51 protein-coding genes and 2 pseudogenes are annotated in these 56,625 nt (G+C 69.7%); 38 read left to right on the top strand and 15 right to left on the bottom strand.

Annotated elements, in window-relative coordinates:
- Nucleotides 1–804 (bottom strand): PAC2 family protein (locus BHU15_RS01680; RefSeq protein ID WP_069625516.1); only part of this gene is annotated, 804 nt, incomplete at its 3' end.
- Nucleotides 805–1,059: 255 nt separating this feature from the next.
- Here BHU15_RS01680 and BHU15_RS01675 point away from each other — a divergent pair.
- Genes BHU15_RS01675 through BHU15_RS01655 form a run of 5 tightly spaced genes read left to right on the top strand, consistent with a single transcriptional unit; the run spans nucleotide 1,060 to nucleotide 6,866 of the window.
- On the top strand, nucleotides 1,060–2,379 hold the full coding sequence (locus BHU15_RS01675; RefSeq protein WP_069625515.1) for an enolase C-terminal domain-like protein: 1,320 nt from the start codon (nucleotides 1,060–1,062) through the stop codon (nucleotides 2,377–2,379).
- A complete protein-coding gene (locus BHU15_RS01670; RefSeq protein ID WP_069625514.1) occupies nucleotides 2,376–3,164 on the top strand; it encodes an SDR family NAD(P)-dependent oxidoreductase in 789 nt (262 codons plus the stop codon). Before BHU15_RS01675 ends, BHU15_RS01670 begins: the two co-directional genes overlap by 4 nt.
- Before the next feature lie 44 nt (nucleotides 3,165–3,208).
- A complete protein-coding gene (locus BHU15_RS01665) occupies nucleotides 3,209–4,282 on the top strand; it encodes a sugar ABC transporter substrate-binding protein (RefSeq protein ID WP_069625513.1) in 1,074 nt (357 codons plus the stop codon).
- 2 nt (nucleotides 4,283–4,284) lie between these two features.
- The gene (locus BHU15_RS01660; protein WP_069625512.1) at nucleotides 4,285–5,838 is read left to right on the top strand and encodes a sugar ABC transporter ATP-binding protein; all 1,554 of its coding nucleotides are present in this window, start codon (nucleotides 4,285–4,287) and stop codon (nucleotides 5,836–5,838) included.
- A complete protein-coding gene (locus BHU15_RS01655) occupies nucleotides 5,835–6,866 on the top strand; it encodes an ABC transporter permease (RefSeq protein WP_069625511.1) in 1,032 nt (343 codons plus the stop codon). The genes BHU15_RS01660 and BHU15_RS01655 overlap by 4 nt, the downstream gene beginning before the upstream one ends.
- An 82-nt stretch (nucleotides 6,867–6,948) precedes the next feature.
- Here the strand turns inward: BHU15_RS01655 and BHU15_RS01650 are convergent, their stop codons facing one another.
- The 5 genes from BHU15_RS01650 to BHU15_RS01630 all read right to left on the bottom strand — a co-directional run bounded on the left by BHU15_RS01650 (nucleotide 6,949) and on the right by BHU15_RS01630 (nucleotide 12,776).
- Nucleotides 6,949–7,620 (bottom strand): FadR/GntR family transcriptional regulator, encoded by a 672-nt coding sequence (locus BHU15_RS01650; protein WP_069625510.1) that lies wholly within the window; start codon nucleotides 7,618–7,620, stop codon nucleotides 6,949–6,951.
- A 130-nt stretch (nucleotides 7,621–7,750) separates the two neighbouring features.
- A complete protein-coding gene (locus BHU15_RS01645) occupies nucleotides 7,751–9,364 on the bottom strand; it encodes a glycerol-3-phosphate dehydrogenase/oxidase (RefSeq protein ID WP_023542792.1) in 1,614 nt (537 codons plus the stop codon).
- Nucleotides 9,365–9,396: 32 nt separating this feature from the next.
- Nucleotides 9,397–10,947 (bottom strand): glycerol kinase GlpK, encoded by a 1,551-nt coding sequence (gene glpK / locus BHU15_RS01640; RefSeq protein ID WP_069625509.1) that lies wholly within the window; start codon nucleotides 10,945–10,947, stop codon nucleotides 9,397–9,399.
- A gap of 45 nt (nucleotides 10,948–10,992) precedes the next feature.
- Complete coding sequence (locus BHU15_RS01635) at nucleotides 10,993–11,784, bottom strand: MIP/aquaporin family protein (protein ID WP_069625508.1); 792 nt, start codon at nucleotides 11,782–11,784, stop codon at nucleotides 10,993–10,995.
- 227 nt (nucleotides 11,785–12,011) lie between these two features.
- Nucleotides 12,012–12,776, bottom strand: a complete 765-nt coding sequence (locus BHU15_RS01630; protein ID WP_069625507.1) for an IclR family transcriptional regulator — start codon at nucleotides 12,774–12,776, stop codon at nucleotides 12,012–12,014.
- Nucleotides 12,777–13,009: 233 nt separating this feature from the next.
- Between BHU15_RS01630 and metH the strand changes: the two genes are divergently transcribed.
- The 3 genes from metH to BHU15_RS01615 all read left to right on the top strand — a co-directional run bounded on the left by metH (nucleotide 13,010) and on the right by BHU15_RS01615 (nucleotide 19,427).
- A complete protein-coding gene (metH, locus tag BHU15_RS01625) occupies nucleotides 13,010–16,522 on the top strand; it encodes a methionine synthase (RefSeq protein WP_069625506.1) in 3,513 nt (1,170 codons plus the stop codon).
- Nucleotides 16,523–16,652: 130 nt separating this feature from the next.
- Nucleotides 16,653–17,354: an HAD family hydrolase gene (locus BHU15_RS01620; protein WP_069625505.1), complete on the top strand. Its 702-nt coding sequence runs from the start codon at nucleotides 16,653–16,655 to the stop codon at nucleotides 17,352–17,354.
- Nucleotides 17,355–17,822: 468 nt separating this feature from the next.
- The gene (locus tag BHU15_RS01615) at nucleotides 17,823–19,427 is read left to right on the top strand and encodes an ABC transporter substrate-binding protein (RefSeq protein WP_069625504.1); all 1,605 of its coding nucleotides are present in this window, start codon (nucleotides 17,823–17,825) and stop codon (nucleotides 19,425–19,427) included.
- Nucleotides 19,428–19,518: 91 nt separating this feature from the next.
- Here BHU15_RS01615 and BHU15_RS01610 read toward each other — a convergent pair whose 3' ends face one another.
- A complete protein-coding gene (locus BHU15_RS01610; RefSeq protein ID WP_023542799.1) occupies nucleotides 19,519–20,190 on the bottom strand; it encodes a response regulator in 672 nt (223 codons plus the stop codon).
- A gap of 260 nt (nucleotides 20,191–20,450) precedes the next feature.
- Nucleotides 20,451–21,338: a RecB family exonuclease gene (locus tag BHU15_RS01605; protein WP_247748590.1), complete on the bottom strand. Its 888-nt coding sequence runs from the start codon at nucleotides 21,336–21,338 to the stop codon at nucleotides 20,451–20,453.
- A gap of 108 nt (nucleotides 21,339–21,446) precedes the next feature.
- Here BHU15_RS01605 and BHU15_RS01600 point away from each other — a divergent pair, with 108 nt between their 5' ends.
- The 3 genes from BHU15_RS01600 to BHU15_RS01590 all read left to right on the top strand — a co-directional run bounded on the left by BHU15_RS01600 (nucleotide 21,447) and on the right by BHU15_RS01590 (nucleotide 24,412).
- Complete coding sequence (locus BHU15_RS01600; protein WP_031232114.1) at nucleotides 21,447–22,694, top strand: site-2 protease family protein; 1,248 nt, start codon at nucleotides 21,447–21,449, stop codon at nucleotides 22,692–22,694.
- A 53-nt stretch (nucleotides 22,695–22,747) separates the two neighbouring features.
- Nucleotides 22,748–23,650, top strand: coding sequence for a tRNA (adenine-N1)-methyltransferase (locus tag BHU15_RS01595; RefSeq protein ID WP_023542802.1), 903 nt, complete (start codon nucleotides 22,748–22,750; stop codon nucleotides 23,648–23,650).
- Nucleotides 23,651–23,824: 174 nt separating this feature from the next.
- Nucleotides 23,825–24,412 carry a hypothetical protein gene (locus BHU15_RS01590; protein WP_069625502.1) on the top strand — a complete coding sequence of 196 codons (588 nt, stop codon included), beginning with the start codon at nucleotides 23,825–23,827 and terminating at the stop codon, nucleotides 24,410–24,412.
- Nucleotides 24,413–24,486: 74 nt separating this feature from the next.
- Here the strand turns inward: BHU15_RS01590 and BHU15_RS01585 are convergent, their stop codons facing one another.
- The gene (locus BHU15_RS01585) at nucleotides 24,487–24,807 is read right to left on the bottom strand and encodes a ferredoxin (protein ID WP_023542804.1); all 321 of its coding nucleotides are present in this window, start codon (nucleotides 24,805–24,807) and stop codon (nucleotides 24,487–24,489) included.
- A gap of 253 nt (nucleotides 24,808–25,060) precedes the next feature.
- On the opposite strand from BHU15_RS01585, the gene arc reads away from it, so the two are divergent.
- From arc to prcA, 6 genes and pseudogenes are all read left to right on the top strand, one after another.
- Nucleotides 25,061–26,824, top strand: a complete 1,764-nt coding sequence (gene arc, locus BHU15_RS01580; protein WP_031232116.1) for a proteasome ATPase — start codon at nucleotides 25,061–25,063, stop codon at nucleotides 26,822–26,824.
- 236 nt (nucleotides 26,825–27,060) lie between these two features.
- Nucleotides 27,061–28,572: a depupylase/deamidase Dop gene (gene dop / locus BHU15_RS01575; protein WP_078494398.1), complete on the top strand. Its 1,512-nt coding sequence runs from the start codon at nucleotides 27,061–27,063 to the stop codon at nucleotides 28,570–28,572.
- Nucleotides 28,573–28,705: 133 nt separating this feature from the next.
- Entirely contained in the window at nucleotides 28,706–28,924 is a 219-nt protein-coding gene (locus BHU15_RS01570) for a ubiquitin-like protein Pup (protein WP_069625501.1), read from the top strand.
- A gap of 62 nt (nucleotides 28,925–28,986) precedes the next feature.
- Nucleotides 28,987–29,088: pseudogene (locus tag BHU15_RS42070) on the top strand (hypothetical protein); the annotation flags it as partial.
- 87 nt (nucleotides 29,089–29,175) lie between these two features.
- Nucleotides 29,176–30,021 carry a proteasome subunit beta gene (gene prcB, locus BHU15_RS01565; protein ID WP_069625500.1) on the top strand — a complete coding sequence of 282 codons (846 nt, stop codon included), beginning with the start codon at nucleotides 29,176–29,178 and terminating at the stop codon, nucleotides 30,019–30,021.
- A 53-nt stretch (nucleotides 30,022–30,074) separates the two neighbouring features.
- Complete coding sequence (prcA, locus tag BHU15_RS01560; RefSeq protein WP_069625499.1) at nucleotides 30,075–30,845, top strand: proteasome subunit alpha; 771 nt, start codon at nucleotides 30,075–30,077, stop codon at nucleotides 30,843–30,845.
- 63 nt (nucleotides 30,846–30,908) lie between these two features.
- On the opposite strand, the gene BHU15_RS01555 is transcribed toward prcA, so the two are convergent.
- Nucleotides 30,909–31,964: a LacI family DNA-binding transcriptional regulator gene (locus BHU15_RS01555; RefSeq protein ID WP_069625498.1), complete on the bottom strand. Its 1,056-nt coding sequence runs from the start codon at nucleotides 31,962–31,964 to the stop codon at nucleotides 30,909–30,911.
- Between the two features lie 161 nt (nucleotides 31,965–32,125).
- Between BHU15_RS01555 and BHU15_RS01550 the strand changes: the two genes are divergently transcribed.
- From BHU15_RS01550 to BHU15_RS01490, 13 genes are all read left to right on the top strand, one after another.
- Nucleotides 32,126–33,397 (top strand): MFS transporter, encoded by a 1,272-nt coding sequence (locus tag BHU15_RS01550; protein WP_069625497.1) that lies wholly within the window; start codon nucleotides 32,126–32,128, stop codon nucleotides 33,395–33,397.
- A gap of 9 nt (nucleotides 33,398–33,406) precedes the next feature.
- Nucleotides 33,407–34,768, top strand: coding sequence for a Pup--protein ligase (gene pafA, locus BHU15_RS01545; protein WP_023542813.1), 1,362 nt, complete (start codon nucleotides 33,407–33,409; stop codon nucleotides 34,766–34,768).
- 140 nt (nucleotides 34,769–34,908) lie between these two features.
- Nucleotides 34,909–35,850, top strand: a complete 942-nt coding sequence (locus BHU15_RS01540; protein ID WP_023542814.1) for an FKBP-type peptidyl-prolyl cis-trans isomerase — start codon at nucleotides 34,909–34,911, stop codon at nucleotides 35,848–35,850.
- A 43-nt stretch (nucleotides 35,851–35,893) separates the two neighbouring features.
- Nucleotides 35,894–36,268, top strand: a complete 375-nt coding sequence (locus tag BHU15_RS01535; protein WP_023542815.1) for an FKBP-type peptidyl-prolyl cis-trans isomerase — start codon at nucleotides 35,894–35,896, stop codon at nucleotides 36,266–36,268.
- A gap of 140 nt (nucleotides 36,269–36,408) precedes the next feature.
- Complete coding sequence (locus BHU15_RS01530) at nucleotides 36,409–37,365, top strand: helix-turn-helix transcriptional regulator (RefSeq protein WP_069625496.1); 957 nt, start codon at nucleotides 36,409–36,411, stop codon at nucleotides 37,363–37,365.
- 18 nt (nucleotides 37,366–37,383) lie between these two features.
- Nucleotides 37,384–38,355, top strand: a complete 972-nt coding sequence (locus BHU15_RS01525) for a helix-turn-helix transcriptional regulator (protein WP_023542817.1) — start codon at nucleotides 37,384–37,386, stop codon at nucleotides 38,353–38,355.
- A 14-nt stretch (nucleotides 38,356–38,369) separates the two neighbouring features.
- Entirely contained in the window at nucleotides 38,370–38,630 is a 261-nt protein-coding gene (locus tag BHU15_RS01520) for a hypothetical protein (RefSeq protein WP_023542818.1), read from the top strand.
- A gap of 17 nt (nucleotides 38,631–38,647) precedes the next feature.
- A complete protein-coding gene (locus BHU15_RS01515; protein WP_069625495.1) occupies nucleotides 38,648–38,845 on the top strand; it encodes a hypothetical protein in 198 nt (65 codons plus the stop codon).
- Between the two features lie 204 nt (nucleotides 38,846–39,049).
- A complete protein-coding gene (tatA, locus tag BHU15_RS01510; protein WP_023542820.1) occupies nucleotides 39,050–39,343 on the top strand; it encodes a Sec-independent protein translocase subunit TatA in 294 nt (97 codons plus the stop codon).
- Between the two features lie 114 nt (nucleotides 39,344–39,457).
- Nucleotides 39,458–40,351, top strand: coding sequence for a twin-arginine translocase subunit TatC (gene tatC, locus BHU15_RS01505; protein WP_069625494.1), 894 nt, complete (start codon nucleotides 39,458–39,460; stop codon nucleotides 40,349–40,351).
- A 48-nt stretch (nucleotides 40,352–40,399) separates the two neighbouring features.
- Nucleotides 40,400–41,296, top strand: coding sequence for a diacylglycerol kinase (locus tag BHU15_RS01500; RefSeq protein ID WP_069625493.1), 897 nt, complete (start codon nucleotides 40,400–40,402; stop codon nucleotides 41,294–41,296).
- 94 nt (nucleotides 41,297–41,390) lie between these two features.
- Nucleotides 41,391–44,219 (top strand): DEAD/DEAH box helicase, encoded by a 2,829-nt coding sequence (locus BHU15_RS01495; RefSeq protein WP_031232120.1) that lies wholly within the window; start codon nucleotides 41,391–41,393, stop codon nucleotides 44,217–44,219.
- 143 nt (nucleotides 44,220–44,362) lie between these two features.
- Nucleotides 44,363–44,647, top strand: a complete 285-nt coding sequence (locus BHU15_RS01490) for a DUF6355 family natural product biosynthesis protein (RefSeq protein WP_023542824.1) — start codon at nucleotides 44,363–44,365, stop codon at nucleotides 44,645–44,647.
- A gap of 81 nt (nucleotides 44,648–44,728) precedes the next feature.
- Here BHU15_RS01490 and BHU15_RS01485 read toward each other — a convergent pair whose 3' ends face one another.
- From BHU15_RS01485 to BHU15_RS01475, 3 genes are all read right to left on the bottom strand, one after another.
- Nucleotides 44,729–45,688 (bottom strand): ADP-ribosylglycohydrolase family protein, encoded by a 960-nt coding sequence (locus BHU15_RS01485; protein ID WP_069625492.1) that lies wholly within the window; start codon nucleotides 45,686–45,688, stop codon nucleotides 44,729–44,731.
- A 43-nt stretch (nucleotides 45,689–45,731) separates the two neighbouring features.
- Nucleotides 45,732–46,385 carry a fasciclin domain-containing protein gene (locus BHU15_RS01480; protein WP_069625491.1) on the bottom strand — a complete coding sequence of 218 codons (654 nt, stop codon included), beginning with the start codon at nucleotides 46,383–46,385 and terminating at the stop codon, nucleotides 45,732–45,734.
- 67 nt (nucleotides 46,386–46,452) lie between these two features.
- Nucleotides 46,453–48,078, bottom strand: coding sequence for a molybdopterin-dependent oxidoreductase (locus tag BHU15_RS01475; protein ID WP_079127807.1), 1,626 nt, complete (start codon nucleotides 48,076–48,078; stop codon nucleotides 46,453–46,455).
- Nucleotides 48,079–48,265: 187 nt separating this feature from the next.
- Here BHU15_RS01475 and BHU15_RS01470 point away from each other — a divergent pair, with 187 nt between their 5' ends.
- The 5 genes and pseudogenes from BHU15_RS01470 to BHU15_RS01450 all read left to right on the top strand — a co-directional run bounded on the left by BHU15_RS01470 (nucleotide 48,266) and on the right by BHU15_RS01450 (nucleotide 52,662).
- On the top strand, nucleotides 48,266–49,558 hold the full coding sequence (locus tag BHU15_RS01470; protein WP_069625490.1) for an NAD(P)/FAD-dependent oxidoreductase: 1,293 nt from the start codon (nucleotides 48,266–48,268) through the stop codon (nucleotides 49,556–49,558).
- A 17-nt stretch (nucleotides 49,559–49,575) separates the two neighbouring features.
- The gene (locus BHU15_RS01465; protein ID WP_069625518.1) at nucleotides 49,576–50,322 is read left to right on the top strand and encodes a DUF1365 domain-containing protein; all 747 of its coding nucleotides are present in this window, start codon (nucleotides 49,576–49,578) and stop codon (nucleotides 50,320–50,322) included.
- Nucleotides 50,319–51,623: an SAM-dependent methyltransferase gene (locus BHU15_RS01460; RefSeq protein WP_069625489.1), complete on the top strand. Its 1,305-nt coding sequence runs from the start codon at nucleotides 50,319–50,321 to the stop codon at nucleotides 51,621–51,623. Before BHU15_RS01465 ends, BHU15_RS01460 begins: the two co-directional genes overlap by 4 nt.
- A gap of 89 nt (nucleotides 51,624–51,712) precedes the next feature.
- Nucleotides 51,713–51,862 (top strand): annotated as a pseudogene (locus BHU15_RS42240) (SAM-dependent methyltransferase); the annotation flags it as partial.
- Entirely contained in the window at nucleotides 51,859–52,662 is an 804-nt protein-coding gene (locus BHU15_RS01450) for a DUF1295 domain-containing protein (protein ID WP_069625487.1), read from the top strand. The pseudogene BHU15_RS42240 and the gene BHU15_RS01450, both read left to right, overlap by 4 nt.
- 46 nt (nucleotides 52,663–52,708) lie before the next feature.
- Here the strand turns inward: BHU15_RS01450 and BHU15_RS01445 are convergent, their stop codons facing one another.
- Nucleotides 52,709–53,467 (bottom strand): anti-sigma factor, encoded by a 759-nt coding sequence (locus tag BHU15_RS01445; protein WP_069625486.1) that lies wholly within the window; start codon nucleotides 53,465–53,467, stop codon nucleotides 52,709–52,711.
- Nucleotides 53,464–54,048 (bottom strand): sigma-70 family RNA polymerase sigma factor, encoded by a 585-nt coding sequence (locus tag BHU15_RS01440; RefSeq protein WP_069625485.1) that lies wholly within the window; start codon nucleotides 54,046–54,048, stop codon nucleotides 53,464–53,466. The genes BHU15_RS01445 and BHU15_RS01440 overlap by 4 nt, the downstream gene beginning before the upstream one ends.
- Before the next feature lie 235 nt (nucleotides 54,049–54,283).
- Here BHU15_RS01440 and BHU15_RS01435 point away from each other — a divergent pair, with 235 nt between their 5' ends.
- The 3 genes from BHU15_RS01435 to BHU15_RS01425 all read left to right on the top strand — a co-directional run.
- Nucleotides 54,284–54,934, top strand: a complete 651-nt coding sequence (locus BHU15_RS01435; protein WP_069625484.1) for a PadR family transcriptional regulator — start codon at nucleotides 54,284–54,286, stop codon at nucleotides 54,932–54,934.
- 211 nt (nucleotides 54,935–55,145) lie between these two features.
- Complete coding sequence (locus BHU15_RS01430) at nucleotides 55,146–56,216, top strand: ABC transporter ATP-binding protein (protein ID WP_079127806.1); 1,071 nt, start codon at nucleotides 55,146–55,148, stop codon at nucleotides 56,214–56,216.
- The coding region (locus BHU15_RS01425) for an ABC transporter permease (RefSeq protein ID WP_171908295.1) at nucleotides 56,213–56,625 on the top strand (413 nt) is incomplete at its 3' end. The genes BHU15_RS01430 and BHU15_RS01425, both read left to right, overlap by 4 nt.

Raw genomic sequence — 56,625 nt, 5'->3', positions numbered from 1 at the left:
CGCGATCGCCTCGCCGGACGCCTCCGGCAGCTCCGCGGTGTCCCGCGCCTCCTCCAGCGACTGGACGTACTCCGCCACCTCGCTGTCCTCGGCGGCCAGTTGGTCCACCCCGAGCTGCCACGCCCGCGCGTCCTCCGCCAGTTCACCCAGCGGGATCCGCAGCCCGATCAGATCCTCCAGCCGGTTCAGCAGGGCCAGCGTCGCCTTCGGGTTGGGCGGCTGCGAGACGTAGTGCGGCACGGCCGCCCACAGACTCACCGCGGGCACCCCCGCGTGCGTGCACGCCTCCTGAAGGATGCCGACGATGCCCGTCGGGCCCTCGTACCGCGTCTCCTCCAGGTCCATCGTCCTGGCCAGGTCCGCGTCCGAGGTCACGCCGCTCACCGGCACCGGGCGGGTGTGCGGGGTGTCGCCGAGCAGCGCGCCCAGGATCACCACCATCTCCACGCCCAGCTCATGGGCGAAGCCCAGGATCTCGTTGCAGAAGGAGCGCCAGCGCATGGACGGTTCGATGCCGCGGACCAGCACCAGGTCACGGGGTTTCTCCCCGCCGACCCGGACCACGGAGAGCCGGGTGGTGGGCCAGACGATCTTCCGTGCGCCGCCGTCCAGCCAGACCGTGGGCCGGTTGACCTGGAAGTCGTAGTAGTCCTCGGCGTCGAGCGCCGCGAACACCTCGCCCTTCCACTCCCTGTCCAGATGTCCGACCGCCGTGGAGGCGGCGTCGCCGGCGTCGTTCCAGCCTTCGAACGCGGCCACCATGACCGGGTCGATCAGCTCGGGTACTCCCTCGAGCTCGATCACCCAGGCCTCCTTCCGAAGTGTTCTCTGAACGTACGGACCAACCTTACGGCTTCTCAGCTACCCGTCCGCAGCCCCCGTGCACGCGCGGGTGAACTTCCGCGCCGCTGGGCATGGCTGGGGGTGCTGACACAACGAATCGGAGAATTCATCCGAGCTGTGACCGTAAATTTCGTTCCGCCCCTGGACGTTTACCCCTCAACGACGCTATACATCGGATGACCGAAGAGGTCCGATGTTCTTCTCAAGGGGCGTGCAGTGAGTCAGACCGTCACAGAGTTCGGGGTACACGACATCCGGTTCCCCACCTCGGAACAGCTCGACGGCTCGGACGCCATGAACCCCGACCCCGACTACTCCGCGGCTTACGTGGTCCTGCGCACCGGCGACGGCGCCGAGGGCCACGGCTTCTGCTTCACCATCGGCCGGGGCAACGACGTACTCGCCGCCGCGATCGAGGCCCTGCGCCCGTACGTGATCGGCCGCCGGGCACCCCGTACCGCCGCCGATCTCGCCGCGCTGCACATCGAGTTGACCCATGACTCCCAACTGCGCTGGCTCGGACCGGAGAAGGGCGTCATGCACATGGCCGCGGGCGCGGTCATCAACGCGGCCTGGGACCTCGCAGCCAAGGCCGCGGGCCTGCCCGTCTGGGAGTTCCTGGCCGGCATGACCCCCGAGGAACTGGTCTCCCTCGTCGACTTCCGCTATCTCACCGACGCCCTCACCCCGGTCGAGGCGCTGGAGATCCTGCGCGCCGCCGAACCCGGCCGCGCCGAGCGCGCCGCCCGGCTGCGCGCCGAGGGCTACCCCGCTTACACCACCTCGCCCGGCTGGCTCGGCTACGACGACACCAAGCTCGTCACCCTCGCCGAACAGGCCGTCGCCGACGGCTTCCAGCAGATCAAGCTCAAGGTGGGCGGCGACCTCGACGACGACGTACGGCGGATGAAGCTGGCCCGCGCGGCCGTCGGGCCGGACATCCGGATCGCCGTCGACGCCAACCAGCGCTGGGACGTGCCCGACGCGATCCGCTGGATGACCGCGCTGGCCCCGTACGAGCCGCACTGGATCGAGGAGCCCACCAGCCCCGACGACATCCTCGGCCACGCCGCCGTCCGGGCCGGTCAGCCCGTCAAGGTCGCCACCGGCGAACACGTCGCCAACCGCGTCGTGTTCAAGCAGCTGCTCCAGGCCGAGGCCGTCGACTTCGTCCAGATCGACGCCGCGCGCGTCGCCGGAGTCAACGAGAACCTGGCGATCCTGCTGCTCGCCGCCAAGTACGGCAAACCCGTCTGCCCGCACGCCGGCGGAGTCGGCCTGTGCGAACTGGTCCAACATCTGGCGATGTTCGACTACGTTGCCGTCTCGGGCACCTGGGAGGACCGCGTGATCGAGTACGTCGACCACCTCCACGAGCACTTCACCGACCCCGCGGTGATCGAATCGGGCCGCTACGTCACCCCCGGCGCCCCGGGCTTCTCCGCCCGGATGCACCCGGAGTCGATCGCCGCACACCGCTACCCCGACGGGCCCGTCTGGCAGGCCCGCCGCACCACCGAGGAGGCCAACTCATGACCGCCGCACAGGACACAGGAGACTTCGCGGGCCTCGGCGCCCTCGTCACCGGCGGCGCCTCCGGCATCGGCGCGGCCATCGCCACCCTGCTCCTGGCGCGCGGCGCACGCGTCGCCGTACTCGACCGCGACACCGCGTCGGCCCCCGAAGGCACCCTGGCCCTCCAGGCCGACGTCACCGACGACGCCGCCGTCCGCGCGGCCGTCGACGCGGCGGCGGCCGAGTTCGGCGCCCTGCACACCGTCGTCTCCAACGCCGGGATCGGCGCCATCGGCACCGTCGCCGACAACGACGACGCCGAATGGCTGCGGGTCCTCGACATCAACGTCCTCGGCATGGTCCGTACCGCCCGCCACGCCCTGCCCCATCTGCGCCGCGCCGCCGCCGACCGGCCGGGCGCCGTCTCCATCACCCACACCTGCTCCATCGCCGCCACGGCCGGACTGCCCCAACGCGCCCTGTACAGCGCCAGCAAGGGCGCGGTGCAGTCGCTGACCCTCGCGATGGCCGCCGACCACGTACGCGAGGGAATCCGCGTCAACTGCGTCAACCCCGGCACCGCCGACACCCCCTGGGTCGGCCGCCTGCTCGACCAGGCATCCGACCCGGCGGCCGAACGCGCCGCCCTCGAAGCGCGCCAGCCCACGGGACGGCTGGTCGGCGCGGACGAGGTCGCGGCGGCGGTCGCCTATCTCGCCAGCCCCGCCGCGGCCGCCGTCACGGGAACGGCGCTCGCGGTCGACGGCGGAATGCAGGGCCTGCGCCTGCGCCCCGCCACCCCCTGAGCCCCCTGAGCTTGAGCCGACACACACCCAAGGACGGACACACCATGCTGCGACACCCTGTGGGGCGATCCCCACGCACCGCACTGCGGACGAGCGCCGCGGCCTGCGCCGCGCTGCTCGCCGTCACGGCCCTCGCGGGCTGCAACCGTGACTCGGGGAGCGGGGACGCCGAAGGCGGCGGCAAGGTCGGCATCGACCTGCCCCGCAGCGACAGCGACTTCTGGAACTCCTACCAGCAGTACATCGAGTCCGGCGTCAAGGACGAGGGCATCGACGCGCTGCCGCTGACCAACTCGCAGAACGACATCGGCAAGCTCGTCTCCAACGTCCAGGCCTTCACCGACCAGGGCGCCAAGGCCGTCGTGATGGCCCCGCAGGACACCGGCGCGATAGCCGAGACGCTGGCGAACCTGAACGAGAAGAAGATCCCCGTCGTCAGCGTCGACACCCGCCCCGACAAGGGCGACGTCTACATGGTCGTACGGGCCGACAACCGCGCGTACGGGGAGAAGGCCTGCGAGTACCTCGGCGAGCAGCTGGGCGGCAAGGGCAAGGTCGCCGAGTTCCAGGGCGACCTCTCCTCCATCAACGGCCGGGACCGCTCCGAGGCGTTCAAGAGCTGCATGGACGAGAAGTTCCCGGACATCAAGGTCTTCGAGCTGGCCACCGAGTGGAAGGGCGAGGTCGCGTCGGCCAAGCTCCAGTCCACCCTCGCCGCGCACCCGGACCTGGGCGGCATCTACATGCAGGCCGGCGGTGTCTTCCTGCAGCCCACGCTCGCCCTGCTGGAGCAGAAGAAGCTCCTCAAGCCGCCGGGGGAGAAGGGGCACATCACGATCATCTCCAACGACGGCATCCCCGAGGAGCTGGACGCGATCCGGGCGGGCAAGATCGACGCCACGATCTCGCAGCCGGCCGACCTGTACGCCAAGTACGCGCTGTACTACGCGAAGGAGGCGCTGGCCGGGAAGACCCCGAAGGAGGGGCCGACCGACCACGACTCCACCATCATCAAGATCCCGGGCGGCTTCGAGGACCAGCTGCCCGCGCCCCTGGTGACCAAGGACAACGTGGACGACAAGGCGCTGTGGGCCAACCAGCTGGAGAAGAAGAACTAGTCATGGCCAAGGCAGCTGCGGCCGGCGCGCCGGCGCCCGCCGTCCACGCGGAGGGCATCGTCAAGCGCTTCGGTCCCACCGTGGCGCTCGACGGTGTCCGGCTGACCGTCGCGCCCGGCGAGTCCCACGCACTCGTCGGGCGCAACGGGGCAGGCAAGTCCACCCTCGTCAGCGTCCTCACCGGACTCCACGAGGCCGACGCGGGAAAGGTCAGCTTCGGCGGTGAACCGGCGCCCGCCTTCGGCGACATCACGGCCTGGCAGTCCAAGGTCGCCTGCGTCTACCAGAAGTCGATGGTCGTGCCCGACCTGACCGTCGCCGAGAATCTGTTCCTCAACAACTACGGCCTGGGCAACGGCCGTTCCGGGATCGCCGGCCGTCTCATCAGCTGGCGCCGGCTCCGCACCCGGGCCGAGGAACTGCTCGCCGAGTACGGCGTCAGCGTCGATCCCGACGCCCGTGCCAAGGATCTCGCCGTCGAGCAGCGCCAGTTCGTGGAGATCGCGCGCGCCCTGTCGTTCGGGGCCCGCCTCATCATCCTGGACGAGCCCACCGCCCAGCTCGACGCCCGCGGCATCGACAGCCTCTTCGAGAAGCTCCGCGACCTCCAGAGCCAGGGGGTGGCGTTCCTCTTCATCTCCCACCACCTCCAGGAGGTGTACGAGCTGTGCAGCACCGTCACCGTCTACCGGGACGCCCGCCATGTCCTGACCGCGCCGGTCGCGGACCTGGCCAAGGCGGACCTGGTGACGGCCATGACGGGCGACGCGGCGAGCTCGACCGCCGCCTGGCACGCCGCGCACGCGGTGGCACCGGACCGTACGGCGCAGCCCGTACTGACCACCGAAGGACTCGCCCTGGAGGGCGAGTTCGAACCGCTCGACCTCGAAGTGCGCCCCGGTGAGGTGCTGGGCGTCGCCGGGTCCGCGGCCAGCGGCAACACCGCGCTGGGCGAGACCCTGGCCGGTATGCGGAAGGCGACGGCGGGCCGGATCGCGGTACGCGAGCGGACGGTGAAACCGGGCAGTGTGCCGCACTCGCTGGACGCCGGGATCGGCTACATCCCCGAGGACCGGCACGTCCAGGGCCTCGTACTGAACCGCAGCGTCGCCGAGAACGCCACGCTCACCGTCGCCGACCAGCTCGGCCCGTGGGGGACCGTACTGCCCTCCCGTACGAGGGAGTTCGCCCGGTCCATGATCGCCTCGCTGGACATCAAGACGACGGGTCCCGAGCAGCCGGTCTCGGGCCTGTCCGGCGGCAACCAGCAGAAGGTCGTCGTCGCCAGGGCGCTGGCCCGCGCGCCCAGCGTGCTGGTGGCGCTGCGCCCCACGGCGGGCGTGGACGTCAAGTCGAAGGACTCGCTGCTCGGCGTCGTACGCCGGGTGGCCGACGAGGGAAACGCGGCCGTGATCATCTCGGACGAGCTGGATGATCTGCGGGTCTGCGACCGCGTACTGGCCCTGTTCCACGGGCGAGTGGTGGCAACGTTCGGGAGCGGGTGGACCGACCGGGAACTGGTCGCCGCCATGGAAGGTGTGGGGGAGAGCCGATGACCGAGACGATACGACCGCCGGTGCTCGACAAGGAGCGCGACGACGACCACCCGCTGAGCCGGCTGAAGCTCATCAGGTGGAGCGACTTCTCGCTCGTGCCGGTGATCCTGGTGCTGATGGTGATCGGCTTCATCGTGTCGCCGGTCTTCCTCACCTCCAACAACCTGATCAGCGTCGTCCAGCAGTCGTCCGAGCTGAGCCTGCTGGTGCTCGGGCAGGCGCTGATCCTGATCTGCGGCCGGATGGACCTGTCGCTGGAGTCGACGATCGGCATCGCGCCGGTCATCGCCATGTGGATGGTGCTGCCGGGGGAGGGCGGGCGGTTCGCCGGCCTCGATCTGCTGCCCGTCTGGTCGGCCATCCCGCTGTGTCTGCTGGTCGGCCTGGTCGTCGGCGTGATCAACGGCTTCCTGATCCTGAAGCTGCGGGTCAACGGATTCATCGCGACCCTCGGCATGCTCACGATGCTGCGCGGTCTCCAGATCGGCATCACCGAGGGCAAGTCGATCACCGATGTCCCGGAGTCCTTCCGCTACCTCGGCAAGACCGACTGGCTGGGGGCGCCCGCCGCCGTCTGGATCTGTCTCGCGCTCTTCGCCATCGGCGGCGCTTCGCTCGCCTGGCTGCGGCACGGGCGTTCGCTGTACGCCATCGGCGGCAACCCGGAGGCGGCGCGTGCCGCCGGCGTCCGGGTCGACCGGATCACCTGGATCGTGCTCGCCATCGGCGGCGTGCTGGCTGCCTTCGCCGGCATCCTCTACACCGGCCACTACGGCTCGGTGGCCGCCACCCAGGGCAACGGCTGGATCTTCCAGGTCTTCGCCGCCGCCGTGATCGGCGGCATCAGCCTCAAGGGCGGGCGCGGCACGCTCTTCGGCGCGCTGACCGGTGTGCTGACGCTGCAACTGGTCGTGAACGTGATGACGCTGGGCGGGGTGCCCGCGCTCTGGAACCAGTTCCTGAACGGCGCGATCATCATCGTCGCCCTGGTCATCTCCCGGTTCGCGAGCGGTGAGAAGCAGGACTGACCGACCCATGACGACGGGCACGGGCCTCCCAGGAGGTCCGTGCCCGTTCACGTACGCGTAAGAACTCCGGTCGTGGCCCCGGTCAGAGCGTCGAACGCAGCCACTGCTCCACACTCGCCACATGCACCGTCGCCCACGCCCTGGCCGCCTCCGCGTCCCGGTCGCGCAGCGCCGACAGGATCGCCCGGTGCTCGTGCAGCGTGCGGCTGACCGCGTCCTCCTGGGTCAGCCCGCGCCAGACCCGGGCCCGGGTGGTCGGTCCTGACAGTCCGTCAAGAAGCGAGCAGAGCACCGAGTTGCCCGACGCCTGCACGATTCCCCGGTGGAACTCCAGGTCGGATGCCACCAGCTCCTCGACCGACGGATCCGCCCCGAGCGCGTCCAACTGCTCGCCCAGCATGTCCAGTTCGGAGTCCTTGATCCGCGTGGCGGCCATCGCCGTCGCGGCAGGCTCCAGGATCCGCCGTACCGCCAGGAACTCCAGCACCGTGTCGTCGCGGTGGAAGTCGACGACGAAACTCAGCGCTTCGAGGAGCAGTTGAGGATCGAGGCTGGTGACGTACGTGCCGTCGCCCTGCCGTACGTCGAGAATCCGGATCAGCGACAGGGCGCGTACCGCCTCGCGCAGCGAGTTGCGCGACAGGCCCAGTTCGGCGGCGAGCTCGCTCTCCTTGGGAAGGCGGTCCCCCGGGCGCAGCGCGCCCGAGACGATCATTCCCTTGATCTTCTCGATGGCCTCGTCGGTGACAGCCATGGGCGACCTCCATACATCCGATGTATCAGCCTCCATTATGCGTCTCCGTACACGTCCGGAGCCCCGTTCCACCGGACTTCTCCGTCGCTGTTTCGGAACTTGGTTCGAGGCATGACGGCCGGCGGCGCCGTCAGCCGCGGCGCTGACCGAGCAATTCCTCGACGCGGGCCCGGATTCCGTCCGTGGCGAGCCCCCGGATCGTCAGCGTCGTACGGCGCCGCAGCACGTCGTCCGCCGTCTCGGCCCACTCGTGATCGCGGGCGTACACGACCTGCGCCCAGATCTCCGGCGCGTCCGGATGGATCCGCTCGCCCAGCTCCGGATGCTCGTACGCCAGGCGCGCGATGTCGAACGCCAACGACCCGTAGTGCCGGGCGAGATGGCGGGCGGTGTCCCGCGCGATGCCGTCGCCGTGCGCGCCGCCGTCGATCAGCAGCCGGTGCTCCACCGCGTGCGGATTGGCGATACCGGGCAGCGGCAGCATCTTCGGCAGCCGCGACGTGGGCTCGATGTCGGAGCCGAGCGGCCGGCCCGGCAGGGTCTCCAGCTTGTCCAGCACCGTACGGCCGATGTGCCGGAACGTCGTCCACTTGCCGCCCGCCACCGACAGCATGCCGCCGCTGCCCTCGGTGACGACCGTCTCCCGCTTGGCGGTCGACGTGTCACCGGGACCGCCGGGCAGCACCCGCAGACCGGCGAACGAGTAGGTGATCAGATCACGCGAGAGCTGCTGGTCGCGTACGGACAGCGACGCCTCGTCCAGGATCTGGTGGATGTCCGCGTCGTTGACCGCCACGTCCGCCGGGTCGCCCTCGTACACCTCGTCCGTCGTGCCCAGCAGCAGCATGTCCTCCCAGGGGAGGGCGAAGGTGATGCGGTACTTGTCGATCGGCGTCGCGAGCGCCGCGTTCCACGGGGCGGTGCGTTTCAGTACGAGGTGCGCGCCCTTGGAGAGCCGGATGGAGGGCTCGCACCTCGGGTCCTCCAGCTTGCGCAGATGGTCGACCCAGGGACCGGTGGCGTTCAGTACGAGCCGGGCGTCGACCCCGAACTCCGTACCGTCCATGCCGTCCTTGAGATCCGCGCCCGTCACGCGGCCACCGGTGAACCGCAGCCCGGTCACCTCGGCGTGGTTGAGGACGGCCGCGCCCGACTCGACGGCGGCCCGGACCGTCATGACGGCCATCCGCGCGTCGTTCATCTGGTCGTCGCCGTACACGGCGACGGCCCGCAGATTGTCCGTCCGCAGCTCCGGCACCGCGCGCCGGGCCTTCGCCGGGCTCAGCAGATGCCCGACGCCGTCGCCGAAGGCGGACAGCGCCGAGTACGCGAAGACACCGGCGCCCAGCTTGGCCGCGCTGTGCGGCCCGTCCTTGTAGACGGGCAGATAGAAGGTGAGCGGATTCGCCAGATGCGGCGCGACGCGGCGGGAGACCGCGCGGCGCTCGAAGTGGTTCTCGGCGACCAGCTTCACCTCACCGGTCTGCAGGTAGCGCAGACCGCCGTGGAGCAGCTTGGAGGAGGCGGAGGAGGTGGCGCCCGCGAAGTCGCCACCGTCCACCAGGGCCACCCGCAGTCCCGACTGGGAGGCGTGCCAGGCGGTGGAGATGCCCAGGATGCCGCCGCCGATGACCAGCAGGTCGTAGGTGGCGCGGGACAGTTGCTCCCGGGTCTCGGCACGGCTCGGGAGGGAGCCGCCGGCCGGATGCGTGCCCAGGGCGGGACCGCTGTGAAGGGTGGTCATGGTCTCTCCTTGCTCGGACGGACGGACCCGGGTCAGTTCTCGTCGTCGTCCACCCAGGCCTTGGTGCGCTCCACTGCCTTGAGCCAGTTCTTGTACTCGCGCTCGCGCTTCGCGGCGTCCATGTCCGGCGTCCACTCCGCGGCGCGGCGCCAGTTGGCCCGCAGCGCGGCGGTGTCCGGCCAGAAGCCGACCGCGAGTCCGGCGGCGTACGCGGCGCCCAGACAGGTCGTCTCGGCGACCATCGGCCGTACGACGGGCGCGTCGAGGACGTTGGAGAGCGTCTGCATCAGCAGGTTGTTGGCGGTCATACCGCCGTCGACCTTGAGGGACGTCAGCTCCACCTTGGAGTCCTTGGTCATCGCGTCGCTGATCTCACGGGTCTGCCAGGCCGTGGCCTCCAGCACCGCGCGGGCGATGTGCGCCTTGGTGACATAGCCGGTGAGTCCGGCGATCACACCGCGGGCGGCCGAGTCCCAGTGGGGCGCGAACAGCCCGGAGAAGGCGGGGACGAAGTACGCGCCGCCGTTGTCCTCCACCGAGGAGGCCAGCGTCTCGATCTCGGGCGCGGTCTTGATCAGGCCCATCTGGTCGCGCATCCACTGCACGAGGGCGCCGGTGACGGCGATGGAGCCCTCCAGCGCGTACACCGCCTTCTCGTCCCCGATGCGGTAACCGACCGTGGTCAGCAGCCCGTTGTAGGAGTTGATGGGCTTGTGGGCGGTGTTCATCAGCATGAACGTGCCGGTGCCGTACGTCGACTTGGCCTCGCCCTCGTCGAAGCAGCACTGGCCGAACAGGGCCGCCTGCTGGTCACCGAGCGCCGAGGCGACCGGAATCCCGTCCAGCGGGCCGCCCTTGGCCGTCCCGTACACCTCGGACGACGAACGGATCTGCGGGAGCATCGCCATCGGGACCCCGATGGAGTTGCAGATCTTCGGGTCCCACTCCAGCGTGTCCAGGCGCATCAGCATCGTGCGGGAGGCGTTGGTGACGTCCGTGACGTGCACACCACCATCCGTACCGCCGGTCAGATTCCAGATCACCCAGGAATCCATCGTGCCGAACAGGATGTCGCCGCTCTCGGCGCGCTCGCGCAGTCCCTCGACGTTGTCCAGCAGCCAGCGGGCCTTCGGCCCGGCGAAGTAGGTCGCCAGCGGCAGCCCGGTGTCCCGGCGGAACCGGTCCTGGCCCACGTTGCGGCCCAGTTCCTTCACGAGTCCGCTGGTGCGGGTGTCCTGCCAGACGATGGCGTTGTGGACGGGCTCACCGGTGTTCTTGTCCCAGAGCATGGTGGTCTCGCGCTGGTTGGTGATCCCGATCGCCAGTACGTCGGCCTTGGTGATGCCGGCCTTCTCGATGGCGTTCGCCACGACTTCCTGGACGTTGGTCCAGATCTCCTTGGCGTCGTGCTCGACCCAGCCCGGCTTCGGGAAGATCTGCTGGTGCTCCTTCTGGTCGACGGCGACGATGCGCCCGTCGACGTCGAAGACGATGCAGCGGCTGGAGGTGGTGCCCTGGTCGATCGCCGCGATGAAGGGTCCCGTGCCGTGGGAGGAGGTTCCGGTGCTCTGTGCGTCACTCACGATGTCTGCTCCTGCTCGGTGCGGAGGGCGGAGGAAGGACGTGGGCTATTTGAAGGCCACGTTGTAGAGACCGGCCGCGGCGGCGCCGCCGATGAGCGGGGCGACGACCGGGATCCAGGCGTACGTCCAGTCGGAGCCGCCCTTGTTGGGCAGCGGCAGCAGCGCGTGGACGATACGGGGGCCGAGGTCACGCGCCGGGTTGATCGCGTATCCGGTGGGGCCACCGAGCGAGAGACCGATGCCCACCACGACCAGCGCGGTGATCAGTACGCCCAGCACACCCAGGCCGTTGCCCTCGTCGTTCAGCCCCTGGGTGAGGATCGCGATGACCAGGGCAAAGGTGGCGATGATCTCGGTGAGCACGTTCTGCACGGTGTGCCGGATCTCCGGGCCCGTCGAGAAGATGCCCAGGACCGGACCGGCCTTGGGCGCCGCCTTCTGATCGACCAGACCCTCGGTCGCCGGTTGCCGGGCGAGGATCTCCTGGTCGGTCAGATGGGCCTTGAACTGCCCCATGTACGTCACCCAAACCAGGAAAGCGCCGATCATGGCGCCCAGCAACTCGCTCGCCATGTAGAGCGGCACATCGCTCCACTCCGTACCGCCGGATATCGCGAGTCCGAGGGTGACCGCGGGGTTCAGATGGGCGCCCGAGACACCCGCGGCGAGATACGCGCCGGTGAGGACCGCGAATCCCCATCCGAAGCTGATGGCGACCCAGCCCGCGTCGTGCGATTTGGAGCGCTTGAGGACGACGCCGGCCACCACGCCGCCACCGAGGAGGATCAGGAGAGCGGTTCCTACGGTCTCGCCTATGAAGATGTCGAAGTGTGACACCCAAGACTCCTTCGTCCAGGGGAAGGCGGACCAGCGGCTCGCACCGATGGTCCGAGCCCTCAGGTGAGGGCGTTGCCGGCCTCTGGCCTTGTCGTGCACACATGTTGACCCGTCGATCAATGTTCGACAATGCCGACCGCTGAACGGCAGTGTCATCCTGGGGTGAAGGAGTCGTCAAGGGCCCCGTCGCCGGAACCTTGTTCTTCTCAGATCATCGGCCCTGCGACTCAAAACCGCCCGGCGCCGACATCTCTGGACACCGAACGCGCACATTCGCGCACCGCCGTGATCAGCTCCGGACGAATCTCGCCGTCTTCGCACAGTCGTTCCACCGCTCCGGTGAGAGCTATGGCCCCGACCGGCATGCGCCGCCTGTCATGGATCGGGGCGGCCACCGCGGCCACCCCCTCCCACGTCTCCTCGACGTCCGCCGCCCATCCCCGCGACCGGGTGAGTTCGAGAATCGCCTCGAACTGCTCCAGATCGGTGACGGTGCGCGCGGTCAGCCGCTCCCGGGTGCCCCTGACCGCCTCGCCGCGGGCCACCGGGTCGTACGCCGCGAGCACCTTGCCCAGCGCCGTGGAGTGCAGCGGCTGCATCGCCCCCACCTCCAGCACCTGCCGGCTGTCGTCGGGCCGGAAGACGTGGTGCACGATCAGTACGCCCTCCAGGTGCAGCACCCCGACATGCACGCTCTCGCCGCTGGACCGCGCCAGGTCGTCCGTCCACACCAGGGCACGCGACCGCAGCTCGTGGACGTCCAGATAGCTGTTGCCCAGCCGCAGCAGCTCCGCCCCCAGCTGATAGCGGCCGGAGGCCGGATCCTGCTCCACGAAGCCCTCCTCCTGGAGGGTGCGCAGAATGCCGTGCGCCGTGCCCTTGGCCAGCCCGAGCGAGGAGGAGATGTCGGACAGGCCGAGCCTGCGCTCGCCGCCCGCCAGGAGCCGCAGTACTGCCGCCGCACGCTGGAGAGACTGGATACTCTTCGCCATCGGCCGGACCTCCGTTACACCAGTCGTTCGACAATGCTGAACATTATCGGTCCATGCCGACTCGCCGTTACGGACAGCGGATTCCCCACCGCCCGCTCCCCGCGCTCCGGGGCACGACCGTCCGCCCCGTGAAACGCGACGCCGTACGGAGCCGGGCACCGCTACCCTGGCCGGGTGCCCCTTCCACCGGAAGGCGCAAAGCCGACAGCCGTCGCATCCCCGGGAGTATCTTCATGGCCCCGTCCTCCAGCATTTCCGCCGACAGCCGGACCCGAATCGAAGCGCTCCGCGAAGCGCTGGCCACCCGTGTGGTGGTGGCGGACGGGGCGATGGGCACGATGCTTCAGGCGCAGGATCCGACGATGGAGGACTTCCAGGATCTGGAAGGCTGCAACGAGATCCTGAACGTGACGCGACCGGACATCGTGCGGTCGGTCCACGAGGAGTACTTCGCGGTCGGTGTCGACTGCGTGGAGACCAACACCTTCGGCACGAACTACGCCGCGCTCGCCGAGTACGACATCCCCGAGCGCGTCTTCGAACTCTCCGAGGCCGGCGCGCGGATCGCCCGCGAGGTCGCCGACGAGTTCACGCTCTCCACCGGACAGCAGCGCTGGGTGCTGGGCTCGATGGGCCCGGGAACGAAGCTGCCGACGCTGGGGCACGTGGACTACGTGACCCTGCGCGACGCCTACCAGCGCAACGCCGAAGGCATGATCGCCGGCGGCGCCGACGCGCTGCTGGTGGAGACGACCCAGGATCTGCTCCAGACCAAGGCCGCCGTCCTCGGAGCCCGCCGCGCGCTCGACGCCACCGGCGCGAAGCTGCCGGTCATCTGCTCGGTGACGGTCGAGACGACCGGCACCATGCTGCTGGGCTCCGAGATCGGGGCGGCCCTGACGGCGCTGGAGCCGCTGGGCATCGACATGATCGGTCTGAACTGCGCGACCGGCCCGGCCGAGATGAGCGAACACCTTCGCTATCTGGCCCAGCACTCACGTATCCCCCTCTCCTGCATGCCCAACGCCGGACTCCCCGTCCTCGGCAAGGACGGTGCGCACTATCCGCTGACCGCGGGTGAACTCGCCGACGCGCAGGAGACCTTCGTACGCGACTACGGACTGTCGCTGGTCGGCGGCTGCTGCGGTACGACTCCGGAACATCTGCGGCAGGTGGTGGAGCGGGTCCGGGGCGCCGAGGTGACGGAGCGGGTGGCGCGGCCGGAGCCGGGAGCCGCCTCGCTGTACCAGACGGTGCCGTTCCGGCAGGACACCTCGTACCTCGCGATCGGTGAGCGGACGAACGCCAACGGGTCGAAGAAGTTCCGGGAGGCGATGCTCGAAGGCCGCTGGGACGACTGTGTGGAGATGGCGCGCGCCCAGATCCGCGAGGGCGCCCATCTGCTCGACCTGTGTGTCGACTACGTCGGCCGTGACGGAGTCGCGGACATGGCGGAGCTGGCAGGCCGTTTCGCGACGGCCTCGACGCTGCCGATCGTGCTGGACTCCACCGAACTGCCGGTCCTGCGGGCGGGGTTGGAGAAGCTGGGCGGGCGTGCGGTCATCAACTCGGTGAACTACGAGGACGGTGACGGGCCGGAGTCCCGCTTCGTGAAGGTCACCGAACTGGCCGTCGAGCACGGCGCCGCGCTGATCGCCCTGACCATCGACGAGGAGGGGCAGGCCCGTACCCCCGAGCACAAGGTGGCCATCGCCGAGCGGCTGATCGCGGACCTGACGGGGAACTGGGGTGTGCACGAGTCGGACATCCTGATCGACACCCTCACCTTCACGATCTGCACGGGCCAGGAGGAGTCGCGCAAGGACGGGATCGCGACCATCGAGGCGATCCGCGAGCTGAAGCAACGCCACCCCGACGTGCAGACCACCCTGGGTCTGTCGAACATCTCCTTCGGCCTCAACCCGGCCGCCCGCATCGTGCTGAACTCGGTCTTCCTGGACGAGTGCGTGAAGGCGGGGCTGGATTCGGCGATCGTGCACGCGTCGAAGATCCTGCCGATCGCCCGGCTGGACGAGGAGCAGGTCAAGGTCGCGCTCGACCTGATCTACGACCGGCGCGCCGAGGGCTACGACCCGCTCCAGAAGCTGATGCAGCTGTTCGAGGGCGTCAACACCAAGTCGATGAAGGACGGCCGGGCCGAGGAACTGCTGGCGCTGCCCCTGAACGAGCGCCTGGAGCGGCGCATCATCGACGGCGAGAAGAACGGCCTGGAGGACGACCTCACCGCCGCCCTCGCCGAACGTCCGGCGCTGGAGATCGTCAACGACACCCTGCTGAACGGCATGAAGGTCGTCGGTGAGCTGTTCGGCTCCGGTCAGATGCAGCTGCCGTTCGTGCTCCAGTCGGCGGAGGTGATGAAGACGGCGGTGGCGTTCCTGGAGCCGCACATGGAGAAGTCCGACGACGACGGCAAGGGCACGATCGTCCTGGCCACCGTGCGCGGCGATGTGCACGACATCGGGAAGAACCTGGTCGACATCATCCTGTCCAACAACGGCTACACCGTGGTGAATCTGGGCATCAAGCAGCCCGTCTCCGCGATCCTCGAAGCCGCCGAGGAGCACCGGGCGGACGTCATCGGGATGTCGGGGCTGCTGGTGAAGTCCACGGTGATCATGAAGGAGAACCTTCAGGAGCTGAACCAGCGCAAGATGGCCGCCGACTTCCCCGTCATCCTCGGCGGTGCGGCCCTCACCCGCGCCTACGTCGAGCAGGACCTCCACGAGATCTACGAGGGCGAGGTCCGCTACGCCCGGGACGCGTTCGAGGGCCTGCGGCTGATGGACGCGCTGATCGGGATCAAGCGCGGCGTCCCCGGAGCCGTACTCCCCGAGCTGAAGCAGCGCCGCGTCAAGCCGGTCGCGGCGGCGGCAGTGGTGGAGGAGCACCCGGAGGAGGGCGCGGTGCGCTCCGACGTGTCGGTCACCAACCCGGTCCCCGAGCCGCCGTTCTGGGGCACCAGGGTCATCAAGGGCATCCAGCTCAAGGAGTACGCGTCCTGGCTGGACGAGGGCGCGCTGTTCAAGGGCCAGTGGGGGCTGAAGGAGGCCCGCAAGGGCGGACCGTCGTACGAGGAGCTGGTCGAGTCCGAGGGCCGGCCGCATCTGCGGGGCTGGCTGGAGAAGCTCCAGACCCAGAACCTCCTGGAGGCGGCCGTGGTCTACGGCTACTTCCCCTGTGTGTCCAAGGGCGACGACCTCATCCTGCTGGGCGAGGACGGCTCCGAGCGGACCCGTTTCACCTTCCCCCGCCAGCGCCGCGGCCGGCGCCTGTGCCTCGCGGACTTCTTCCGTCCCGAGGAATCCGGCGAAACCGACGTCGTCGGCCTCCAGGTGGTGACGGTCGGGTCCAGGATCGGCGCCGCGACCGCCGAGCTGTTCGAGAAGAACGCCTACCGCGACTACCTCGAACTGCACGGCCTGTCCGTCCAGCTCGCCGAAGCCCTCGCCGAGTACTGGCACGCCCGCGTCCGCTCCGAGCTGGGCTTCGCGGGGGAGGACCCGTCCGACGTCGAGGACATGTTCGCGCTGAAGTACCGGGGCGCCCGTTTCTCGCTCGGCTACGGCGCCTGCCCGAACCTGGAGGACCGCGCCAAGATCGCCGACCTCCTGGAGCCCGGCCGGATCGGGGTCGAGCTGTCCGAGGAGTTCCAGCTCCACCCCGAGCAGTCCACCGACGCGATCGTCATCCACCACCCGGAGGCGAAGTACTTCAACGCCCGATAAGGCACTGAACGCGCATTTCGCGAGGACAGGTCGTATGCTTGTCGGTCCAGTGTGGGCCGGTTGCCGGACCCGGCGGGATTCCCGTCAGGAAAGGCGACCGGCCTTCTCGTCCCTCTCGGAGGTGTGCCGGATGACCAGTACGGTTCCCGCGTCCATGACCCGTACAGCCGAAGGCTCGGCCCTTCAGGCCGTGCTGCTCGACATGGACGGCACCCTGGTCGACACCGAGGGCTTCTGGTGGGACACCGAGGTCGCCGTCTTCAAGGACCTCGGCCACACTCTCGACGACGCCTGGCGCGACGTGGTCGTCGGCGGGCCGATGACCAGGAGTGCGGGCTATCTCATCGAGGCCACCGGCGCCGACATCACCCTCGAAGAGCTGACCGTGCTGCTGAACGACCGCTTCGAGGAGCGCATCACCGTCGACGTGCCGCTGATGCCCGGAGCCGCCAGGCTGCTCGCCGAGCTGGCCCACCACGGCGTGCCCACGGCCCTGGTCTCCGCCTCCCACCGGCGCATCATCGACCGCGTGCTGCACTCCGTCGGACGCCACCACTTCGGCCTCACGGTGGCCGGTGACGAGGTGCTGAACACCAAGCCGCACCCCGACCCGTATCTGCGGGCCGCGAGCGGGCTGAGCGCCGCCCCGTCCAGATGCGCCGTCATCGAGGACACGGCGACCGGCGTCGCGTCCGCCGAGGCCGCGGGCTGCCGCGTGGTGGCCGTACCGTCCGTCGCGCCGATCGCCGCCGCCGCGGGACGGGTGATCGTGAACTCCCTCGAAGAGGTCGACCTGGTATTCCTACGTGGTCTGATGACGCACAAGCACTGATACGCACACAGAGCGTGGCCCCTGAAACTATCGAAAGTCGACGGGCATTGCGGTAAGCGCTTTCGGAGGTCATTTCGTTGATCATTTCGGCCCCCATCGTGGTGACCTGAGGGAAATGTGCGTGACGTTTGTCACGCTCCGTGCCTTCGGTGCCGGTGATCACGCCCGTTCCGCGCCCGTGGTCTGCCCGTTCGCCGCGCCGAATCGGGCGCCCATGTGTCCCGATTCATTACGTGATGTGTGGATCATTCTGGTGGGTCGATACCGCTTCACCTCTATTGCTGAACGCTTGGCGATTACGCGCGTACCAGGCCCGGTTCATAAGATCCGCGACCGCCGACTAACCTCATCGCGAGAACTTCGCCACCCGTTCGCCGCCTCAACGGTGTGTTCCGACGGTCAATCACGTCGCGAAATTCTCAACCACCGTTGTATCGCTCGGGGTTCGGATGAGGGAGTACGTCCAGGATGAAGCGCAAGAGTCTCGTGCTGCCGGTTGTGGCCGGTCTGCTCGCCCCGGTGCTCGTCGCCTGCGGCGGCTCGGACGGCTCGTCCGGCAGCGGTGACGCCATCGTCGTGGGCACGACGGACCAGTTCACCACCACCAAGGAGTCTCCGGCGCCCCTCGACCCGGCGTTCGCGTACGACACCGGCTCCTGGAACATCCTGCGCCAGTCCCTCCAGACCCTGATGCAGGTCCCGCGCGGCGGCGGCGCCCCGGTCCCCGAGGCCGCGTCCAACTGCCGGTTCTCCGACAACCAGAACGAGAGCTACCGCTGCGAGCTGCGCGACGGGCTCAAGTTCCCCGGCGGCGCCGACATCACCTCCAAGGACGTGAAGTTCTCCATCGAGCGGGTCCTCGACATCAACTCCGAGGCCGGCGCGGTCGGTCTGCTCGCGAACATCGACACGATCGAGACGCCCAGCGACGCCGAGGTCATCTTCCATCTGAAGACCCCCGACGCCACGTTCCCGTACAAGCTCTCGACGCCCATCGCCGGCATCGTCGACCCGGAGTCGTACGACGGCAACAAGCTCCGCGACGGCTTCGAGGTGAACGGCTCGGGCCCGTACAACTTCAAGGCCGAGGTGAAGGGCGACCGGATCGTCAAGGCCGTCTTCACCAAGAACGACTCGTACAAGGGCGACCTCAAGCTCCGCAACACCAAGGTCGAGCTGCGCTCGTACCCCGACGCCGCCGCCATGGGCAAGGCCCTCGACTCCGGCGAGATCGACGTGATGTCACGCACCATGTCGCCCGAGCAGATCGAGCAGATGGCCGCCCAGCCCAAGGACAGCATCGCGCTGACCGAGATGCCGGGGCTGGAGATCCGCTACCTCGCCTTCGACACCGACGAGCCCGCGGTGAAGGAGAAGGCGGTACGCCAGGCCGTCGCCGCCCTCGTGGACCGCGGCCAGATCGCCTCCGAGGTGTACGGCTCCACGGCCGAGCCGCTCTACTCGCTCATCCCGGCGACCGTCACGGCCCACACCAACTCGTTCTTCAACAAGTACGGCGAGCCCGACCGGGCCGAGGCCCAGCGGCTCCTCGAAGAGGCCGGGGTCCAGACGCCGGTGAAGTTCACCCTGAACTACACCACCGACCACTACGGCGAGGCCACGGTCAAGGAGTTCGAGACGCTCAAGAAGCAGCTCAACTCCAGCGGGCTCTTCGACGTCGACACCAAGGGCGCCGAGTGGTCGAAGTTCCGGCCCGCCCAGACGCGCGGTGACTACGCGGTCTACGGCATGGGCTGGTTCCCCGACTTCCCGGACCCGGACAGCTACATCGCGCCGTTCCTCGACACGGACAACTTCCTCAACGCGCCGTACGCCAACAAGAAGGTGATCGGGAACCTGATCCCGCAGTCACGCCGCGAGGCCGAGCGCAGCGCCGCCGCCAAGTCCTTCGTGGAGATACAGGACATCGTCGCCGAGGACGTGCCCGTCCTCCCGCTCTGGCAGGGCAAGCAGTACGTGGCCGCCGCCGACGACATCTCCGGTGTGGAGTGGGCCCTCAACCCCTCGGGCGAGCTGCTGTTCTGGGAGCTGGGCACCGGCAGCGCCGTCTGACCGGCCCGACCGTCGTACGGGAGAGGTCCCCGGCATCCAAGCGGTGCCGGGGACCTCTCTCTCGCGCAGCGACCGTTCGCGCCGAAGGACCCTACTGGGCGCCGGGGCGGACCAGACCGCTCTCGTACGCGTACACGGCCGCCTGGACGCGGTCACGCAGGCTCAGCTTCGTCAGCACATGCCCCACATGCGTCTTGACCGTGGTCTCGCTGACGAAGAGGTCCGCGGCGATCTCGGCGTTGGACAGCCCGCGCGCCACCAGCTTCAGCACCTCCACCTCGCGCTCGGTCAGCGTGTGCAAGGTGTCCGGCACCTGCTCGTCGCCCGACGGCAGATGGTCCGCGTACTTGTCGAGCAGCCTGCGCGTGATGCTCGGCGCCAGCATCGCCTCACCGGCGGCCACCACCCGGATCGCCTGCACCAGTTCGTTGGCGGGCGCGTCCTTGAGCAGGAAGCCGCTGGCCCCGGCGCGCAGCGCCTCCACCACGTACTCGTCCAGATCGAACGTCGTCAGCACCAGCACCTTCGCCGGGCCGTCCTTGCCGGGACCGGTGATCTGGCGGGTCGCCTCGACGCCGTCCATACGCGGCATACGGATGTCCATCAGCACGACGTCGGGCTGGAGCGCCCGGACCTGGTCGATGGCCTGCAGACCGTCCCCGGCCTCACCGACGACCGCGATGTCCTGCTCGGCCTCCAGGATCATCCGGAAGCCGGTGCGCAGCAGTGGCTGGTCATCGACCAGTAGGACGCGGATCGCCACGGGAACTCCTTCGATGGGACTGATCCCGGTCCATTCTGCCTTGAGCGCCCGCCCGTGACCGCGGCGGGCACACACCGCCCCGGCTAGGGCGTGTTTTGAAAGTCCCGTCTGGCTCACGGCGCCTGGCACGCACGCTCGCCGCGTTGTCGGAGTCGACCGAGTACGCCCAGTACGAGGTCGATCCTCCGCCTTGCGATCGCACGCACCAGACGCCGTGAGCCCCGCCCTTCGGGCGGACGACGCTACTTTCAAAACACGCCCTAAACCCCCTGAGCGGGCTCGGCGGAAACGGCCGCCTCAGCAGCGGGCACCACCGGCTCGGCGCTCCGCACCGGCGGCACCGGCAGCGGATACACCGGCGGCGTGCCACCGAACTCCGGACACACCGACCGGTGATCGCACCAGCCGCACAGCTTCGTCGGCCGGGGCCGCCAGTCACCCGTCTCCGTCGCCAGCCTGATCGCTTCCCACAGCGCCAGCAGCTTGCGCTCGATCCGCTCCAGATCGGCCACCACCGGGTCGTACGTCAGGACGTCCCCACTGCCCAGATAGACCAGCTGGAGCCGGCGTGGCACCACCTGTTTCAGCCGCCAGATCACCAGCGCGTAGAACTTCATCTGGAACAGCGCGCCCTCCGCGTACTCCGGACGGGGCGCCTTGCCCGTCTTGTAGTCCACGATCCGCACCTCGCCCGTCGGCGCCACATCCACCCGGTCGATCACCCCGCGCAGCCGCAGCCCCGACTCCAGCTCCGTCTCCACGAACAGCTCGCGCTCGGCCGGCTCAAGACGCGTCGGATCCTCCAGCGAGAACCACCGCTCCACCAACTGCTCGGCCTCCGCGAGCCAGCGCGTCAGCCGCTCGCCGCCCTCGTCCTGCGCGAACAGCTCGCCCAGCTCCGGCCGTGACTCCAACAGCCGGTCCCACTGCCCGGGAACCATCGACCTGGCGCGCGGCGCCGTACGCTCCACAGCGGGGTCGTCGAACAGTCTCTCCAGCACCGCGTGCACCAGCGTCCCGCGGGTCGCCGCCTCGCTCGGCTTCTCCGGCAGCTTGTCGATCACCCGGAACCGGTACAGCAGGGGGCACTGCATGAAGTCGCTCGCACGCGACGGCGACAGCGAGGAGGGCTGCTGACTCGTACTCATGACGCAGACCCTACGGCCCGCCACTGACAGCGAGCGGAATACCATCGACGTAAGACCCTCGCACACACCATCATCGAGCGAGCGACGGCGCCGCAACGAAGGGACGACGTGAAAAAGGACGACGAGAGCGGCGAGAGCAAGAGGCCGCGGTCCGGTCCTGAGGACGCGCCACCCGGTGGCAAGCGGAAGCGACCCGAAGACCCCGGCGGCGGAATCCTCATGGGCCGCCCCTTCGGCGTGCCCGTCTACGTCGCCCCCAGCTGGTTCCTCGTGGCCGCGCTCATCACCTGGGTCTTCGGCGGCCAGCTCGACCGCGTACTGCCCCACCTCGGCGGGGTCCGCTACCTCGTCGCGCTCTTCTTCGCCGTCGCCTTCTACGCCTCCGTACTCGTCCACGAACTGGCCCACACGGTCGTGGCGCTGCGCTACAAACTGCCCGTGCGCCGCATCCAGCTCCAGTTCTTCGGCGGCGTCTCCGAGATCGAGAAGGAGTCGGAGACCCCCGGCCGCGAGTTCATGCTCGCGTTCGTCGGCCCCCTGCTCTCCCTCGTCCTCGCCGGCTTCTTCTACCTCACGATGGCCGCCGTCGAGCCCGGCACCGTCCCCGGTGTCCTCCTCGCGGGCCTGATGATCTCCAACCTCATCGTCGCCGCCTTCAACCTGCTTCCCGGACTGCCGCTGGACGGCGGCCGGATGCTGCGCGCCGTCGTCTGGAAGATCACCGGCAAGCCCATGGCGGGCACCGTCGCCGCCGCCTGGGTCGGCCGGGCACTCGCCATCGCCGTCCTCATCGGCCTGCCGCTCCTCACCCACACCGGCGCCCTCGGCAACTCCACCAAGGACATCGGCGGCGTCGAGACCGTCACCGACGCACTCCTCGCCGCGATCCTCGCCGCGATCATCTGGACCGGGGCGGGCAACAGCCTGCGCATGGCCCGCCTCCGCGAACACCTGCCCGACCTGCGGGCCCGCGCCCTCACCCGGCGCGCCGTCCCCGTCGAATCGGCCACCCCCCTCTCCGAGGCGCTGCGCCGGGCCAACGAGGCCGGAGCCCGCGCACTCGTCGTCGTCGACGGACAGGGCGAACCGACCGCGCTGGTCCGCGAGGCCGCCATCGTCGGCGTCCCCACCCACCGCCGCCCCTGGGTCGCCGTCAGCGGCCTCGCCAACGACCTCACCGACGGCATGAAGGTCCCCGCCGAGCTGGCCGGAGAAGCCCTCCTCGACCGCCTCAGGGCCAACCCCGCCACCGAGTACCTCGTGGTCGAGGAGAGCGGCGAGATCTACGGAGTCCTGTCCACCGCCGACGTCGAACGGGCCTTCGTCGCCGCGATGGCCAGGCCCGACGCCAAGTAGCGCCGCCCCACGCCAGGTGAGGGAGCCTCAAAAGAAGCAGGTAGTCTGACCGCATGTCCGAACCGACCGGTGCCGCCCGTCGTCGCGGCCCCTTCAAGGTCGGGGACCAGGTCCAGCTCACCGACCCCAAGGGACGCCACTACACCTTCACGCTCGAAGCCGGGAAGAATTTCCACACCCACAAGGGTTCCTTCCCGCACGACGAGCTGATCGGTGCTCCCGAGGGCAGTGTTGTCCGCACCACGGGAAACGTCGCCTACCTCGCGCTGCGCCCCCTGCTCCCCGACTACGTCCTGTCCATGCCCCGCGGCGCCGCCGTGGTCTACCCCAAGGACGCGGGCCAGATCCTGGCCTTCGCCGACATCTTCCCCGGCGCCCGCATCGTCGAGGCCGGAGTGGGATCGGGCTCGCTCAGCAGCTTCCTGCTGCGCGCCATCGGTGACCAGGGCATGCTGCACTCCTACGAGCGCCGGCAGGACTTCGCCGACATCGCCAAGCAGAACGTGGAGCGCTACTTCGGCGGCCCCCACCCGGCCTGGCAGCTCACCGTCGGCGACCTCCAGGACAACCTCAGCGACACCGAGGTCGACCGTGTCATCCTCGACATGCTCGCGCCGTGGGAGTGCGTCGAACCAGTGTCGAAGGCCCTCGTGCCCGGCGGCATCCTCTGCGCGTACGTCGCCACCACCACCCAGCTCGCCCGCACCGTCGAGACCATCCGCGAGCACGGCTCCTTCAACGAGCCCGCCGCCTGGGAGTCGATGGTCCGCAACTGGCACGTCGAAGGACTCGCCGTCCGCCCCGACCACCGCATGATCGGCCACACGGGCTTCCTCATCACCGCCCGGCGCCTCGCCGACGGTGTGGAGCCGCCCCTGCGCCGTCGCCGCCCCTCCAAGGGCGCGTACGGCGACGACTACGACGGCCCCGGAAGCGGCAGCGGCTCGCGGGACTGAGCCGGCGTCACCCCCGCAACACGACGGCGCCGCCGCCGAGTTCACGTCCACCCGACACGAACTCGGCGGCGGCGACTTTACGTTGGCCTTACAGACCCCGCTGTTCCACCCCACTGTGACGTGTGGCACCATTCACGCCACCCCCACCGGCACTGCCTTCACAGGAGACACCGCGTGCAGCTCTCCGACGTCCCGGACCTCGCGCACACCCGGCCGCGTTCCGTGCACTGGCTCGCCACGGCCACCGCGATGGCCGCCGTGGTGGCCGCCGCCGGTCTGCTCCAGCCCGACGCCGCCACCGCCAACCAGTCGGGCTCCGGACCCGCCGGACGGACCGCCCCGAAGACGGCACCGCAGCCCGCACCGGACACCGCCGCCGTCGACTTCCCGCTCGAATGCGGTGGCGCGAAAGCCCTCGTCACCAAGGAAGCCACCGGAGACCTCGACGGCGACGGCCGCCCCGAGACCGTGGCCGCCGCACGCTGCGACGCCGGCTCCGGAACCCCGCCCAACGGCGTGTACGTCCTCACCGCCGGCAAGGACGCGGGCGCACCCCGCATCGTGGCCACCCTCGTCGACCCCGCCGACCGGCAGAGCGTCGCCGACCTGGAGATAAGCGACGGCGTCGTCCGCGCACGGCTCCTCGGCTACTCGGGCCCGGACGTCCCCGCCTGCTGCCCCGACGAGGACCAGCGGCTCACCTGGCAGTGGAAGAACGGCGCCTTCGTACGAAGCGCCCAGAACGAGTCACGGAGCGTCTGACCACCTCGCGCCCCGTGACCGCCCGGTCCGGTACGCCGACGGCGTAACCGGCACTCACCCGGCCGCCGGAACACTCACTCCGCGTCGGGCCCGTACACCTCGACGCTGTCCGAGACGCGCCGCACATGAATGCAGTCACCCGGGCATTCCTTCGCCGAGTCGACGACGTCCTTCAGAATCGGCAGCGGCACACGCGTCGTCGCACCGGGCGCCTGGAGAAGCTCGTCGTCCGCGCTCTTCACATACGCCAGCCCGTCGATGTCCAGCTCGAAGACATCGGGCGCGTACTGCGCGCAGATGCCGTCCCCGGTACACAGGTCCTGGTCGATCCAGACCTCCAGCGGCTCGCCGCCCTCGGTGACTGCGTCGCTCGGAGCCTGCTGCTGCACGGTCATATCTCCTGCCGTTTCCTGCGTCGGACGATGCAATCACGGGCAAGTCACGCCAGCCCTGACGGGTGTTGAACACTCCGACGATACAACCGGCCGCTTTCCGATGTTGAACGGTGGGTATTCCCCTGGCGTGAGGGAGAGCGCAAGGGTGAAGATCGGACACGCCCCGACAGTCTTTGTGATCTAGGGGTTTTAATCACCACCTACCCAGGTAGGGTCAGGAAGCGTCCAGCTCCCCTTGGAGGAGGTGAGGACCGTGGCAGCCCACGACGACAACAACCGCGGCATCCGGCCCGGACGAGGGTCCGAAGACCCGGCCGGCCAGGTTGCCTATCTTGAGCAGGAAATCGCCGTCCTGCGACGTAAGCTCGCCGACTCTCCGCGTCATACGAGAATTCTCGAAGAGCGGATCGTCGAACTGCAGACAAACCTGGCAGGCGTGTCCGCACAGAACGAGCGGCTCGCCAATACGCTGCGTGAGGCCCGCGACCAGATCGTGGCCCTGAAGGAAGAGGTCGACCGGCTCGCACAGCCGCCGGCCGGCTTCGGTGTCTTCCTGCACGCCAACGAGGACGGCACGGCCGACATCTTCACCGGGGGCCGCAAGCTCCGGGTGAACGTCAGCCCCGGCGTCGAGCTCGAAGAGCTCCGGCGCGGCCAGGAAGTCATGCTCAACGAGGCCCTCAACGTGGTCGAGGCCATGGAGTTCGAGCGGGCCGGAGACATCGTCACCCTCAAGGAGATCCTTGAGGACGGCGAACGTGCCCTGGTCGTCGGACACACCGACGAGGAACGGGTGGTACGCCTCGCCGAGCCCCTGCTCGACATCAACATCCGCGCGGGCGACGCCCTCCTGCTCGAACCGCGCTCCGGGTACGTCTACGAAGTGGTCCCCAAGAGCGAGGTCGAAGAGCTCGTCCTCGAAGAAGTCCCGGACGTCGACTACAGCAAGATCGGCGGCCTCGGCGGCCAGATCGAGATGATCCGCGACGCGGTCGAGCTCCCGTATCTCTACCCGGACCTCTTCAAAGAGCACGAACTGCGCCCGCCCAAGGGCATCCTGCTGTACGGCCCTCCCGGCTGCGGCAAGACGCTCATCGCCAAGGCCGTGGCCAACTCCCTCGCCAAGAAGGTCGCCGAAGTCAGCGGCCGGCCCGCCGGGAAGAGCTACTTCCTCAACATCAAGGGTCCCGAGCTTCTCAACAAGTACGTCGGCGAGACCGAGCGGCACATCCGCCTCGTCTTCCAGCGTGCCCGTGAGAAGGCCAGCGAGGGCACCCCCGTCATCGTCTTCTTCGACGAGATGGAATCCCTCTTCCGCACCCGCGGATCCGGCGTCAGCTCGGACGTGGAGAACACCATCGTCCCCCAGCTGCTCGCCGAGATCGACGGTGTGGAGGGCCTGGAGAACGTCATCGTCATCGGCGCCTCCAACCGCGAGGACATGATCGACCCGGCGATCCTGCGCCCCGGCCGGCTCGACGTGAAGATCAAGATCGAGCGTCCCGACGCGGAAGCGGCGAAGGACATCTTCGCGAAGTATCTGCGGTCCTCGCTGCCTCTCCACGAAGACGACCTCTCCGAACACAAGGGCTCGCCCGAGTCCACCGTGCAGGGCATGATCCAGTCGGTCGTCGAGCGGATGTACACCGAATCCGAGGAGAACCGCTTCCTCGAAGTCACGTACGCCAACGGCGACAAGGAAGTCCTCTACTTCAAGGACTTCAACTCCGGCGCGATGATCCAGAACATCGTCGACCGGGCCAAGAAGATGGCGATCAAGGACTTCCTCGACGAGAACCAGCGAGGACTCCGCGTCAACCACCTCCTCCAGGCCTGCGTGGACGAGTTCAAGGAGAACGAGGACCTGCCCAACACCACCAACCCCGACGACTGGGCCCGCATCTCCGGCAAGAAGGGCGAGCGGATCGTCTTCATCCGCACCCTCGTCACCGGAAAACAGGGCGCGGACACCGGACGCTCCATCGACACGGTGGCCAACACCGGGCAGTACCTGTAAGGAACAGACCGGCTGCGGATGTCCGGACGGGCATCCGCAGCCGGTTGCTTTCCCCCTACCTTTCACGACACCAGGCCAATGACGGAAACGATCTCCCCACCAGTGCAGAGGCGCTTTAGGCTCTTCGGTACCGCCGCGGCGCGCAGTGCGGGGACGGGCATCGCACACGCACCGGAGAGACAGCGGTACTTGAGCGCCGTTCCCGAAGGGGAGCGCCGCCGGGCAAGGAGGGCCGCATGACCGTACGGCGAGTAATGGGCATCGAGACGGAGTACGGGATCTCCGTCCCCGGCCAACCGAACGCCAATGCCATGCTCACCTCGTCCCAGATCGTCAACGCCTACGCGGCGGCGATGCACCGGGCGCGCCGCGCCCGCTGGGACTTCGAGGAGGAGAACCCGCTGCGGGACGCACGAGGCTTCGACCTCGCCCGCGAGGCCGCCGAGTCCAGCCAGCTCACCGACGAGGACATCGGGCTGGCCAATGTGATCCTCACCAACGGGGCGCGGCTCTACGTCGACCACGCGCACCCCGAATACAGCTCACCGGAGATCACCAACCCGCGTGACGCCGTCCTGTGGGACAAGGCCGGCGAGCGCATCATGGCCGAGGCCGCCGAGCGCGCCGGACAGCTGCCGGGCGCCCAGCCGATCCTTCTTTACAAGAACAACACCGACAACAAGGGCGCCTCGTACGGCACGCACGAGAACTACCTGATGAAGCGGGAGACCCCGTTCTCGGACATCGTGCGCCACCTGACGCCGTTCTTCGTCTCACGCCAGGTCGTCACCGGCGCGGGCCGCGTCGGCATCGGCCAGGACGGCCATGAACACGGCTTCCAGATCAGCCAGCGAGCGGACTACTTCGAGGTCGAGGTCGGTCTGGAGACCACCCTCAAACGGCCCATCATCAACACCCGGGACGAGCCGCACTCCGACGCCGAGAAGTACCGCAGGCTCCATGTGATCATCGGCGACGCGAATCTCTCGGAGATCTCCACCTATCTCAAGCTCGGGACGACCTCCCTGGTCCTGTCCATGATCGAGGACGGGTTCATCAACGTCGACCTGGCCGTCGACCAGCCCGTACGCACCCTCCACCAGGTGTCGCACGACCCGTCCCTGGCCCAGCTGGTCACGCTCCGCAGCGGCCGGACACTCACCGCCGTACAACTCCAGATGGAGTACTTCGAACTGGCCCGCAAATACGTCGAGGAGCGCTACGGCGCCGACGCCGACGAGCAGACCAGGGACGTACTGGGCCGTTGGGAGGACACCCTCAACCGCCTGGAGAACGACCCGATGAGCCTGTCGGGCGAACTGGACTGGGTCACGAAGAAGGAGATCCTGGAGGGCTACCGCCGCCGTGACGCCCTGGAGTGGGACGCGGCTCGGCTGCACCTGGTGGATCTCCAGTACTCGGACGTACGCCCCGAGAAGGGTCTGTACAACCGTCTGGTGGCCCGCGGCAGGATGACCAGGCTCCTGGACGAACCGGACGTCGAACGGGCCGAGACGAAGCCCCCTGAGGACACCCGCGCCTACTTCCGGGGCCGCTGTCTGGAGCAGTACGCGGACGACGTGGCCGCCGCCTCCTGGGACTCGGTCATCTTCGACCTGCCGGGCCGGGACTCGCTCCAGCGGGTACCGACCCTGGAACCCCTCCGGGGCACCCGTAACCATGTGAAGGCGCTCCTGGACCGGTGCCGTACGGCCGAAGACCTGGTCCGGGTGCTCTCGGGCGGCTGAAATGGTCCCGGTGCGGGAATCATGGAGATGGCCCCCGGACGTTCCAAGAACTGCGGGGCCGATGTCGGACCCTGCTTGTAGGGTCGGATCTTGAAGGTCACATCGAGCGGGGCAACCGAGCGGGGTGAGGGATATGGCGACCAAGGACACCGACGGCGGGCAGCAGAAGGCGACGCGTTCCACGCAGGACGTGGAGGAGCAGACCGAGGACGTTCAGCAGTCCGAGGACCTCAAGGAACGCCAGGAGAAACTGTCGGACGACGTGGACTCCGTCCTGGACGAGATCGACGACGTACTCGAGGAGAATGCCGAGGACTTCGTGAGGTCCTTCGTTCAGAAGGGCGGACAGTAGTCACGGATGTGACCGCGGGCTGAAGGGGTGCTCCCGAGCTGGGGAGCACCCTCCCCGCAGGCGTGACGAGATCTTCTCGCCCCCCGGCGGGTATCCACGTCATCCGTCACGCCGCTCCCGCCGCGCAGGTGGATCACTGCCGCCGGACGGGTAGGGTCCGAGGCGTACTGTGCTTCAACTGCAATTCGGCCATTGGCAAGTTGGGGGATGTTCACCCTGCGCCGTGCCATCGCATACCTGGAGGGAAACGCGTGGAAGCCAACACTCGTAGCACCGGGCGTCTGCCGGCTGCCTTCCTGACGCCCGGGTCCGCCTCGTTCATGGACTTCCTGTCCGTCCACTCGCCGGAGATCCTGCCCGGCAACCGGGTCCTGCCGCCCGTCCAGGGCGCGATCGAGGCGCCGCACGGGACGACGATCGTCGCCGTGACGTTCGACGGCGGGGTCATCCTCGCCGGTGACCGGCGGGCGACCATGGGCAACATGATCGCGCAGCGCGACATCGAGAAGGTCTTCCCGGCCGACGAGTACTCGGCCGTGGGTATCGCCGGTACGGCGGGCCTCGCGGTGGAGATGGTGAAGCTGTTCCAACTGGAGCTGGAGCACTTCGAGAAGGTCGAGGGCGCGCAGCTCTCGTTCGAGGGCAAGGCCAACCGGCTGTCCACCATGATCCGGAGCAATCTCGCCATGGCGATGCAGGGCCTGGCGGTGGTCCCGCTGTTCGCCGGCTGGGACGTGGACCGCGGGCAGGGACGTATCTTCTCGTACGACGTCACCGGCGGCCGTTCGGAGGAGCACGGGTACGCGTCGACGGGTTCGGGTTCACTCTTCGCGCGCGGTTCGATGAAGAAGCTGTTCCGTGAGGGGCTGACGGAGGAGCAGGCCATCACCCTCGTCATCCAGGCGCTGTACGACGCTGCCGACGACGATTCGGCGACCGGTGGTCCGGATGTCGCGCGCAAGATCTACCCGATCGTCAACATCATGAGTGACGAGGGCTTCCGGCGGGTCACCGACGAGGAGTCCTCGCAGGTCGCCCGTTCGATCATCGAGCGCCGGCTGGCGCAGCCGGACGGCCCGCGCGCCGAGTTGCTCTGACGCCCGGCGTCCGCTGAATAGACATGTCACTGACAGGAAGGGACGGATAGCCGGTGTCGACGCCGTTCTATGTCTCACCCCAGCAGGCCATGGCCGACCGGGCGGAGTACGCCCGCAAGGGCATCGCCCGCGGTCGCAGCCTGGTTGTGCTGCAGTACGCCGACGGCATCGTCTTCGTCGGCGAGAACCCGTCCCGCGCTCTGCACAAGTTCAGCGAGATCTACGACCGGATCGGGTTCGCCGCCGCCGGCAAGTACAACGAGTACGAGAATCTGCGCATCGGCGGTGTGCGGTACGCGGATCTGCGCGGATACACCTACGACCGCGACGATGTGACGGCCCGTGGGCTGGCCAACGTGTACGCGCAGACGCTGGGCACGATCTTCTCCAGTGCCGGCGAGAAGCCGTACGAGGTGGAGCTGGTCGTCGCCGAGGTGGGAGCGACGGCCGACGGGGACCAGATCTACCGGTTGCCGCACGACGGGTCGATCGTCGACGAGCACGGCTCGGTGGCCGTGGGTGGCAACTCCGAGCAGATCAGCACGTTCCTGGACCAGCAGCACCGGGACGGGATGTCGCTCGCCGAGGCGCTGAAGCTGGCCGTGCAGGCGCTGTCGCGGGACACGAACGGCAGTGAGCGGGAGATTCCCGCCGAGCGGCTGGAGGTGGCGGTTCTGGACCGCACCCGGCCGCAGGAGCGGAAGTTCAAGCGTGTCGTCGGCCGTCAGCTGGAGCGGCTGCTGGAGGCGGACGGCGCGGCGTCCACGCCGACGGACGCGCCTTCCGACACCGAGGAGTCCGGGTCCGGCGACGCCGGGAAGTGAGTCGCGCGATTCCTGCGGTGCCCCGGACCGACACGGTCCGGGGCACCGGTGCGTCCGAGGGTGTCAGGCCCCCGGCGGGGGAGCGGTCGAGCCGCGGATCACCAGCGAGACGGGCAGCACGGTGTTCTCGGGCTCGCGTCCGTCCAGGATGGCGAGGAGCGCCGACATCCCGTGCTCGCCGACCTGTTCGGCGGGCAGGCGCACCGTGGTCAGCTCCGGCTCCACCGCCGTCGCGAGGGCCAGGTCGTCGAAGCCCGTGACGGAGACGTCGTCGGGCACCCGCAGCCCGAGTTTCCGTACGGCCTTCACGGCACCGGCCGCCAGCACGTCGCTGTCGCAGATCAGGGCCGTGGGCCGAGGCCCCGGGCCGCTGAGCGCCCGCTCCGCCGCCTCACGCGCCGCGTGCACCTCCAGGGCCGACGGCACGGTGCGTACGAGCGCACCGGGCACGCCTCGTACGGCCTCGGCCAGCGTGTCGGCCCGGACGGTGAACGTCCACGAGGTGACCGCGGAGGCGAGGTGGGTGATACGGCGGTGGCCGAGGCCGAGCAGATGGTCCGTCACCTGTCGCATGGCGTCGGCGATGTCGAGGTTCACGTGCGCGGCGGCGCCGGACCCGGCCGGGTCGCTGTCGAGCATGACCAGGGGCAGATCGGTGCCGCGGATCGCGGCGAGTGCCTCCGAGGCGATGGACGAGGCGATGACCCCGTCCAGTGCCGCCCGGGCGGAGGCGAACGGGTCCTTGGCGGGGCCGACGCCTTCCGGTGAGGGGTAGAGGACCACGCCGAAGCTGTGCTCGGCGGCGACGGACGCGGCGCCGGTGTAGACGCGGGCGAAGAACTCGTGGGTGAGCGCGGGGACCACCAGCAGGGCCGTTCTGGTGCGGCCGAGGCGGAGGTTGCGGGCGGCGAGGTTGGGCCGGTAGCCGAGTTCGCGCGCGGTGTTCCTGACGAGCCCGGCCGTGCGTTCGGAGACGCGGCCCCGCCACTTGTCGCCGAGCACGAGGGACACGGTGGCCTGGGACACCCCGGCGGCCTGCGCGACGTCTCTGCTGGTCGGCCTGGGGGGGCGCGTGGCCGTGCCGGGACCGGGCCGGTCCGTACGGGGCGGCTCTGCCATGGGTGTCGTCCTTCGTGGTGACTGTCGCGGACCGGGGGGTGGCCGACCGCGTGGCCGTCAAGTCGGTGGACCCGCGGGCTGCGGACATGGTACGTATGACGCCAGAAGTTATACGTAACACGTCGTCGTGCCGGGTGAACCGGGCGAGAGAAGGGGGACTCATGGCCGCCGGCTATGTGGAGATTCTCAAAGCACCGCACGCGGCACGGCTGCTCACCGGCACGCTCGTCGGACGGCTGCCCAGCGCCACCGGTCATATCGCCATCGTCCTGTTCACCCGCGACGCCGGCGGCAGCTACACCCTCGCGGGCGCCCTGACGGCCGTCTACGGACTCGCCACCGCGATGGGCCAGCCGCTCCTCGGCCGCGCCGTGGACCTGGTCGGCCAGCCGCGCGTGCAGCTCCCCGCCGCTGTTCTCTCCGCCCTCGGCACGGTCCTCCTCGCCGGCACGGGGATCGACCCGCTGCCCCTGGCCTTCGCGGCGGTGGTCGTCGCGGGCCTCTTCACCCCGCCGCTCGAAGGCGGTCTGCGGGCCCTGTGGCCGAGCGTCCTCGGCCGTGAGGACCGGGTGCACCGGGCGTACGCCATGGACGCCGTGGCGCAGGAGGTGATGTTCACGGCGGGACCGCTGCTCGTCACGCTCCTCGTCTCCCTCTGGTCCCCGGCCGCCGCGCTCCTGGTCATCAACGCCATCGGCGTCCTCGGCGCGCTCACGGTGGTGCTGTCCAAGCCCTCACGCGCGTGGCGTTCCGCGCCCCGGGAGGCGCACTGGCTCGGCGCCCTGCGCTCGCCGGGACTCCTCGCGCTCCTCGCCGCCTTCCTCTTCATCGGCCTGGCGCTCGGCTCGATCACCGTCGCCGGTGTCGCGTACGCGGACGACCAGGGCCGCGAGTCGGTGTACGGCTGGCTGATGGCGGCCCTCGGTCTCGGCGCGCTGGTGGGTGGTCTCGCGTACGGAGCGCGGCAGTGGACCGGCACCCCCGAGCGCAGGCTCCTGTGGATCACCGCGCTGCTCGCGGCCGGCTATCTGCCCCTGACGCTCACCCCGGGCGTGGTGGCGATGACCGGCCTCGCCGCGCTCTCGGGGGTCTTCCTGGCGCCCGCGCTGGCCTGCGCGTTCATCGTGGTCGACCGGCACGCGCCGCGCGGCACGGTCACGGAGGCGTTCTCGTGGCTCGTGACGACCTTCGGTGTCGGCACCGCGTTCGGTACGGGAGTGGCAGGCCCGGCCGTCGAACTGGGCGGGACCTCGGCGAGCTTCGCCGTCGCGGGGGCGGGCGGTGTCGCCGCGCTGCTGGTCCTGCTGGCCACCCGCGGGGTCCTCGCAGCTCCCGGCGGTGGTACCGGGAGCGACCCCGCGGAGGCGGTCGGTTACGAAAATGATCGCAACGGTGCGGCCCAACACGGTTTCAGCTCAGGCCATCAGGCGTAATGTTCAGACATGGACCGCCGCATTTTCGGGCTGGAGAACGAGTACGGCGTCACGTGCACCTTCAGGGGACAGCGCCGGCTGTCACCTGACGAAGTGGCGCGCTACCTCTTCCGCCGTGTTGTGTCATGGGGCCGCAGCAGCAACGTCTTCCTGCGGAACGGCGCCCGCCTCTACCTCGACGTGGGATCGCATCCGGAATACGCGACACCCGAATGCGACAACGTGACCGAGCTGGTCACGCACGACAAGGCGGGCGAGCGCATTCTCGAAGGCCTGCTCGTCGACGCCGAACGCCGCCTGCACGAGGAGGGAATCGCGGGCGACGTCTATCTGTTCAAGAACAACACCGATTCGGCGGGGAACTCCTACGGCTGCCACGAGAATTATCTCGTCGCCCGCCACGGGGAATTCTCCCGGCTCGCGGACATCCTCATCCCGTTCCTCGTCACCCGGCAGCTGCTGTGCGGCGCCGGCAAGGTGCTGCAGACTCCGCGTGGCGCGGTCTACTGCGTCAGCCAGCGCGCCGAGCACATCTGGGAGGGTGTCAGCTCCGCCACCACCCGTTCGCGTCCGATCATCAACACCCGTGACGAGCCGCACGCCGACGCGGAGCGCTACCGCCGGCTGCATGTCATCGTCGGCGACTCGAACATGTCCGAGACGACGATGCTCCTCAAGGTCGGTGCCACGGATCTCGTGCTGCGCATGATCGAGGCGGGCACGGTCATGCGTGACCTCACCCTGGAGAACCCGATCCGGGCCATCCGCGAGGTCAGCCACGACATCACCGGTCAGCGCAAGGTGCGTCTGGCCAGCGGGCGCGAGGCGTCCGCCATCGAGGTCCAGCGGGAGTACTACGAGAAGGCCGTGGACTTCGTGGACCGCCGGGGCATCCGCACCGGCACCGTGGAGCAGGTCCTGGAGCTCTGGGGCCGTACGCTCGACGCGATCGAGGCGGAGGACCTGGACCGTATCGACACCGAGATCGACTGGGTCATGAAGTACAAGCTCATCGAGCGGTACCGGGCCAAGCACAACATGACCATGTCCCACCCCCGGGTCGCCCAGATAGACCTCGCCTACCACGACATCCACCGCCGACGCGGGCTCTACTACCTCCTGGAGAAGCGCGGCCAGGCGGCCCGGATCTGCAACGACATGAAGATCTTCGAGGGCAAGTCGGTGCCCCCGCAGACCACCAGGGCCCGGCTGCGTGGCGATTTCATCCGCCGCGCGCAGGAGCAGCGACGGGATTTCACCGTCGACTGGGTCCATCTCAAGCTCAACGACCAGGCGCAGCGCACCGTGCTGTGCAAGGACCCGTTCCGTTCGGTGGACGACCGGGTCGAAAAACTGATCGCCGGTATGTAATCGCCGGTCGGTAACGGTCGAAGGGCGGCACCCGTCGTCCCGGAACACGACTCGGGCCCCGTACGTTCCTCGTGCGGGGCCCTTGCCACGCCCTAGAGTGTCGAGGACCCAAAATCTTCCGTCTGAGATCTGAGGAATTCGTGCGCCGACTTGCCGGCCTCGTCGTCATCCCCCTACTGCTGCTGTCCGTGGCGGCGTGCGGTGACGACGGAGGCTCCGACTCCGACTCCACCTCGTCCAAGAACGGGTTTCCCGAGATCACAGCGGGTGCCAAGTTCGGTGAGAAGCCGACTCTCGCGAAGGGTGAGGGGAATCCGCCTAAGGAGTTGCAGACAGACGTCGTCAGCGAGGGCGACGGCGCGAAGCTCAAGAAGGGCGACGCGATCCAGGTCAACTACCTGGGCCAGTCGTGGGACTCGACCAAGCCCTTCGACAACAGCTTCGACCGCAAGGCCCCCTTCGACCTGACGCTCGGCGCCGGCATGGTCATCCAGGGCTGGGACAAGGGCCTGGAGGGCCAGAAGGTCGGCAGCCGCGTCGAGCTGGTCATTCCGCCGGACCTCGGTTACGGCGCGCAGGGCCAGGGCGACATCAAGCCCAACGCCACCCTCGTCTTCGTCGTGGACATCCTGAAGGCGACCCAGGTCCCGACCACCGCCAAGGGCACCGAGGTCGCGCAGGACAACGCCGACCTGCCCAAGGTCGGGGTCAACACCGACGGCAAGGCCCCCAAGGTCACCATCCCGAAGACGGACCCGCCGACGAAGCTCGTCTCCAACTACGTGCTGGAGAGCAAGGGCGAGGCCGTCAAGGCCACCGACACCGTGGTGCTGAACTACGAGGCGCTGCTGTGGAAGGACGCCAAAACCTTCGACAGCACGTACAAGAACGGCAAGACCGTCACGTTCCCGCTGCCGCAGCTGACCCTCAAGGGTCTGAAGGACGGCGTCGTGGGCAAGAAGGTCGGCAGCCGTGTGCTGGTCGTGATCCCGCCGGCCGACGCGTTCGGTGACAAGGAGCAGCAGGGCATCCCCAAGAACTCCACTCTGGTGTTCGCCGTGGACATCCTGGCGAAGGTGTAAGACTGTCCCGGTTGCCCCGTTCATCATTTAGAGGAGCAGTTCAGTGAGCATCGAGAAGCCCGAGATCGACTTCCCGGGTGGCGAGCCGCCGGCCGACCTGGAGATCAAGGACATCTGGGAGGGCGAGGGTGCCGTCGCCAAGGCGGGCGACACCGTCTCCGTCCACTACGTGGGCGTGGCCTTCTCCACCGGTGAGGAGTTCGACGCCTCCTGGAACCGCGGCGCGCCGCTGTCGTTCCAGCTCGGTGCCGGAAAGGTCATCTCCGGCTGGGACCAGGGTGTCCAGGGCATGAAGGTCGGCGGCCGTCGTCAGCTGACGATTCCCTCGCACCTCGCCTACGGCGACCGCGGCGCGGGTGGCGGCGCCATCGCCCCCGGCGAGACGCTGATCTTCGTCTGCGACCTGGTCTCCGTCTGATCGACGACCTTGTCCGATCACTTACGGACACACCGAGGGCCCATGCTGTCCGGCGTGGGCCCTCGGCTTTCACCTCGGTACTCCCGGGCGGTACGGTCGACTCCCGGATGCGGCACTATCAAATGAGGTGTGGGGCGTCGATGGCGATTGCCAAGGCCGAGCGGTTGATGAATCTCGCGCTGTGCCTGCTCGGCACCCGGCGCCCGCTCAGCAAGCGCGAGTTGCGCGAGTCCATCGAGGCATATCTGGAAGCCGGCTCCGACGACTCCTTCAACCGGATGTTCGAGCGCGACAAGGACGATCTGCGCGAACTCGGCCTGGTCATCGAGACGGTGGAGAACCTGGACGGCGAGACCGGCTATCTGGCCCGCCGGGACAGCAACCGGCTCCCCGCCATCACCCTGGACGCCGAGGAGGCCGCCGCGCTCGGGCTCGCCGCCAAGGTCTGGCAGCAGGCGCGTCTGGCGGGCGCCGCCAGCGGGGCGCTGCAGAAGCTGCGGGCCGCGGGCATGCCGGAGGCGGAGGACTCGTACGAGGCGCACCACAGCGCCCTGGAGCCCCGCATCCCCGTCCACGAGGCCGCGTTCGAGCCGCTGATGCTCGCCTGCCGTGACCGCAGGCCCGTCGTCTTCGACTACCGCAAGGCCAACGCCGCCAAGCCGGAGCAGCGCCAGGTTGAGCCGTGGACGCTGGAGTGCTGGCGCGGCCACTGGTATCTGGCCGGCTGGGACCGGGAGCGCCGCGCCGAGCGGGTGTTCCGGCTCTCGCGGATCAGCGGGCGGGTCCGGTCCAGGTCGGGGGCGTTCACCGCGCCCGTACCCGATGTGGTGACCGTGCGCGAGACGGTGGAGACCTGGGCCGGTGAGACGGCGACGCGCTCGGCCCTGATCCGGCTGCGCTCCGACTGCGGCTACCCGCTGCGTGCCCGCGCGGTGTCGTCCCGGGAACTCGGCGACGGGTGGGACGAGTTGGAGATTCCGTACGGTCATGGCCTGGACGCCTGGCTGGTGGAGTTCGGCCCCGACGTGGTCGTGCTGGAGCCCGCGGATCTGCGGGCCGATGTCGTGGACCGGCTGCGCGCCGTGGCCAGGGCCTGAGGGGAACGCGTACAGACCATGGCAGTCAACGCCATCGACCAGACACGGCGGATGCTCTCGCTGGTGACGTACCTGCGTGAGCGTCCGGGCGCGCACGTGAGTGATGTCGCCCGCGCCTTCGGTATCACCGAGGACGAGTTGATCTCCGACCTCGACGTCCTGCCCATGTGCGGGACGAGTTTCCGCGGCGGGGACCTTCTCGACATCGACACCGACGGTGACCGCATCTGGTGGCACAACCCGGACGACGTCGCCGAGCCCTTGCGGCTGGCCGCCGACGAGGCCACCGCCCTGCTGGTGGCCGCGCGCGCCGTCGCGACACTGCCGGGGCTGCGCGAGAGCGACCGGCAGGCGCTGCTGCGGGCGACGGCGAAGCTGGAGGCCGCGGCCGGGGAGGCGGCGGGCGCCAGTTCCCGGCTCTCGGTGACCTTCGAGTCGGAAGGGGGTGTGTTCGCCGATGTGGACCGCGCGATCTCCGAGCGGCGGCGGCTGTGGCTGCGCTACTACTCTCCGGCGCGGGACGAGCTGACGGAGCGCGAGGTCGATCCGATCAGGCTGTTCGCGGTGGGCCACACGTACATGGAGGCCTGGTGCCGGCTGTCGGAGGCACGGCGTACGTTCCGGCTGGACCGGGTCGCGGAGATCAAGCTGCTCGACGCACCGGCCGCGCCGCCGGAGCTGGAGCTGCGGGATCTGTCGGCGGGGCTGGTGCAGCCGTCGGCCGATGATCCGGAGGTGGTGGTCGAGGTGGGTCCCGGCGGGCGCTGGGTCGCCGAGTACTACCCGCACGACAGTGCGGAGGAGCTGCCCGACGGCGGGCTGCGGATCACACTCCGTACGCCGGCGCCCGCCTCGCTGCGACGGCTCGCGCTGCGGCTGGGCAGGGACGGGCGGATCACCGCCCCGCGGGATCTGGCGGAGAACGCGCGGCGGGCGGCGCGGGAGGCGCTGGCGGCGTACGACTCCGACGACGCGCAGCGGCAGCACTAGGGGATTTGGGGGATATGTCCATCATGAGTGGTTTCTCGACGTCGGCGTCCATGGTGCCCGTCCTCTTCCAGGCCGCCTGTCCCGAGTGCCGGGCCCGCTTCGAGCTCTCGGCCGGCGCGCTACGGCTCGCGATCGGCGCCAGCCGCCGTACGACCTTCTACTCGTTCACCTGCCCCGAGTGCGAGACGGTGGTGCGCAAACCCGCGGGTGAACGCATCGTCGAGCTGCTCACGGGCGGCGGCGTACGGACACTGCGCCTGCATTCGACCCACTAGCAGAGAAGGCTCCTCGGATGTTCTGGCCCATGCTCGCCATCGCACTCGGGTTCTGCGGGATCGTCGTTCTCGGCGTCCTCGCGATCCGTGTGTTCGTCGAGGCCCAGCGCCTCGGGCATCAGGTCGCCGCCACGATGGGGCGGATCAACCGGGCGGCGGAGGAGCTGGAGCTGGCCGCCACCCATCTCGCGAAGACCGGCGATGCCATCCGATAAATGAATGCACCCTCCCTCCATCACCAGTTCGGGCGGTAGGGTGACGAAGCGGTCTCGGACTGGTGGCGCGGGCCGTCGTGGGGAGTACGCACAGGCATTGCCCTGCGTTTACCCCTGCGGGTTACGATCGCTGCCAGCGCGACGGTCGGACACGAGTCCGACTGCCGTACCAGACTCTGTCGCCTCGGTGAAGAAGGTAATGCTATGGGTAGGCTCGGCCCCACCGAGATCATCCTTATTCTCGTCGTCATCATCCTGCTCTTCGGCGCCAAGAAGCTCCCCGACATGGCCCGTTCGCTCGGCAAGTCGGCGCGCATCCTCAAGAGCGAGGCCAAGGCGATGAAGTCCGACGAGAACAAGAGCGGCACGGCTCCGACGGACCCGCCGACCGCCTCCGCCGACGCGGACCAGCCCGCCCCCCGGACCATCCAGGCGGCGCCCGGCGATGTCACCAGCTCGCGCCCCGTCGCCGAGCCGACCGACTCGACCAAGCGCTGACCCGATCCCCCTGGGCCGATGCACGCACCGGGCACGGTGACGGCCTGCCGCACGAGATGAGGACGTGGGTTGCCCAAGTCTGCCCGCACAGAGGAAAAGGATCCCGAGGGGCGCATGCCGCTCGTGGAGCACCTTCGTGAGCTGCGCAACCGGCTGTCGAAAGGGCTGCTCGCGATCGTCGTGGTGACGATCGTCGCCGTGTTCTACAGCGAGCAGATCATGTCGTTCCTCTCCGAGTCCGTGCCCAAGTGCGAGAACGGGCTCCAGGAGAGCGACGGCGGAAACTGCGCGGTCGTCTCGTTCAACACCCTCACCTCGCCGTTCACCACGACGATCCGGGTCAGCCTCACGGCCGGCATCATCGTGTCGAGTCCGGTCTGGCTCTACCAGCTGTGGGCGTTCATCGCGCCCGGCCTGCACAAGAACGAGAAGAAGTACACGTACGCCTTCGTGGCGAGCGCCGTGCCGCTCTTCACGGCCGGTGCCTACCTCGCCTACATCATCCTCCCGATCAGCGTGAAGGTGCTCATCAGCCTCACGCCGGAAGGCTCGTCCAACATCCTCTCGCTCGACGAGGTCCTCGACTTCACCACGCGCATGGTGCTGGTCTTCGGTCTCGCCTTCGAGCTGCCTCTCATCCTGGTCATGCTCAACATGACCGGCATCGTGACCGGCCGCAGGATGGCCGGCTGGTGGCGCGGCGTCGTCATGGGCGTCTTCGTCTTCGGCGCGGTGATCACCCCCACGACCGACCCCGTGGGCATGCTCGCCCTCGCGGGCCCCATCGTGATCCTCTACTTCGGCGCGGTCGGCTTCTCGCTCGTCAACGACCGGCGCAGGCGGCGCGGCAACCCCGACGCCGAGCTGGACGACGACGAGGCGTCCGATCTGGACCACACGCCGGAGAGTGTCGACACGGTCGAGCCGGTCTCCGCGGTGGCGGCTCTGCCGGAGCAGGCGGACAGCAACCGTACGTCCCGGGTGAACGGCTACGACGACGTCACCTGACCTGATCCGATCCGACCTGATCCGATCCGACTTGATCCGGGCCGGCCTGTGACCAGTGAGATCAGCCTGTTCGTCAATCCCACCGCCGGGCGCGGCAGGGGCGCGCGTGCCGCGCAGCCTGCCGCCCGCGCCCTCAGGGACGCCGGATACTCCGTCCGTACGGTGCTCGGATCCGACGCCGACGACGCGCTGCGGCGCGCACGCGAGGCCGTCGCGGCCGGCACCGGCGCCCTGATAGCCGTCGGCGGCGACGGGCTGGTCTCCCTCGCCCTGCGGGCCGTGGCCGGTACGGACACCCCGCTGGGCGTCGTCGCCGTCGGCACCGGCAACGACTTCGGGCGGGCACTCGGACTGCCGGTCCGCGACCCCGCGGCGGCGGGCCGGATCGCCGCCGACGCGCTCAAGAACCACACGATCCGGAAACTCGACCTGGGCCGGGTCGGTAGCCGGTGGTTCGGGACCGTACTCGCCTCCGGCTTCGACTCACGCGTCAACGACCGCGGCAACCGCATGCGTTGGCCCACCGGCCGCTTCAAGTACGACCTGGCCATGGTGGCCGAACTGGCCGCCTTCAGGCCCGTCCCGTACCGCGTCACCCTGGACGACGGCGCCGAGCGGGAGATCGAGGCGACCCTGGTCGCCGTCGGCAACGGACCCTCCTACGGAGGCGGCATGCGGATCTGCGCGGACGCCGTCATGGACGACGGGCTGTTCGACGTGACCGTCGTCGGCGAGTGCAGCCGTGCCACGCTGCTGAAGGTCTTTCCGCGGGTCTACCGGGGCACGCATCTGAGCCACCCCGTGGTCACCGTCCACCGCACCTCGAAGATCACCCTCGCCGCCCCCGGCCTCACCGGCTACGCCGACGGCGAGCCGCTCGGCCCGCTGCCCCTGACGGCGCAGTGCGTGCCGGGCGCCGTACGCGTACTGGCCCCGGGCCGCTGACGGGCTGCGGCGGACCCCTCGTACGGACCCCTCTCACGGACCCCCGATAAAGATCTGCTGACTGTCAGAGGTGGCGGGTAGGCTCGTGAGCAAGATGACAGAGGACCTCACACCGGCCGAGCGTTACGCCGCAGCTCGGATCCGCGCAGCCGAGCAGGCCACCGCACTCGCGCCGTTCCGCGAGATGTACGACTTCGGCCTCGATCCCTTCCAGATCGAGGCATGCCAGGCGCTGGAGTCGGGCAAGGGCGTGCTGGTCGCGGCGCCCACCGGCTCAGGCAAGACGATCGTCGGTGAGTTCGCCGTGCACCTGGCCCTCGCCGAGGGCCGTAAATGCTTCTACACCACGCCCATCAAGGCGCTGTCCAACCAGAAGTACGCGGACCTGGCGAAACGCTACGGGGCCGACAAGGTCGGACTGCTCACCGGCGACAACAGCGTCAATTCCGACGCCCCGGTCGTCGTCATGACCACCGAAGTCCTGCGCAACATGCTCTACGCGGGCTCCCAGTCGCTGGCCGGGCTCGGCTATGTGGTGATGGACGAGGTGCACTACCTCTCGGACCGCTTCCGCGGCGCCGTCTGGGAAGAGGTGATCATCCACCTCCCCGAGTCCGTGACCCTGGTGTCCCTGTCGGCGACGGTCTCCAACGCCGAGGAGTTCGGTGACTGGCTGGACACCGTCCGTGGCAGCACCGAGGTCATCGTCTCCGAGCACCGCCCCGTGCCGCTGTGGCAGCACGTCTTCGCGGGCCGCCGGATGTACGACCTCTTCGAGGAGAGCACCGACCACGGCGGCCGGGGCGGTGCCCGCCGGGAGGTCAACCCGGACCTGGTGCGCCTGGCCCGGATGGAGAATCAGAAGACGTACAACCCGAAGGACCGCCGCCGGGGCAAGATGGTCCGCGAGGCGGACCGGGAGCGCGAGCGCAGACAGCGCGGCCGGATCTGGACGCCGGGCAGGCCCGAGGTCATCGAGCGGCTCGACGCCGAGGATCTGCTGCCCGCCATCACCTTCATCTTCAGCCGGGCCGGCTGCGAGGCCGCCGTACAGCAGTGCATGTACGCGGGGCTGCGGCTCAACGACGACAGCAGGCGCGCGCGGGTCCGCGAGATCGTGGAGGCGCGCACCGCGTCCATCCCCACCGAGGATCTGCACGTCCTGGGGTACTACGAATGGCTGGAGGGCCTGGAGCGCGGCATCGCGGCGCACCACGCCGGCATGCTGCCGACGTTCAAGGAAGTCGTCGAGGAACTGTTCGTCCGGGGGCTGGTCAAGGCCGTGTTCGCCACCGAGACGCTGGCGCTCGGCATCAACATGCCGGCCAGGTCCGTCGTCCTGGAGAAGCTCGTCAAGTGGAACGGCGAGCAGCACGCCGACATCACGCCCGGCGAGTACACGCAGCTGACCGGCCGGGCCGGCCGGCGCGGGATCGACGTCGAGGGCCACGCGGTGGTCCTGTGGCAGCGGGGCATGGACCCGGGCGCGCTCGCCGGCCTCGCGGGCACCCGCACCTATCCGCTGCGCTCCAGCTTCCGCCCGTCGTACAACATGGCGGTCAATCTGGTGCAGCAGTTCGGGCGGCACCGCTCGCGGGAGCTGCTGGAGACCTCGTTCGCGCAGTTCCAGGCGGACAAGTCGGTCGTGGGGATCTCCCGGCAGGTCCAGAAGAACGAAGAGGGGATGGACGGCTACCGGGCGGGCATGACCTGCCACTTGGGGAACTTCGAGGAGTACGCGCGGCTGCGCCGCGACCTCAAGGACCGCGAGACGGAGCTGGCCAAGCAGGGAGCCGTGCAGCGGCGGGCCGCCGCGGCGTCCTCCCTGGAGAAGCTCAAGCCCGGCGACGTCATCCATGTGCCGACCGGCAAGTTCGCCGGGCTCGCGCTGGTGCTCGACCCCGGGCTGCCGGCCGGACGGGCGGGCGGACACCGGGGCGTGGAGTACCACGACGGTCCCAGGCCGCTGGTCCTGACCGCCGAACGGCAGGTCAAGCGGCTGGCGTCGATGGACTTCCCGGTGCCGGTCGAGGCGCTGGACCGGATGCGGATCCCCAAGAGCTTCAACCAGCGCTCGCCGCAGTCGCGCCGCGACCTGGCGTCCGCGCTGCGCAGCAAGGCCGGTCATGTGGTGCCGGAGCGGCACCGCAAGGGGCGGGCGCCGGCCGCCGACGACCGTGAGATCGCCCGGCTGCGTGCGGAGTTGCGGGCCCATCCGTGCCACGGCTGCGACGAGCGCGAGGACCACGCGCGCTGGGCCGAGCGCTACCACCGGCTGCAGCGGGACACACGGCAGCTGGAGCGCCGGATCGAGGGCCGTACGAACACCATCGCCCGCACCTTCGACCGGATCGTCGCCCTCCTCACGGAGATGGACTATCTGCGCGGCGATGAGGTGACGGGCAACGGCAAGCGGCTCGCGCGGCTCTACGGCGAACTGGACCTGCTCGCCAGCGAATGCCTGCGCGAAGGCGTGTGGGAAGGGCTGTCCCCGGCGGAACTGGCCGCGTGCGCCTCGGCGTTGGTCTTCGAGGCCCGCCAGTCCGACGACGCGGTGGCGCCCCGGCTCCCCAGCGGCGCGTCGAAGACGGCGCTCGGCGAGATGGTCCGCATCTGGGGCCGGCTCGACGCCCTGGAGGAGGACTTCAAGATCAACCAGGCGGAGGGGGTCGGCCAGCGCGAACCCGACCTCGGCTTCGCCTGGGCGGTGCACATGTGGGCGTCCGGCAAGGGGCTCGACGAGGTGCTGCGCGACGCCGAGATGCCCGCGGGCGACTTCGTCCGCTGGTGCAAGCAGGTGATCGACGTCCTCGGCCAGATCGCAGCGGCGGCGCCCCGCGAGAACAGCACGGTCGCGAAGAACGCGCGCAAGGCGGTCGACGGGGTGCTGCGCGGGGTGGTGGCGTACAGCTCGGTGGGGTGAGTGGGGGGACCTGTCGTCCAGTTCAGTGATCCGACGGCTGTGCGCGGCCGAATGGATCGGTGACTGGCGGTAGTTGATGCGATGCTCTGCGTGCGCACCGATGTCGGTGCCCGGGTCTCCCGCCATCAACAAGGAGTAGCCGCATGCGCGTTCGTCAGTCCCTCCCCGCCCTGGTCGGCGCCGTCGCCCTGGCCCTGGGAATGTCCACGGCGGCGACCGCCGCCCCGTCGGCCGCCGCGACGCCGTGCGGCTACTACTCGTCGTCCAGCGACTCGTACTACAACCACTGCACGAACGACGGCTCACGTGTCGTCATCGAGGTGGAGGTCTCGGGCTGGAACTACGAGCAGTGCGTCGGCCCCGGCGTCACCTGGCTCGGCTCGAAGAGCAAGGTCAGCGACGCGTGGTACGTGGGACGCACCTGCTGACACCGACACACGCGTGAACGTGCCACCGCAGGGCCCGGACAGCTGCTGTCCGGGCCCTGCGGCGTTGTGGGGAGCCGGGCGTCAGGCCGCCAACTGCTCCGCGAGCCGGGCCAGTTCCGGCGTACGCAGCACACGGTCGCCGTATCCGGGCAGGGGAACATGGAGCGGGTCCGTCCAGCGCCGGGGGATCGTGGCGAAGCCGTACACGGCGCCAGCGAGCGCCCCGGTGACTGCCGCCACGGTGTCCGTGTCGCCGCCCAGATCGACGGCGGCGGCCAGGGACGCCTCGAACGAGCCGGTCGTGCGCAGTGCCCAGAGCGCCGAGCCCAGACACGGCCACACCGCGCCGTTGAACTCCGTCGCGTCGTCCGGGTGCCAGCCGGGGGCGAGGACGGTCGCCCAGCGCGGACGGTGGTCCTCGTGTACGTGGCGGAGGGTGTCCGGCACGGCGGCCACCGGATCGGCGCCGTCCAGTGCCACCCGGATCAGCTCGTGCAGTACGGCCGTGCCCTCCCAGGCCGCCGCGTCGCCGTGGGTGAGCGCGGCGATCCGTCGGGCGGCGGCCATGGTGGCGTCGCGGCCGGCGGTGGCGAAGTGCACGGCGGGTGTGGCCGCGCGCATCAACGAGCCGTTGCCGGCGGCCCGTCCCGAGCTCTGGAAGTGGATGGGGGCCGCGAGGTCCCACGGATCGCCGCTCAGCAGGACCTGTTCCGTCTGGAGTCCGATGTCCTTGGGGTCGGCCCCGGCCCACCGCCGGAACCGGCCGAAGATGTCCGGCAGTTCGAGGCCGCCCCGCTCCAGCAGCGATTCCCCGATCAGCACCGCCATCTGCGTGTCGTCGGTGGCCTCGCCCGGATCCCAGCCACCGCCCCCGCACATCTCGCCGACGCCGTCGGGGAATCGGGCGGTGTAGACGCCGGCGGGGCCGAACTCGAAGGGTGCCCCGAGCGCGTCGCCGACGGCTGAGCCGACGACCGCTCCGAGCACCCGGTCCGTTCGAGCTGTGCCACCCGCGAGGGGCGGCTGATCCGAGGGGAGCATCCGGCCAGGATAGGGCGGCCGGAATGACCCCTCGGATGTGGGACTACTTCGGCATCAGCACCGTGTCGATGATGTGCACCGTGGCGTTGGCCGTCGGGACGTCGCCGCAGACGACGCTCGCCGAGTCGTTCACCTTGTACTCGTCGCCCGAGCCCGCCGTCGTCAGCGTGGTCTTCTGGAGGGTGTCGTACGTGCCGCTCTCCAGCTGCTTCTTGGCCAGCTTCTCGCCCACGACGTGGTAGGTGAGGATCTTGGTCAGCATGGCCTTGTCAGCGAGGACCGCGTCCAGGTCGGCCTTCGGGATCTTGGCGAAGGCGTCGTTCGTCGGGGCGAACACCGTGATGTTCTCGGCGGTGTTGAGGGTGTCGACCAGGCCGGCCTTCTTCACCGCGGCGACCAGGGTGGACAGCTCCGGGTTGTTGGACGCGGCGGTCGCGACGGGCGCCTGGCCCATGCCGTCGAAGCTGCCGGGGCCGGTCTTCGGTACTGAGGCACAGGCCGGGCCGAACGGCGCGTCCGCGCTGTCGTCCGCCGCGTCGTCCGCCGTGTCCTCCGGGGCCGCCGTGTTCTCGGCCGCCGACGAGGACTCCGACTTGGTGTCCTTGCTGTCGTCGCTGGAACAGGAGGTGAGCGCCAGCGGGAGGGCGACGGCGGCGACAACGGTGACGGCGGCACGCTGGAAACGGGTGATCTTCATGTGAATCTCCTTGGAAGGTGGTGCGGTTGAGACAAGGGGTGTCGTGTGGAATTGCGGTGGGGCGGGATCAGTCGACGGCGACCACCACCGAGTGCCAGCCGGTCGCGCCGTTGGGCACGGTCCCCACGCGCTTGTCCGTCTGGGTGTTGCCGTCGCGGTCCGTCGCGCGGACTTCGAGGGTGTGGCTGCCGGATGTGGCGGGCCACTCCCACAGCCACTGCCGCCAGGTGTCCTCGCTGTCCTCGGCGGCCAGCTTGGCCGGATTCCAGCTGCCGCCGTCGACGCGTACCTCGACCCGCTCGATGCCCCGGTGCTGCGCCCACGCCACTCCGGCGACGGGCACCTTGCCCGCCTTCGGTGAGGCGAACGGGCGCGGCGTGTCGATCCGCGACTGGGTCTTGATGGGCGCCTCGCGGGACCAGCTGCGCTTGACCCAGTACGCGTCGTAGTCGTCGAACGTGGTCAGTTCGAGGTCTTCCAGCCACTTGCACGCCGACACGTATCCGTACAGGCCGGGGACGACCATGCGGACCGGGAAGCCGTGGTCGAACGGCAGGGGTTCGCCGTTCATGCCGACCGCGAGCATCGCGTCCCGGCCGTCCATGACCGTGTCGACCGGGGTGCCGATGGTCATGCCGTCCACGGAGCGGGACACCAACTGGTCGGCGGGACCGCCCTTCGACGGCGGCCGCACGCCGGCCTCGGCCAGCAGATCGGCCAGGGGGACGCCGATCCAGCGGGCGTTGCCCACGTACGGCCCGCCGACCTCGTTGGAGACACAGGTCAGCGTGATGTCCCGCTCGATCAGCTCCCGTCGGAGAAGGTCCTGGAAGCTGACGGTGAGCGGCCGGGAGACGCCCTTGCCGTGGATGCGCAGGCGCCAGCTGTTGGCATCCACACGCGGTACGACCAGGGCGGTGTCCACCCGGTAGAAGTCCTTGTTGGACGTCGTGAAGGAACTCAGGCCGCGCACGCCCAGATCCGCGCCCGCCGGTATCGGCCGGGCCGTTGAGGACGGGGCGGGCAGGGCGACGGCCTCACGTGAGGCCGCGGCCTCGGCCGCCCCTGACGCGTTGAGCCGGCGGCCGAGCACGCCCGCTCCGGCCGAGACCGCCGCGGCGGCCGTCGCGGCGATGACGAATCCGCGCCGGTCGAAGGAGCCGGGAGGGGTGACCGGGGCCGCGTCGGCGGCGGCCCCGTCCGTCCCCCGATCCCCATCGGGGGACGGACGGTAGGCGAGCCGGCCGGCCAGCAGATACAGCACCGCGCAGGCCACCAGCGCGCCCACGACCGAGGGCAGGGCGTCGGAGACACGGCCGTCGGGCCGCTCCACCGCCGCCAGTGCCCCGATCGCGCCGAAGACCAGGACCGCCGCCGGGCCGACCTTCCGGTACCGCAGCGAGGCCACTCCGACCGCCATGGCGAAGAGCGCCAGGAGGGCCAGGATGCCCAGTTGTAGGACCAGCTTGTCGTCGTTCCCGAAGTTCCGGACGGCGAAGTCCTTCACCGCTGCCGGGGTGCGGTCGATGACCGCACCGCCCACCGCGGTGACAGGCCCCGCCTCGGGCCGTACGGCCGCCGAAACCAGCTCGGCGACGCACAGCGCCACCAGCCCGGCGATCAACCCGCTCAGCGCGGCCAGCGCGCCGCGCACCACTCGTACGCCACGCGGCACTTGGCCGGCCTCGCTCATCGGGTCTTTCGGATCTTCGCTCACACCGGCCATTCGGTGCGAGATGCCAGGCGGATTGGTCTGTCACCCGTACGAATTAAAAGTCGGACCGGAAGAAGAAAGATCGCTCCCGACACCAATCCGTCGGCCGCCGTGGCTCGAATCCTCCCCGAGGGGCCATGCCCGAAGCCGGACCGGAGGGAACTGTATGAGCGGGGAGGACGGACGCCGGCGTACGGCGGTCGTGGGCGGCGGAGTGGCCGGACTCACCGCCGCGTACGTACTGCGGCGCACGCACGAGGTGACGCTGTACGAGGCCGAGCCACGGCTCGGCGGCCACGCCCACACGCACGACCTCGCGTCGTCGGACGGCCGGGTGCACCACGTCGACTCCGGATTCATCGTCCACAACGAGCGCACGTATCCGCTGCTGCTGCGGCTCTTCGGCGAACTGGGTGTCGCCACCCAGGAGTCGGAGATGAGCATGTCCGTACGGTGCGACGGCTGCGGGCTCGAATACGCCGGCGCCCGGGGGCTGCCGGGCCTCTTCCCTCGCCCCGGCCATGTGCTGCGCGGACGGTATCTGCGGCTGCTCACCGAAGTACCCGCCTTCCACCGCCGGGCGCGGCGGCTGCTGGCCCATGAGGGGGGCGAGGCGGGTGAGGCCGACGAGACGACCACGCTCGGGCGCTTCGTCGCGGACGGCGGCTTCTCGCCGTACTTCGTCTCGCACTTCCTGACCCCGCTCGTCTCGGCCGTCTGGTCCTGCGACGCCGGGACCGCCCTGCGCTACCCGGCCCGCTACCTCTTCCGTTTCCTGGACCACCACGGCCTGCTGTCGGTGACCGGCTCACCGGTGTGGCGCACCGTCAGCGGCGGCTCGCGCGCGTACGTCGAACGCGTCGCCAAGGAGCTGGACTCCGTCCACACGGCGGCGCCCGTCCGGTCCCTGCGACGTGATCCGCGCGGTGTGGAGATCACCACCGCCGACGGCACGGCACGGCGCCACGACTCCGTCGTCGTCGCCGTCCACCCCGACCAGGCCCTGCGGCTGCTCGCCGACCCCACCGACGACGAACGCCGGGTGCTCGGCGCCTTCCGCTACTCACGCAACGCCACCCTGCTGCACACCGACACCGGCGTCCTGCCGCGCGCCCGCCGCGCCCGCGCCTCCTGGAATCTCACCATGCCGTCCTGCGCCGCGAACGCGGGCCGGGTACGGGTCAGTTACGACATGAACCGGCTGCAACGCCTCGACGCCCCCGAGAACTTCGTGGTGTCGCTGAACGCCGCCGATCATGTGGACCACACCCGCGTGCTCGCCCGGATGACGTACGAACACCCCGTCTACACCCCGGAGTCGGTGGCCGCACAGCGCCGGCTCCCCGCGCTGAGCGGATCCGTCACCGCGTACGCGGGGGCGTACCACGGCTGGGGATTCCACGAGGACGGCTGCCGCTCGGGTGTCGACGCCGCCGCCGCGCTGGGGGTGACGTGGTGACCGCCCGCACCCCCTCCGTGGCCCCTCCCGCGCTCTATCCCTGCACCGTCACGCATGTACGGACCTCGCCCGGCCGCTACGACGTGCGGCTGCGCACCTACCTGTGGCTGATCGACCCCGACCGCCCGCCCCGGCTGCCGCGCGTGCTGCGCCCACTGGCCCGCTTCGACGCGCGCGACCACTTCGGCGGCACCGCGCCGACGATCCGCGCCGGACTCGAGACGTACCTCGCCTCGCGCGGCGTCGAACTCGGCGGCGGGCCGGTGGTGATGCTCGCCCACGCCCGGGTCCTCGGCCATGTCTTCAACCCGCTGACCCTGTACTGGTGCCACGCGCCCGGCGGCGCGCCGCTGTGTGTCGTCGCCGAGGTGCACAACACGTACGGCGAGCGGCACTGCTATCTGCTGCGGCCCGGCGAGGAGGGCGCCGACGGCGAGGAGAACACCTTCTGGGTGGACAAGGAGCTGTACGTCTCGCCGTTCTTCCCCGTCGACGGCGGCTACCGGATGCGGCTGCCCGAGCCGGCGGAGCGCCTGAAGCTGACGGTCCATCTGGAGCGTGACGGCGGGCGGCCGTTCACCGCGACCGTACGGGGCGTACGCCGCGAGGCGACCGCGTGGGCCCTGCTGCGGGCGGCGCTGCGGCACCCGCTGTCCACCGCCGTCGTCTCCGCCTCCATCCGCTACCACGGCATCCGTCTGTATCTGCGCGGTCTGCCCGTGCGGCCCCGTCCCCGACACCGCCCCCAGGAGGGTGTGAAATGAGTGTGTCCGAGTCCCTGACGCCCCCGGCGTCGTCCGACGCGTCGGCCCCTTGCTCGCAGGCGCCGCCCGCGTTCGCCGTCGACGCGCGGCGCTGGCCGGACGTGGCCCGCCCGCCGAGGGCCTCCTGGCTGCGTACGGCCGTCGCCGAGCGGGTCGTACGCCACGCGCTGTCCCGGCTCGCGCTGCGGGTCAGGCTGGGGGACGGCGAGACGCTGGGCCTCGGCGGACCGCTGATGGACGTGCGCGACCCGCACGCGTTCTTCCGCCGGATCGGTGCCACCGGTCTGATCGGTTTCGGCGAGTCGTACATGGCGGGCGAGTGGGAGGCCGACGACCTCGTCGCCGTCCTGACCGTCCTCGCCGAGAACGCCGCCGTGCTCGTGCCCGCACCGCTCCAACGGCTGCGCAGGGTCTGGGCGTTGAAGCGCCCCGACGCGCAGCGCAACACCCCCGAGGGCTCGCGGGACAACATCAGCCACCACTACGACCTGTCCAACGAGCTGTTCGCCCTCTTCCTGGACGAGACCCTCTCGTACTCCTCCGCGCTCTTCCGGGGCTTTCCCGCCGACGCCTCGCTGCTGCCGGCCGCGCAGCACCGCAAGATCGACCGGCTCCTCGACGAGGCGCTGGTCGGCCCCGGCACCCGGCTGCTCGAAATCGGCACCGGCTGGGGCGAGTTGGCCATCCGGGCAGCCGCACGCGGCGCGCGGGTCGTCACCGTGACGCTCTCCCAGGAACAGCTGGCCCTCGCGGAGAAACGGATCGCGGCGGCCGGCCTCGCGGACCGGGTGACGGTGCGACTGCGCGACTACCGGCAGGTGCGGGGCACCTTCGACGCCGTCGTCAGCGTCGAGATGATCGAGGCGGTGGGGGAGGAGTTCTGGCCGGAGTACTTCACCACCCTGGACAGACTGCTCGCGCCCGGCGGACGGATCGCGCTCCAGGCGATCACGATGCCGCACGACAGGCTGCTGGCGTCACGCACCACCCACACCTGGATCGGCAAGTACATCTTCCCCGGCGGACTGACCCCCTCCGTCGAGGCGATCGAGCAACTGACCGCGTCACACACGTCGTTGAGGGTTGTCGAGCGGGACGGATTCGGGCCGCACTACGCGCAGACGCTCCGGCTGTGGCGCGAGAGGTTCACCGAACGGGCGCCGGAGGTCGACGCGTTGGGCTTCGACGCGACGTTCCGGCGGATGTGGACCTTCTATCTCGCCTACTCCGAGGCCGGGTTCCGCTCCGGCTATCTCGACGTCCAGCAAATGGTGCTTGCCAGGGAAGGAACGACCCGATGACGGGTATCAGGCCGACGGCCGTCCGTACCGGAGCCGCGCACCGGCTGCTCCCGCTCGCCGAGCGGATCCTCGGCGCCCGGCTGCCGCTGCGGCTGCGCGCCTGGGACGGCGCCCTCGCGTTCGAGGAGGGCCGGATGGGCGTGGACCAGATCCTGGCCGTACGCCCTTCGGGGCGGGGGAGCGGTGACATGCCGCTCACGCCGCGGGACTGGTACGCGCGGGAAGGCGGGACACGGTGAACGGATATCCCTGGGGCGCTTTCGGCCAGGGCGTCGGGTTCGCGGTGCTCGCCGCGTTCGCCGTCATGCTGGTGACCTTCGCCGTCGCCGTCGGCAAGGGCCTGCACCGGATCGTCGACATCGCCTGGGGGGTCGCCTTCACGGCGGTCGCCGTGACCGGCTACGCGGTGTCGGCGGGACAGGGGGACGACGCGCGCCGGCTGCTGGTCACCGTGCTGACCGCCGTGTGGGGGCTGCGGCTGGCCGTCCACATCGCCCGCCGGGGGTGGGGGCACGGCGAGGACGCGCGGTACGAGGCGATGCTCGCCAAGGCGCCGGGCAGCCGGAACCTGTACGCGCTGCGCATGGTCTATCTGCTGCAAGGGCTGCTGGTCGTGCTGGTCTCGCTGCCCGTACTGGCCGCGCTGTACCTCCCCGGCGGCCTCGGCCCAATCGCGTACGTGGGCTGCGCCCTCTGGCTCGTCGGGCTGGTCTTCGAGGCGGTCGGCGACGCCCAGCTCGCCCGGTTCAAGGCCGATCCGGCGAACCGGGGGCGGATCATGGACCGCGGCCTGTGGAGCTGGACCCGGCACCCGAACTACTTCGGTGACTTCTGTGTCTGGTGGGGGCTGTTCCTGATCGTCTGCGACGATCCCGTGGTCGCGGCGGCGACGCTCGTCAGCCCGCTCGTGATGAGCTTCCTGCTGATCGGCGGGAGCGGGAAGCGGCTGCTGGAGCGGCACATGGCGCGGCGGCCGGGCTTCGCCGACTACGCCGCCCGTACGAGTGGTTTCCTGCCGCTGCCGCCGCGCAAGGGCTGATCTACGGCCCGCACTCCTGTCCACAGGGGTGCGGGCCGCGCACCGCTCAGGTGGGGAAGTTCATCAGCGCCAGCGGGTCCGAGGTCGGCTGCGGCGAGCCGCCCGCCGGTTCCAGCGTGATGCCCATGCCCGACGCCTCCCCGACGGAACCGGCCATCAGCACCGAGTCCGACGACGCGGAGGGGTCCAGCAGCCCCGCGTCACGCATCGTGCCGTCGTCGTTGAACCAGAGCTGGTAGACCTTGCCGCCGGGCGGCTTCGGCAGGCCCGACGCGATGAACGCCGCCTTGTCCCTGGCCTGCGAGACGACGACCGTGCCGGTCGCCCCGTCGGACAGCTCGCCCGTACGGATCTTGGCGTCGGGCGCCGCGAGTACGGCGGCCAGTGCCTCGGACCGCTGCTGCGAGTCCGACGCCCGCGCGCGGGCGTCCTGGGCCTCCTGGTGCTGCCACACGGCGACCCCGCCGAAACCGGCGGCGGCGGCCAGGCACGCGGCCAGCGCGAAGCGCGACAGCGCGCGCCCCCTGGCGGCTCCGCCGCCGGCGCCGCGTGACTCCCGGCTTACCTTGGGCGGCTCCTGGCGTTCGGTGGCGATCCGCCGCAGCACCTGCTCCTTGAGCGCGGGCGGCGGCGTCACCGCCACGGCCAGGCCCAACCGCGTGGTGGTGGCGGCCAGTTCGCGTACCTCCTGGGCGCAGGCCGGACACACCTCCAGATGCCGCTCGAACTCGGCGCGCTCGTCGGGCGCCAAGGCGTGCAGCGCGTAGGCGCCGGTCAACGTGTGCAGTTCGGCTGTGCTGCTCATGCGTTCACCCCCAGGCAGTCGCGCAGCCGGATGAGTCCGTCGCGCAGTCGTGTCTTGACCGTGCCGAGCGGCACGGAGAGCAGTTCGGCCACTTCCCGGTAGGCGAGCCCCTGGTAGTACGCCAGCGTGACCGACTGGCGCTGGAGTTCGGTGAGGGTACGGACACAGCGCCGTACCTGTTCACGCTCGAGACGGGACTCGACCTGCTCCGTCACCTCGTCGAAGGCCGGTGTCCGGTCCAGCAGCGCCGCCCGGTGCTCGCGGTCGCTGGACGCCTGGGCGGAGCGGACCCGGTCCACCGCGCGCCGGTGGGCGAGGGTCAGTACCCAGGTCATACCGCTGCCGCGGGACGCCTGGAAGCGCGGGGCGCTGCGCCAGACTTCGAGCAGGACCTCCTGGGCGACCTCTTCGGACTGGGCGGGATCGCGCAGGACGGAGCGGACGAGTCCGAGTACGGGCCCGCAGACCATGTCGTACACCTGGGCGAAGGCCGCCTGGTCGCCCCGGGCCACCTGGCCCAGCAGTTCTTGCAGGTCCGGCCCGGCAGAAGCGGGGCCGCCGATATGTACGGCTTGTTTCACGCGGCTGTTCCTCCACGGTGCGGGCGTGCGTGCGTTCCTGCCGCCCGGCAGGGCGGACGGTTTCACCGCCTATTCGGAGCCGCGTTCGTCAGGGATTGGTCCGGCCTTCGCCCGATGGTGTCACGACCGGTCAAATTCGCGATATAACGTGGTTGACCGCGTTCGGATAGTCGCGATATGTTCGCGGCCGAGTATTCGTATCGGGGTAACCGGGTGGCGGGGAGGAGGGCGTGACATGGGGGTGAAACGGCGCAAACTCAGCAATCCGCTGGCCCTCGCCGTCATGGCGCTGCTCTCGGAGCGGCCCATGCATCCGTACGAGATCGCGCGGACGCTGCGGCAGCGCGGCAAGGAGAACAGCGTCAAGATCAATTTCGGCTCGCTCTACACCGTGGTCCAGAACCTCGAGAAGCACGGGTACGTGGAGGTCGCCGACGTCCAGCGGCAGGGCAACCGCCCCGAGCGCACCCTCTACGGCCTGACCGGGGCCGGACGCGAGGAGATGCTCGACTGGCTGGCCGACCTCGTGGCCGTACCGGCACGCGAGTTCCCGCTCTTCGAGACGGCGCTCTCGCTCGTCGGCGTCCTGCCGCCCGACGAGGTGGTGGTGCTGCTGGAGGAGCGGCTCGCGAAGCTCGACGTCGAGTACGCGGCCGGCCGCGCGGTTCTTGCGCAGCTCGGCAGGACGCTGCCCCGGCTCTTCGTCGTGGAGACGGAGTACGCACTGCACATGACGGCCGCTCAGGCCGACTGGATCCGGGGCCTGTTGAGGGAGATGGCCGAAGGCACGCTCACCGGCATCGACGACTGGCGGCGGTTCCACGAGACGGGCGAGACGCCCGAGGAGTGGCGGAAGCTGGAGGGTGAGCACCCGCCGGCGCCCTGAGACGGGCGCCGAAGCGGGCGCAGTGAGAAGACCGGACGAGAAAGCCCTGGCGGCGCTGTTGGCCCAGCCCCGCCAGGGTGACGAACCCCAGACCTGACCGCTCGTGAAAGCGCTCCGGCCGTCGAGGTGCGGCACACCAAGGATAGCCCGGCGCTCTTCACGCGAACCGGTTCCGCCTGGTCGGAGCCGTTCACCACAGGAGAGCTCTGTCATGACCGACCGCAGTGACGACCGTAGTAACCACCGCAGAACCGATCCCGGCTCCAGCGGCGGGGCGCCCGCCGTGGAGGCGCGCGATCTCGTGAAGACCTACCCGGGCGATGTCACCGCGCTCACCGGGATGTCCCTCACCGTCGAGGCCGGCACGGTCCTCGGACTGCTGGGACCCAACGGCGCCGGCAAGTCGACCACCGTCAAGATCCTCACCACCCTGGCCCGCCCCGACAGCGGCACCGCCACCGTCGCGGGGCACGACATCCTGCGCCACCCCGACCGGGTGCGCCGCTCGATCGGGGTCGTCGCCCAGCGCTCCGGCGCCGACCCGATGGCCACCGGCCGCGAGAACCTGGTGCTCCAGGGCCGTCTCTACGGCCTCCGGGGCACCGAACTGACCGCGCGCGTCGACGCGTTGCTCGACCGCTTCGCCCTCAGCGACGCGGCGGGGCGACCCGTCAGGGGCTACTCGGGCGGTATGCGGCGCCGTCTCGACGTGGCGCTCGGCCTCGTCCACCGACCCGACGTGCTGTTCCTGGACGAGCCGACGACCGGGCTCGACCCGGAGGCCCGTACGGCCATGTGGGACGAGATTGCCAGGCTCGCCGGCGACGAGGGCCTGACGATCCTGCTGACCACGCACTATCTGGAGGAGGCCGACCGGCTCGCCGAGCGCATCGCGATCGTCGACCGCGGCCGGGTCGTGGTCGAGGGCACTCCGGACGAGCTGAAGGGCGAACTGCACGGCGACGCCGTGCACATGGAGCTGCGTGCCGACGGTGACCGTACGGTGCTGGCCGGGGCGCTGGGTCTGCTGCCCGGCGTGCGCGACATCCAGGTCGACGGGCGCAGGGTCAGTGTCCGGGCCGACGACGGCGCGGCCGCCGTACCCGCGCTGCTCGCCGCGCTGGAGCGGTCCGGGGCGGCCGTCGCCGCCGCGACGGTGGCCCGGCCCTCCCTGGACGACGTCTACCTGCGCTACGCCGGACGCCGCTTCGCCGAGGCCGACGCCCAGCGGTCCACCGACGGGTCCGACGTCCCCGCACTTGCCGCCGGAGGCGCCCGATGAGCACCCAAGTCCTCACCCAGACCTGGTACATGACGCAGCGTCAGCTCATGGCGCTCGTGCGGCAGCCCGTCTTCCTGGTGATCCAGCTGGTCCAGCCGGTGATCTGGCTCTTCCTCTTCGGCAACCTCTTCAAGAAGGTCGTCGAGCTGGGCGGCTTCGGCACCACCTCCTACCTGGACTATCTGATCCCGGGCATCGTGGTGATGAGCGCGCTCGGCTCCAGCATGTGGGCCGGCATGGGCACGCTGGAGGAGATCGAACGCGGCACGCTGAACCGCTTTCTGACCACGCCGGTCAGCCGCAGCGCGCTGATGAACGCCAACGTCGTGCAGAACGGCATCAGCACCGCCGTACAGTCCGTGATCATCCTGCTGCTCGGGAAGCTCGGCGGCGCCGACTACCCGGGCGG

Source organism: Streptomyces niveus, from assembly GCF_001723055.1.
Classification (GTDB): domain Bacteria; phylum Actinomycetota; class Actinomycetes; order Streptomycetales; family Streptomycetaceae; genus Streptomyces; species Streptomyces niveus.
This window is presented reverse-complemented; position numbering and strand designations above follow the sequence as displayed.

Excerpts from the sequence above, each read along its gene's own strand:
- BHU15_RS01670 (WP_069625514.1), top strand. The coding sequence starts at position 2,376 with ATGACCGCCGCACAGGACACAGGAGACTTCGCGGGCCTCGGCGCCCTC.
- BHU15_RS01665 (WP_069625513.1), top strand. The coding sequence starts at position 3,209 with ATGCTGCGACACCCTGTGGGGCGATCCCCACGCACCGCACTGCGGACG.
- BHU15_RS01660 (WP_069625512.1), top strand. The coding sequence starts at position 4,285 with ATGGCCAAGGCAGCTGCGGCCGGCGCGCCGGCGCCCGCCGTCCACGCG.
- BHU15_RS01655 (WP_069625511.1), top strand. The coding sequence starts at position 5,835 with ATGACCGAGACGATACGACCGCCGGTGCTCGACAAGGAGCGCGACGAC.
- BHU15_RS01650 (WP_069625510.1), bottom strand. The coding sequence starts at position 7,620 with ATGGCTGTCACCGACGAGGCCATCGAGAAGATCAAGGGAATGATCGTC.
- BHU15_RS01645 (WP_023542792.1), bottom strand. The coding sequence starts at position 9,364 with ATGACCACCCTTCACAGCGGTCCCGCCCTGGGCACGCATCCGGCCGGC.
- BHU15_RS01630 (WP_069625507.1), bottom strand. The coding sequence starts at position 12,776 with ATGGCGAAGAGTATCCAGTCTCTCCAGCGTGCGGCGGCAGTACTGCGG.
- metH (WP_069625506.1), top strand. The coding sequence starts at position 13,010 with ATGGCCCCGTCCTCCAGCATTTCCGCCGACAGCCGGACCCGAATCGAA.
- BHU15_RS01620 (WP_069625505.1), top strand. The coding sequence starts at position 16,653 with ATGACCAGTACGGTTCCCGCGTCCATGACCCGTACAGCCGAAGGCTCG.
- BHU15_RS01615 (WP_069625504.1), top strand. The coding sequence starts at position 17,823 with ATGAAGCGCAAGAGTCTCGTGCTGCCGGTTGTGGCCGGTCTGCTCGCC.
- BHU15_RS01605 (WP_247748590.1), bottom strand. The coding sequence starts at position 21,338 with ATGAGTACGAGTCAGCAGCCCTCCTCGCTGTCGCCGTCGCGTGCGAGC.
- BHU15_RS01595 (WP_023542802.1), top strand. The coding sequence starts at position 22,748 with ATGTCCGAACCGACCGGTGCCGCCCGTCGTCGCGGCCCCTTCAAGGTC.
- BHU15_RS01585 (WP_023542804.1), bottom strand. The coding sequence starts at position 24,807 with ATGACCGTGCAGCAGCAGGCTCCGAGCGACGCAGTCACCGAGGGCGGC.
- dop (WP_078494398.1), top strand. The coding sequence starts at position 27,061 with ATGACCGTACGGCGAGTAATGGGCATCGAGACGGAGTACGGGATCTCC.
- BHU15_RS01570 (WP_069625501.1), top strand. The coding sequence starts at position 28,706 with ATGGCGACCAAGGACACCGACGGCGGGCAGCAGAAGGCGACGCGTTCC.
- BHU15_RS01555 (WP_069625498.1), bottom strand. The coding sequence starts at position 31,964 with ATGGCAGAGCCGCCCCGTACGGACCGGCCCGGTCCCGGCACGGCCACG.
- BHU15_RS01550 (WP_069625497.1), top strand. The coding sequence starts at position 32,126 with ATGGCCGCCGGCTATGTGGAGATTCTCAAAGCACCGCACGCGGCACGG.
- pafA (WP_023542813.1), top strand. The coding sequence starts at position 33,407 with ATGGACCGCCGCATTTTCGGGCTGGAGAACGAGTACGGCGTCACGTGC.
- BHU15_RS01530 (WP_069625496.1), top strand. The coding sequence starts at position 36,409 with ATGGCGATTGCCAAGGCCGAGCGGTTGATGAATCTCGCGCTGTGCCTG.
- BHU15_RS01525 (WP_023542817.1), top strand. The coding sequence starts at position 37,384 with ATGGCAGTCAACGCCATCGACCAGACACGGCGGATGCTCTCGCTGGTG.
- BHU15_RS01520 (WP_023542818.1), top strand. The coding sequence starts at position 38,370 with ATGTCCATCATGAGTGGTTTCTCGACGTCGGCGTCCATGGTGCCCGTC.
- BHU15_RS01515 (WP_069625495.1), top strand. The coding sequence starts at position 38,648 with ATGTTCTGGCCCATGCTCGCCATCGCACTCGGGTTCTGCGGGATCGTC.
- tatA (WP_023542820.1), top strand. The coding sequence starts at position 39,050 with ATGGGTAGGCTCGGCCCCACCGAGATCATCCTTATTCTCGTCGTCATC.
- tatC (WP_069625494.1), top strand. The coding sequence starts at position 39,458 with ATGCCGCTCGTGGAGCACCTTCGTGAGCTGCGCAACCGGCTGTCGAAA.
- BHU15_RS01495 (WP_031232120.1), top strand. The coding sequence starts at position 41,391 with ATGACAGAGGACCTCACACCGGCCGAGCGTTACGCCGCAGCTCGGATC.
- BHU15_RS01490 (WP_023542824.1), top strand. The coding sequence starts at position 44,363 with ATGCGCGTTCGTCAGTCCCTCCCCGCCCTGGTCGGCGCCGTCGCCCTG.
- BHU15_RS01485 (WP_069625492.1), bottom strand. The coding sequence starts at position 45,688 with ATGCTCCCCTCGGATCAGCCGCCCCTCGCGGGTGGCACAGCTCGAACG.
- BHU15_RS01480 (WP_069625491.1), bottom strand. The coding sequence starts at position 46,385 with ATGAAGATCACCCGTTTCCAGCGTGCCGCCGTCACCGTTGTCGCCGCC.
- BHU15_RS01475 (WP_079127807.1), bottom strand. The coding sequence starts at position 48,078 with ATGAGCGAGGCCGGCCAAGTGCCGCGTGGCGTACGAGTGGTGCGCGGC.
- BHU15_RS01470 (WP_069625490.1), top strand. The coding sequence starts at position 48,266 with ATGAGCGGGGAGGACGGACGCCGGCGTACGGCGGTCGTGGGCGGCGGA.
- BHU15_RS01460 (WP_069625489.1), top strand. The coding sequence starts at position 50,319 with ATGAGTGTGTCCGAGTCCCTGACGCCCCCGGCGTCGTCCGACGCGTCG.
- BHU15_RS01445 (WP_069625486.1), bottom strand. The coding sequence starts at position 53,467 with ATGAGCAGCACAGCCGAACTGCACACGTTGACCGGCGCCTACGCGCTG.
- BHU15_RS01435 (WP_069625484.1), top strand. The coding sequence starts at position 54,284 with ATGGGGGTGAAACGGCGCAAACTCAGCAATCCGCTGGCCCTCGCCGTC.
- BHU15_RS01430 (WP_079127806.1), top strand. The coding sequence starts at position 55,146 with ATGACCGACCGCAGTGACGACCGTAGTAACCACCGCAGAACCGATCCC.